The organism is Achromobacter mucicolens, from assembly GCF_902859725.1.
Lineage (GTDB): Bacteria > Pseudomonadota > Gammaproteobacteria > Burkholderiales > Burkholderiaceae_B > Achromobacter > Achromobacter mucicolens.
The window spans coordinates 224,537-271,379 of sequence record NZ_CADIJP010000008.1 but is presented as its reverse complement, the minus strand read 5'-3'; the positions used below and the strand labels follow the sequence as shown (position 1 = coordinate 271,379).

44 protein-coding genes (1 of these 44 only partly in view) are annotated in these 46,843 nt (G+C 63.4%); 26 read left to right on the top strand and 18 right to left on the bottom strand.

Annotation, left to right across the window (positions count from 1 at the left end; all coding sequences use genetic code 11):
• A partial coding sequence (locus HV786_RS12775) for an SPOR domain-containing protein (RefSeq protein ID WP_175211015.1) occupies positions 1–455 on the top strand: 455 nt, incomplete at its 5' end.
• Positions 456–534: 79 nt separating this feature from the next.
• Complete coding sequence (locus tag HV786_RS12770) at positions 535–1,167, top strand: thiol:disulfide interchange protein DsbA/DsbL (protein WP_056327737.1); 633 nt, start codon at positions 535–537, stop codon at positions 1,165–1,167.
• An 82-nt stretch (positions 1,168–1,249) separates the two neighbouring features.
• Here HV786_RS12770 and metC read toward each other — a convergent pair whose 3' ends face one another.
• On the bottom strand, positions 1,250–2,443 hold the full coding sequence (metC, locus tag HV786_RS12765; RefSeq protein ID WP_128829721.1) for a cystathionine beta-lyase: 1,194 nt from the start codon (positions 2,441–2,443) through the stop codon (positions 1,250–1,252).
• A gap of 58 nt (positions 2,444–2,501) precedes the next feature.
• Entirely contained in the window at positions 2,502–3,209 is a 708-nt protein-coding gene (locus HV786_RS12760) for a nitroreductase (protein ID WP_128829720.1), read from the bottom strand.
• A 126-nt stretch (positions 3,210–3,335) separates the two neighbouring features.
• On the opposite strand from HV786_RS12760, the gene HV786_RS12755 reads away from it, so the two are divergent.
• The gene (locus HV786_RS12755; protein ID WP_128829719.1) at positions 3,336–3,962 is read left to right on the top strand and encodes a LysE family translocator; all 627 of its coding nucleotides are present in this window, start codon (positions 3,336–3,338) and stop codon (positions 3,960–3,962) included.
• A 78-nt stretch (positions 3,963–4,040) separates the two neighbouring features.
• On the opposite strand, the gene HV786_RS12750 is transcribed toward HV786_RS12755, so the two are convergent.
• Positions 4,041–5,108, bottom strand: coding sequence for an MBL fold metallo-hydrolase (locus HV786_RS12750; protein WP_128829718.1), 1,068 nt, complete (start codon positions 5,106–5,108; stop codon positions 4,041–4,043).
• A 73-nt stretch (positions 5,109–5,181) separates the two neighbouring features.
• Between HV786_RS12750 and HV786_RS12745 the strand changes: the two genes are divergently transcribed.
• Positions 5,182–5,562: a MerR family transcriptional regulator gene (locus tag HV786_RS12745; RefSeq protein ID WP_056327734.1), complete on the top strand. Its 381-nt coding sequence runs from the start codon at positions 5,182–5,184 to the stop codon at positions 5,560–5,562.
• Positions 5,563–5,567: 5 nt separating this feature from the next.
• Positions 5,568–5,900, top strand: coding sequence for a YnfA family protein (locus HV786_RS12740; protein WP_062839377.1), 333 nt, complete (start codon positions 5,568–5,570; stop codon positions 5,898–5,900).
• A gap of 158 nt (positions 5,901–6,058) precedes the next feature.
• Here the strand turns inward: HV786_RS12740 and HV786_RS12735 are convergent, their stop codons facing one another.
• Together HV786_RS12735 and HV786_RS12730 are read right to left on the bottom strand one after the other, a co-directional pair.
• Positions 6,059–7,030, bottom strand: coding sequence for a Bug family tripartite tricarboxylate transporter substrate binding protein (locus tag HV786_RS12735; protein WP_128829717.1), 972 nt, complete (start codon positions 7,028–7,030; stop codon positions 6,059–6,061).
• A 58-nt stretch (positions 7,031–7,088) separates the two neighbouring features.
• A complete protein-coding gene (locus HV786_RS12730; protein WP_128829716.1) occupies positions 7,089–8,264 on the bottom strand; it encodes a M20 aminoacylase family protein in 1,176 nt (391 codons plus the stop codon).
• A gap of 247 nt (positions 8,265–8,511) precedes the next feature.
• On the opposite strand from HV786_RS12730, the gene HV786_RS12725 reads away from it, so the two are divergent.
• The 6 genes from HV786_RS12725 (at position 8,512) to HV786_RS12700 (ending at position 18,374) form a co-directional block, all read left to right on the top strand.
• On the top strand, positions 8,512–9,690 hold the full coding sequence (locus HV786_RS12725) for an isovaleryl-CoA dehydrogenase (protein WP_128829715.1): 1,179 nt from the start codon (positions 8,512–8,514) through the stop codon (positions 9,688–9,690).
• A 23-nt stretch (positions 9,691–9,713) separates the two neighbouring features.
• Positions 9,714–11,594, top strand: coding sequence for a bifunctional isocitrate dehydrogenase kinase/phosphatase (gene aceK, locus HV786_RS12720; RefSeq protein WP_128829714.1), 1,881 nt, complete (start codon positions 9,714–9,716; stop codon positions 11,592–11,594).
• A gap of 35 nt (positions 11,595–11,629) precedes the next feature.
• Positions 11,630–12,811 carry an acetyl-CoA C-acetyltransferase gene (locus tag HV786_RS12715; protein WP_062839373.1) on the top strand — a complete coding sequence of 394 codons (1,182 nt, stop codon included), beginning with the start codon at positions 11,630–11,632 and terminating at the stop codon, positions 12,809–12,811.
• 227 nt (positions 12,812–13,038) lie between these two features.
• Positions 13,039–14,646 (top strand): carboxyl transferase domain-containing protein, encoded by a 1,608-nt coding sequence (locus HV786_RS12710; protein WP_056327727.1) that lies wholly within the window; start codon positions 13,039–13,041, stop codon positions 14,644–14,646.
• A 178-nt stretch (positions 14,647–14,824) separates the two neighbouring features.
• Positions 14,825–16,849, top strand: coding sequence for an acetyl/propionyl/methylcrotonyl-CoA carboxylase subunit alpha (locus HV786_RS12705; protein ID WP_175211013.1), 2,025 nt, complete (start codon positions 14,825–14,827; stop codon positions 16,847–16,849).
• 289 nt (positions 16,850–17,138) lie between these two features.
• Entirely contained in the window at positions 17,139–18,374 is a 1,236-nt protein-coding gene (locus HV786_RS12700) for an MFS transporter (protein WP_128829712.1), read from the top strand.
• Positions 18,375–18,377: 3 nt separating this feature from the next.
• On the opposite strand, the gene HV786_RS12695 is transcribed toward HV786_RS12700, so the two are convergent.
• Complete coding sequence (locus HV786_RS12695) at positions 18,378–19,454, bottom strand: hypothetical protein (RefSeq protein WP_128829711.1); 1,077 nt, start codon at positions 19,452–19,454, stop codon at positions 18,378–18,380.
• Between the two features lie 233 nt (positions 19,455–19,687).
• Between HV786_RS12695 and HV786_RS12690 the strand changes: the two genes are divergently transcribed.
• Both HV786_RS12690 and HV786_RS12685 read left to right on the top strand, forming a co-directional pair.
• Positions 19,688–20,062 carry a glutaredoxin family protein gene (locus HV786_RS12690; RefSeq protein ID WP_128829710.1) on the top strand — a complete coding sequence of 125 codons (375 nt, stop codon included), beginning with the start codon at positions 19,688–19,690 and terminating at the stop codon, positions 20,060–20,062.
• A gap of 15 nt (positions 20,063–20,077) precedes the next feature.
• Positions 20,078–20,500: a hypothetical protein gene (locus HV786_RS12685; RefSeq protein ID WP_128829810.1), complete on the top strand. Its 423-nt coding sequence runs from the start codon at positions 20,078–20,080 to the stop codon at positions 20,498–20,500.
• 17 nt (positions 20,501–20,517) lie between these two features.
• Here the strand turns inward: HV786_RS12685 and HV786_RS12680 are convergent, their stop codons facing one another.
• From HV786_RS12680 to HV786_RS12650, 7 genes are all read right to left on the bottom strand, one after another.
• On the bottom strand, positions 20,518–20,874 hold the full coding sequence (locus tag HV786_RS12680) for a carboxymuconolactone decarboxylase family protein (protein WP_227741326.1): 357 nt from the start codon (positions 20,872–20,874) through the stop codon (positions 20,518–20,520).
• A 10-nt stretch (positions 20,875–20,884) separates the two neighbouring features.
• Entirely contained in the window at positions 20,885–22,513 is a 1,629-nt protein-coding gene (locus tag HV786_RS12675; protein ID WP_128829708.1) for a GMC family oxidoreductase, read from the bottom strand.
• A 2-nt stretch (positions 22,514–22,515) separates the two neighbouring features.
• Positions 22,516–24,207 carry a thiamine pyrophosphate-binding protein gene (locus HV786_RS12670; protein WP_175211011.1) on the bottom strand — a complete coding sequence of 564 codons (1,692 nt, stop codon included), beginning with the start codon at positions 24,205–24,207 and terminating at the stop codon, positions 22,516–22,518.
• A 19-nt stretch (positions 24,208–24,226) separates the two neighbouring features.
• Positions 24,227–25,198 carry a tripartite tricarboxylate transporter substrate-binding protein gene (locus HV786_RS12665; RefSeq protein WP_063954186.1) on the bottom strand — a complete coding sequence of 324 codons (972 nt, stop codon included), beginning with the start codon at positions 25,196–25,198 and terminating at the stop codon, positions 24,227–24,229.
• A 110-nt stretch (positions 25,199–25,308) separates the two neighbouring features.
• On the bottom strand, positions 25,309–25,962 hold the full coding sequence (locus HV786_RS12660) for a GntR family transcriptional regulator (RefSeq protein ID WP_175211009.1): 654 nt from the start codon (positions 25,960–25,962) through the stop codon (positions 25,309–25,311).
• 193 nt (positions 25,963–26,155) lie between these two features.
• Positions 26,156–26,740, bottom strand: coding sequence for a cytochrome b (locus tag HV786_RS12655; protein ID WP_128827811.1), 585 nt, complete (start codon positions 26,738–26,740; stop codon positions 26,156–26,158).
• Positions 26,737–27,960: a catalase family peroxidase gene (locus tag HV786_RS12650; protein WP_128827810.1), complete on the bottom strand. Its 1,224-nt coding sequence runs from the start codon at positions 27,958–27,960 to the stop codon at positions 26,737–26,739. Before HV786_RS12650 ends, HV786_RS12655 begins: the two co-directional genes overlap by 4 nt.
• Before the next feature lie 199 nt (positions 27,961–28,159).
• Here HV786_RS12650 and HV786_RS12645 point away from each other — a divergent pair, with 199 nt between their 5' ends.
• The gene (locus HV786_RS12645) at positions 28,160–28,675 is read left to right on the top strand and encodes a sigma-70 family RNA polymerase sigma factor (RefSeq protein ID WP_217284666.1); all 516 of its coding nucleotides are present in this window, start codon (positions 28,160–28,162) and stop codon (positions 28,673–28,675) included.
• Positions 28,672–29,409 carry an anti-sigma factor family protein gene (locus HV786_RS12640; protein WP_128827808.1) on the top strand — a complete coding sequence of 246 codons (738 nt, stop codon included), beginning with the start codon at positions 28,672–28,674 and terminating at the stop codon, positions 29,407–29,409. Before HV786_RS12645 ends, HV786_RS12640 begins: the two co-directional genes overlap by 4 nt.
• 100 nt (positions 29,410–29,509) lie before the next feature.
• Here the strand turns inward: HV786_RS12640 and HV786_RS12635 are convergent, their stop codons facing one another.
• A complete protein-coding gene (locus HV786_RS12635) occupies positions 29,510–29,842 on the bottom strand; it encodes a hypothetical protein (protein WP_128827807.1) in 333 nt (110 codons plus the stop codon).
• A 523-nt stretch (positions 29,843–30,365) separates the two neighbouring features.
• Between HV786_RS12635 and HV786_RS12630 the strand changes: the two genes are divergently transcribed.
• Together HV786_RS12630 and HV786_RS12625 are read left to right on the top strand one after the other, a co-directional pair.
• Positions 30,366–32,153 carry a hypothetical protein gene (locus HV786_RS12630; protein WP_128830210.1) on the top strand — a complete coding sequence of 596 codons (1,788 nt, stop codon included), beginning with the start codon at positions 30,366–30,368 and terminating at the stop codon, positions 32,151–32,153.
• Between the two features lie 127 nt (positions 32,154–32,280).
• Complete coding sequence (locus HV786_RS12625) at positions 32,281–35,754, top strand: AAA family ATPase (RefSeq protein WP_175211006.1); 3,474 nt, start codon at positions 32,281–32,283, stop codon at positions 35,752–35,754.
• A 135-nt stretch (positions 35,755–35,889) separates the two neighbouring features.
• On the opposite strand, the gene HV786_RS12620 is transcribed toward HV786_RS12625, so the two are convergent.
• From HV786_RS12620 to HV786_RS12610, 3 genes are all read right to left on the bottom strand, one after another.
• The gene (locus tag HV786_RS12620; RefSeq protein ID WP_128829705.1) at positions 35,890–36,636 is read right to left on the bottom strand and encodes a class I SAM-dependent DNA methyltransferase; all 747 of its coding nucleotides are present in this window, start codon (positions 36,634–36,636) and stop codon (positions 35,890–35,892) included.
• Between the two features lie 54 nt (positions 36,637–36,690).
• On the bottom strand, positions 36,691–37,017 hold the full coding sequence (locus HV786_RS12615; RefSeq protein ID WP_128829704.1) for a hypothetical protein: 327 nt from the start codon (positions 37,015–37,017) through the stop codon (positions 36,691–36,693).
• A 123-nt stretch (positions 37,018–37,140) separates the two neighbouring features.
• Complete coding sequence (locus tag HV786_RS12610; RefSeq protein ID WP_056327713.1) at positions 37,141–38,334, bottom strand: acetylornithine transaminase; 1,194 nt, start codon at positions 38,332–38,334, stop codon at positions 37,141–37,143.
• A gap of 228 nt (positions 38,335–38,562) precedes the next feature.
• On the opposite strand from HV786_RS12610, the gene HV786_RS12605 reads away from it, so the two are divergent.
• From HV786_RS12605 to HV786_RS12575, 7 genes are all read left to right on the top strand, one after another.
• Positions 38,563–39,528 carry a Bug family tripartite tricarboxylate transporter substrate binding protein gene (locus tag HV786_RS12605; protein WP_128829703.1) on the top strand — a complete coding sequence of 322 codons (966 nt, stop codon included), beginning with the start codon at positions 38,563–38,565 and terminating at the stop codon, positions 39,526–39,528.
• A gap of 283 nt (positions 39,529–39,811) precedes the next feature.
• Positions 39,812–40,594: a transporter substrate-binding domain-containing protein gene (locus HV786_RS12600; RefSeq protein WP_108696636.1), complete on the top strand. Its 783-nt coding sequence runs from the start codon at positions 39,812–39,814 to the stop codon at positions 40,592–40,594.
• A 16-nt stretch (positions 40,595–40,610) separates the two neighbouring features.
• Positions 40,611–41,279: an amino acid ABC transporter permease gene (locus tag HV786_RS12595; RefSeq protein ID WP_056327707.1), complete on the top strand. Its 669-nt coding sequence runs from the start codon at positions 40,611–40,613 to the stop codon at positions 41,277–41,279.
• Positions 41,276–41,932, top strand: coding sequence for an amino acid ABC transporter permease (locus tag HV786_RS12590; RefSeq protein ID WP_063954198.1), 657 nt, complete (start codon positions 41,276–41,278; stop codon positions 41,930–41,932). Before HV786_RS12595 ends, HV786_RS12590 begins: the two co-directional genes overlap by 4 nt.
• On the top strand, positions 41,913–42,650 hold the full coding sequence (locus tag HV786_RS12585) for an amino acid ABC transporter ATP-binding protein (RefSeq protein WP_128829702.1): 738 nt from the start codon (positions 41,913–41,915) through the stop codon (positions 42,648–42,650). The genes HV786_RS12590 and HV786_RS12585 overlap by 20 nt, the downstream gene beginning before the upstream one ends.
• A gap of 229 nt (positions 42,651–42,879) precedes the next feature.
• Complete coding sequence (locus tag HV786_RS12580; RefSeq protein ID WP_056327704.1) at positions 42,880–43,062, top strand: CsbD family protein; 183 nt, start codon at positions 42,880–42,882, stop codon at positions 43,060–43,062.
• Positions 43,063–43,120: 58 nt separating this feature from the next.
• Positions 43,121–43,249, top strand: coding sequence for an entericidin A/B family lipoprotein (locus tag HV786_RS12575; RefSeq protein WP_056327784.1), 129 nt, complete (start codon positions 43,121–43,123; stop codon positions 43,247–43,249).
• Positions 43,250–43,395: 146 nt separating this feature from the next.
• On the opposite strand, the gene HV786_RS12570 is transcribed toward HV786_RS12575, so the two are convergent.
• Entirely contained in the window at positions 43,396–44,535 is a 1,140-nt protein-coding gene (locus HV786_RS12570; RefSeq protein WP_128829701.1) for a DSD1 family PLP-dependent enzyme, read from the bottom strand.
• Positions 44,536–44,800: 265 nt separating this feature from the next.
• Here HV786_RS12570 and HV786_RS12565 point away from each other — a divergent pair, with 265 nt between their 5' ends.
• Both HV786_RS12565 and HV786_RS12560 read left to right on the top strand, forming a co-directional pair.
• A complete protein-coding gene (locus HV786_RS12565; protein WP_056327702.1) occupies positions 44,801–45,760 on the top strand; it encodes a TAXI family TRAP transporter solute-binding subunit in 960 nt (319 codons plus the stop codon).
• A 236-nt stretch (positions 45,761–45,996) separates the two neighbouring features.
• On the top strand, positions 45,997–46,843 hold the beginning of the coding sequence (locus HV786_RS12560) for a TRAP transporter permease (RefSeq protein WP_128829700.1). 1,178 nt of this gene lie beyond the right edge of the window; only the first 847 of its 2,025 coding nucleotides appear in the window; its start codon is at positions 45,997–45,999; its stop codon lies beyond the right edge, outside the window.

Sequence of the window (46,843 nt, the reverse complement as noted above, 5' to 3'; positions counted from 1 at the left end):
CCGCCACCGCGCCGGCCCCGCTGCCGGGCGCAGGCGCGCCGGGCAAGGGCGACGAGACGCCCGCCAAGCTGGACGACCTGGGTGCGCTGATTGCCACGCTGCCCACGTCCCGGCCCCCCGCGGCCGCCCCGGCGTCCCCCGCCGCCACCGCGTCCGCGCCCACGCCCATCTCCAAGGCCGCCCCCGCGGCCACGGCCTCGGCCAAGCCTGCCACCCCCGCCGCCACGGGCACGTACTACCTGCAAGCGGGCGCCTTCCGCGGCGAAAACGACGCCGAATCGCTCAAGGCGCGCATCATTCTGCTGGGCCTGCCGGTCGCGGTGCAGAAGGCGGAATTGAACGGCAAGCCCATCAATCGCGTCCGCGTCGGCCCGTTTGCCCGCCTGGACGACATGAACCGGGCGCGCGGACGCCTGGGCGAGAACAAGATCGAAACCGCCGTGGTGCGCCAATAGGGGCACGCGGCGGATCGTTTTGCATTGAACTAATCCGGCCCCGGGCCTGTCTGTAGCCTTTTATTCAGGAACCTCACCCATGCTGTCCCCCAAGCTCATCCGCATCCTGGCAGCCGCCGCGCTGACCGCCACCGCGTTCTTCAGCCCGGCCAGCCACGCGCAAGGCGCCCAGCAGTACGTGCCCATCAACCCGCCGCTGCCGTCGGACACCCCGGGCAAGGTCGAGGTCCTGGAATTCTTTGCCTATTCGTGCCCGCACTGCGCCGCCATGGAACCCATGGTGGAAGACTGGGTCAAGACCGCGCCGTCCGACGTCGTCCTCAAGCAAGTGCCGATCGCCTTCAACGCCGGCATGAAGCCGTTGCAACAGCTGTACTACACGCTGCAGGCCCTGGACCGTCCCGACCTGCACGCCAAGGTCTTCACGGCCATCCACGGCGAGCACAAGCGCCTGTTCGACAAGAAGGCCATGGGCGAGTGGATTGCGACCCAGGGCGTGGACCGCGCCAAGTTCGACTCGGTGTTCGATTCGTTCAGCGTCCAGACCCAGGTGCAGCGCGCCAACCAGCTCGCAGACGCCTACCGCATCGAAGGCACCCCGTCGTTCGCCGTGGGCGGCAAGTTCATGACCTCGCCCGTCATGGCGGGCAACAGCTACGAAGGCGCCTTGAAGCAGGTGAACGCGCTGATCCCGATGGCGCGCGCCAAGTAATCCGCGGCAAGCGCTGCAATGCAAACGCCCCGAGCCTTTCCAGGCCGGGGCGTTTTTCTTCAGGCGTCTCGCAGCCGCGCGGCTATTCCTTGACGGACGCGGCCTGCTCGAAGGCCTGCGTCAGGTCCGCAATGATGTCCTCGGGCGACTCCAGCCCGATGTGCAGACGCACGACCGGGTTCTCGCCTTCGCCCCAATAGCGGTGCTTGGACAGATCCTTGGGCGACACGAGCTGCACCAGGCTTTCGTAGCCGCCCCACGAGAAGCCGATGCCAAATAGCGTCAGCGCATCGACAAAGCGGCGCGCGGCGGCCGGTGACAGGGCCAGCTCCGCCGACAGCATGCCGTTGGAACCCGTGCAATCGCGCTTCCACAAATCGTGGCCAGGATCTTTCGGCCAGGCCGGATGGAAGAGGCGCACGGTCTCGGGACGCGCGTTCAGGAATTCGCACACCTGCATGGCGTGGCGGGCATGCTGGGCCATGCGGATGGGCATGGTGCGCACCCCGCGCAATGCCAGCCAGGCGTCATCCGCGCTGATGGAATAGCCCATCGCATACTGCGTGCGGTTCAGCTTGCGGGCGATGCCTTCGTCGTTGGTGACCACCGCGCCCAGCATCAGGTCGGAGTGCCCGCCCACATACTTGGTGCCCGCGATGACCGAGACCTGCGCGCCCAGCGTCAGTGGCCGGTAGATGTAGCCGGAACCCCAGGTGTTGTCGGTGGCCAGCACCAGCCCGTGCCGCTGCGCAACGGCGGCCATGGCGCCCATGTCCAGCATTTCGAAGAGCAGGGAACCCGGCGATTCCACGTACAGCAGCGTGGTGTTGGGCCGCACCAGCGCATCGATGTCCTCACCCGCCGCAAAGTACGAGATCTCGATGTTCATGCGCTTGAGCACGGCATCGTCCAGCTCGCGCATCGGGCCGTACACGCTGTCCGAGATCAATGCGTGGTCTCCCGCCGAGCACAGCGCCATCATGACCATGGTCATGGCCGACAGGCCGGACGACGCCAGATAGCAATGCGTGCCGCCTTCGAGCTTCGTGAAGACTTCTTCCAGCGCGGCGTGCGTGTCCATGCCCATGCGACCGTACGTCGACGCCCGGCCCCCGGCCGCCTTGCTGCGCTGCGCGTTTTCCAATGCGGCAATGTTGGCAAAGCGCACCGTGCTGGCCCGCATGGGCGGCAGCGGCACCGGCGCGGTGCCGGTCTCGGGATTGAACGGGGCGGTGCCCGCGTGCTGGAGAACCGTATCGATGTGTTTGGTAGGCATCTTGTAGAGGTGCGTCAAAGCCGGGAAAACCAAACCATATCAGGACGCGGCGGGAATTTCAGCCGATCCATTGAACCGTCTCGGACAAATCCGCGCGGCGGGTGCGGTAGCTGTTGGCCGGGTGCGCCGTGTCCTCAAACCCAAAAGAGATGCCGCAGACCACGCGCCGGCCGGGTCCGATGCCCAGCACCTCGCGCAGGACCTCGGGATACATCGCCAGCGACGCCTGGGCCACGGTTGCCACGCCGTTGGCTTGCGCGGCCAGCAGGAAATTGGCGACATAGCCGCCACAATCCATGGCGCCGTATTCGCCCAGCGCCTCGCCGGTCGTGATGATCGCGACATGTGGCGCGTCAAAGAGGGCGAAGTTGCGCATCTCTTGCCGCCGGTAGGCCTCGCGATCGCCGCGCGGCACGCCCACGGCGCCGTACAGCTGGAAACCGGATTCGCGGCGGCGGGCCAGGTATTCGTCGCGGTACTCGCGCGGAAACGGGAAATCAGGCTTGAAGCCTTCGACCTGCGCGCGGCGCTCGAGCGCCGCGCGCAGCCGCCGGGTGCCTTCGCCTTCGGTGATCGCCACCTGCCACGGCTGGCAGTTGCACCAGGACGCCGTGCGCTGCGCCAAGGTCAGGATGCGTTCGATGGTGGCGCGGGGCACGGGTTCTGGCTGAAAGGCGCGGCAGCTGTGGCGGGCCAGCAGCCAGTCCTCGAGTGCGGCATCGGCGGGCGGGTTGTTGGCGTTCTGGGGTTGGGCGGCAACGGTCATGGTCGGTCTGTCTCCTGTCCTGGTCGGCTTTGACCTTATGATGCCACTAGCCGCGCGCCACTAGCCGCGCGCCACTTGCCGTACGCCACTGGCCGCGCGTTGCTGTTCCGTCACCAAAGAGACTCCATGCTGCCCCTAGACACCCTGATCGCATTCTTTGGCATTGCCGTGCTGCTGGCGCTGACGCCGGGGCCGGACAACCTTTTCGTGCTGATGCAGTCCGCCATCTGGGGACGCAAGGCGGGCATGTTCGTGGTGCTGGGGTTGTGCACAGGACTGCTGGGTCACACGGCCGCTGTCGCAGTCGGGCTGGCTGCCGTGTTCGCCGCCTCGCCCATCGCGTTCACCGTGCTCAAGCTGGCGGGCGCGGCCTATCTGGCGTATCTGGCCTGGCAGATCCTGCGCGCCCCCGTGGAGTCCGAAGCCGGCAAGCGACCCGAACCCATGCGGCCCAGCGCGCTGTACCGCCGCGGCATCGTCATGAACCTGACCAACCCCAAGGTGCTGCTGTTCTTCTTTGCCTTCCTGCCGCAGTTCACGTCGCCGCGGCTGGGACCGGTGGGGCTGCAGACCATGCAACTGGGCGCGGTGTTCATCGTGTCGACGCTGCTGGTGTTTGGCGCGATCGCGTTCTTCTCGGGCGCATTCGGTGAATTGCTGCAGCGCTCGGTCACGGCCAAGCGCTGGCTGAACCGCATCGCTGCGCTGGTGTTCGTGGGACTGGCCGTGCGGCTGGCGACGGCGTCACGCTAGACGCTGCGCGCTGCCGCGGACCACGCGCCGCGGCACACGCGCATCCGGCCACCGTTGGCCGGATGCCCGCTTCCCGAATCAAGCCGCCTTGAACCGCACGATGCCGTCCGCATCCTGCGCACGAGTGAGCTTGCCTTCGAAGTACAGCGCATGCAGATGCGCCAGCGCCTCGCCCATCGCGAAGGTCAGCTGATGCAGGTCCAGCTTGCGCTTGAACAGCACCGGCACGATGTCAGAGGTCGATTGCGGCTGCACCGCACAGGCTTCCAGCACCTCGGCCAGCCGGTCGCGATGATGTTCGTGCTGCTGCGTGATGCGTTCATGCAGGCCCTTGAACGGGCGGCCGTGCGACGGCAGCACCAGCGTGTCGCGAGGCAGGCCGTCATAGCCGTGCAGCGAGCGCAGATACAAAGGCAGCGGATTGGCGTCGGGTTCGTAGTCGAACACGCTGACGTTGGTGGAAATGCGCGGCAGCACCATGTCGCCGGAGATCAGCACGCCAAGATCGGGCGAAAACAGCGACGCGTGTTCCGGCGCGTGCCCGTAGCCCACGATCACGCGCCAATCGCGCCCGCCGATGCGCACCTGATCGCCGTCCATGATGCGGGTGTACCGCGACGGCACGGCGGGCACCAGGTTGGGGTAGTAGTTGGCGCGCTGGCGGATCTGTTCCTGCGAGTCCGGGTCGGTCAGGCCGTGGCGCGCGAAATGCTCGACCGCCGACTGCCCGCCAGGGCCCGCCCCCGCATCGGTGCGGCGCGATGACCACAGCGACGCCACCATGTAGTCCGTCATCGTCATCCACAGCCGCGCGTTCCAGCGTTCGCACAGCCAGTGGGCAAGCCCGATGTGGTCCGGGTGCATGTGGGTGACCAGCACGCGCAGCACGGGAAGGCCGTCCAGCTCGTTCTTGAACACGTCTTCCCACAGCGTCTTCACCTCGTCGCGCGAAATGCCGCAATCGACGATGGTCCAGCCGTCCTGGCCGTCGATGTTGTCGCGCAGCAGCCAGAGGTTGATATGATCCAGCGCGAACGGCAGCGGCATCCGGATCCATTTGACGCCCTCCGCCACCGCATGCGCGCGGCCGGCCTCGGGCTGGAAATCGGCCCAGGGATACTGAAGCTTCTGCTCGTTGGGGTTCATTGCCTCTCGCTCCACGCTTGACGATCACGTCAAGTCATCATAATTTACGTTTACGTAAACTGCCACACGTCGCATGCCCTCGTCAACCTGGACCATCTCTGAGCTCGCCCGCGAGTTCGACGTCACGCCCCGCACGATCCGCTTCTACGAAGACCAGGGAATCGTCAGCCCGGCGCGCGAGGGCCGCAACCGCATCTTCGGACCGCGCGACCGCACGCGCCTGAAACTGGCCCTGCGCGGCAAGCGGCTGGGCCTGCAGCTGTCCGAGATCCTGACGCTGATCGACATGTACGACGGACCCGGCGACACCGAAGTCCAGCTACGCCAATACCTGTCCGTGCTGGAGCAGCACCGCGCCACGCTGGAGCAGCAGCGACGCGACATCGACGACACGCTGCAAGAAATCAGCGAACAGGAGCGCCAGTGCCGCGCCCTGCTGGCACAGAAGCCGTAGTCCGCATGGCAGCACTTCAAACGCTGGGCCTGTTCGTCCTGACCGCCCTGGCCGAAATCATTGGCTGCTACCTGCCTTACCTTTGGCTGCGCAAGGGGCACTCCATCTGGCTGCTGGCGCCCGCCGCGCTGAGTCTGGCGCTCTTTGCCTGGCTGCTGACGCTGCACCCGACGGCGTCGGGCCGCGTCTATGCCGCGTACGGCGGCGTCTACATCGGCATGGCGCTGCTGTGGCTGTGGGCGGTGGACGGCGTGCGGCCCAGCGCCAGCGACTGGATCGGCGTGGGCCTGTGCATCGCCGGGATGCTCGTAATCATGTTCGGGCCGCGCGGGAGCTGATCCGGGCCGCCTGACCCGCACAAGCGAAAAGCGCGCGTACCCGTAAAGGGCCGCGCGCTTTGCATTGGTGCTGGTCTTTTGACGCAGGCTGCGTCTCGGCCCATCTCCGCGCGGCGGATCGACCGCCGCCGCGCCGAAGTGCCACCACAAACCGCCGGTCACTCCGCCTTGATATTGCTTTCCTTGATGAGGCGGGCGTTGTTCGTGAACTCGGCCTGCACCTGCTTGGCAAACGCCTCGCCCGACGCCGTGCCCGGCTGCAGGAACGACTTGGCCAGCAGCTCCTGGAACTCGGCGCTGGCCACGGCCTTGGTCAAGGCGGCCTGCAAGGGCTGCGACACCGTGGGCGGCAGGTTGGCCGGCGCGAAAATGCCGAAGTTCGAGTAGTACTGCGCCTGCGGCAGCTTCAGCTCGGCCATCGTCGGCACGTCCGGCCACGCGGCCAGACGCTGAGGCGCCATCACCGCCAGCGGCTTGAGCGCGCCATTGGCCACGTGCGGCAGCACCACGTCGCTGTTGACCACCAGCAGTTCCACCACGCCGCCCAGGCCGTCGGTCAGCGCCTGGCTGTTGCCGCGGTAGGGCACGTGCAGCATCTTGGTCCCCGTCTGCGCGGTGACGGCGGCCATGCCGATGTGCGCGACCGTGCCCTGCCCGGGCGTGCCATAACGCACGCCTTCGGGATGCGCCTTGGCGTACTCGACGAGACCCGCAAAGTCCTTCACGGGCAATGCCTTGGTCGCCACGATGGCCACCGGCGCGACAGCCACGCTGGCCACCGGCGTCAGGTCCTTCATGGGGTCGTAATTGGTCTTGGCCAGATGCGGAAAGATGGTCAACGGGCTGGTCGATGCCAAGAGCAGCGTGGTGCCGTCCGGCTGCGCGCGCGCCACGTAGTCCGTGCCCACGGAAGCGCCCGCGCCGGGCTTGTTCTCCACGATGACCGTGATGTTCGCTTCCTTGCGCAGCGCGTCGCCCAGACGCCGCGCGATCGCATCGGCGCTGCCGCCGGCCGTGTAGGGCACGACCACGGTGACCGGCTTGGCCGGCCAGCTCTGCGCCATCGCGCCGCTTGCCATGATTGCCAGGGCCGCCCCCGCGGCCTTGATGAACAACGTCTTCTTTTTCATATCGTCCTGGTGATGTTGCGTAGCACTGCGTGGGTGAAACGGATTGCGGTAAAGCCCATCAGGCAAGGTAGCGTTGCGCCAGGCGAACCCAGTACGACGCCCCCGCCGGAATCAAGGAATCATTGAAGTCATAGCTGGCGTTGTGCAGCATGCAGGGGCCCAGCCCGTGGCCCGCCATGCGATGCTCGCCGTCGCCGTTGCCCAGGAACACGTAGCAGCCCGGCTTTTCCTGCAGCAGGAAGGCAAAGTCTTCCGACGCCATGGCCGGTTCTATGGTCAGCGCGCGGTCCTCGCCCACGACCTCGCGCATCACGCCCATGCAGAATTCCGTTTCGGCCACGGTGTTGACCAGCGCCGGGTAGCGGCGCTCGAAGTACACCTCGGCCTCGCAGCCGTGCGCCGCGGCGATGCTGGGCGCGATCTCCTGCATGCGCCGTTCGATCAAATCCACCACATCCGTGCTGTAGGCGCGCACCGAGCCGCCAAGCCACGCGGTGTTGGGAATCACGTTGATGACGCTTCCGCCCGCCTGAACCTGCGTGATCGACAGCACTGCCGCATCCAGCGGACGCTTGCTGCGCGTCAGGATCGTCTGCAGCGACTGGCCGATGGCAAAAAGCGCCGGCACCGGGTCGTTGCAGTCCTGCGGCGCGGCGGCGTGGCCGCCCTTGCCCTTGACCGTGATCTTGAAGCCGTTGGCCGCCGCCATCATGGGACCGGCACAGACGCCGAACGCGCCAGCCGGCAACCCCGGCCAGTTATGCATGCCAAACACGGCCTCGCACGGAAACCGCGTGAACAGGCCATCCTGAATCATGGCCCGGCCGCCCGCGCCGCCTTCTTCGGCCGGCTGAAAACACAGGTACACCGTGCCATCGAAGCCGCCCGCCGACTGCAAATGCTGCGCCGCAGCCAGCAGCATCGCGGTGTGGCCATCATGGCCGCAGCCATGCATCTTGCCCTCCTGACGCGAACGGTGCTCGAACTGGTTCTCTTCCTGCATGGGCAGCGCGTCCATGTCGGCGCGCAGCATGATCGCCCGATCCGACGTGCCCCGCTTGATCACGCCGACCACGCCCGTCTTGGCAATGCCCGTGTGCGTTTCGATGCCCCAGCCGCGCAGCGTGTCGGCCACCACCTTGGCCGTGCGGTGCTCTTCATAGCAAAGCTCCGGGTGCATGTGGATGTCACGGCGCAGCGCCACAATGTCGTCCAGGTTGGATAGTTCAAGCACAGCTGACTCCGTCGGATATTTCAGGATTAAAGGGTCGCATCAAGTATTGCCCATCGTCCCTTCTGATAAGGCCGCAACACGCTAGGGATAACCCTCATCCAATTTACGTTTACGTAAACGTAATATTTGCACTGCATCATTGCGCGGCGCCGGACGAACGGCGCATCATGGATCACTCCCGCGACGGCGGCCAAGACACGCACGCGCAGGTCCATGAATGTAAGCACCTACTATCACGGAGACACTGATGAATCTTCCCGGCCTGAACTTCGACCTGGGCGAAGACCTGGACATGCTGCGCGACGCCGTACGCAATTTCGCGCAGGCCGAGATCGCGCCGCGCGCCGCGGAAGTCGATCGCAGCGACCAATTTCCCATGGACCTGTGGCGCAAATTCGGTGACCTTGGCGTGCTGGGCATGACCGCCGACGAGGAATACGGCGGCGCCAACATGGGTTACCTGGCCCACATGGTCGTCATGGAAGAAATCTCCCGCGCCAGCGCCTCCATCGGCCTGTCGTACGGCGCGCACTCCAACCTGTGCGTGAACCAGATCGACCGCAACGGCACGGCGGCCCAGAAGGCCAAGTACCTGCCCAAGCTGATCTCCGGCGAGCACGTGGGCGCGTTGGCCATGAGCGAACCGGGCGCGGGCTCGGACGTTGTCAGCATGAAGCTGCGCGCCGACAAAAAGGGCGACCGCTACGTGCTGAACGGCACCAAGATGTGGATCACCAATGGCCCGGACGCCGACACCCTTGTCGTCTACGCCAAGACCGACCCCGAAGCCCATCAGCGCGGCATCACCGCCTTTCTGGTCGAAAAGAGCTTCAAAGGCTTTTCCGTGGCGCAGAAGCTGGACAAGCTGGGCATGCGCGGCAGCCACACCGGCGAGCTGGTGTTCCAGGACTGCGAAATCCCCGAAGAAAACGTGCTGGGCCAGGTCAACGGCGGCGTCAAGGTGCTGATGAGCGGCCTGGACTATGAACGCGCCGTGCTGTCCGGCGGCCCGCTGGGCATCATGCAGGCCGTGATGGACGTGGTGGTGCCTTACATCCACGACCGCAAACAGTTCGGCCAGGCCATCGGCGAATTCCAGCTCATCCAGGGCAAGGTCGCCGACCTGTACACCACGCTGCAAGCCAGCCGCGCCTTCTGCTACCAGGTCGGCAAGAACCTGGACAAACTGGGGTCCGACCACGTGCGCCAGGTGCGCAAGGACTGCGCCGCGCTCATCCTGTACACCGCCGAAAAGGCCACCTGGATGGCGGGCGAGGGCGTGCAGATCCTGGGCGGCAACGGCTACATCAACGAATACCCGGTCGGCCGCCTGTGGCGCGACGCCAAGCTGTACGAAATTGGCGCCGGCACCAGCGAAATCCGCCGCATGCTGATCGGCCGCGAACTCTTCAACGAAACCGCCTGATCGCCTTATCCACAGCCTTCGCCATGATCCGCACGTCCGACATCCAGCACATCGAGCAGGCGCCCGCCCCGGGCCCCTCGCCGCTGGACGTCGCGCGCCTGATCCTGGCCGGCTTTGACCGGCACTACGCGCTGTTTCGCTACAGCGCGCAGCGCGCCAAGGCGCTGTTCGAATCCGGCGACTGGCACGGCATCCAGCACCTGTCGCGTGAACGCATCGAGTACTACGACATGCGGGTGCGCGAATGCGCCACGCAACTGGAAGGCGTGCTGCGCGGGCGGCCGGAAGGCGCGGTGGGTGGAAACGGCGCGGGCAACGGTACCGGCAATGGCGCCGACACCCCGTCCCTGACCGACGCGCAGACCGCCTACTGGCAAGACATCAAGCAGGAATTCGTGGGCCTCTTGGGCGAACACCGCCAGCCCGAGTGCGCCGAGACCTTCTTCAACTCGGTGTCGTGCCGGCTGCTGCACCGCGACTACTTCCACAACGACTTCCTGTTCGTCCGGCCGGCCGTCGCCACCGACTATCTGGACAGCAGCATTCCGTCCTACCGCGTGTACTACCCGGTGACCGACGGCCTGGAAAAAAGCCTGATCCGCATGGTGGCCGACTTCGGCCTGGCGCTGCCCTTCGAAGACCTGCCGCGCGACACCCGCCTGCTGGCGCGCGCCGCCGTCTCCAAGCTGCGCGCCGTGCTGCCGCGCCACGTCGGCCGGCGCATCGCCACCGACTGCCAGATCCATGCGCTGGGCTCGCTTTTCTTTCGCAACAAGGGCGCCTACATCGTCGGCCGCCTGATCAACCAGACCACCGTCTATCCCTTTGCCATCGCGCTGACGCGCAATCCGGCGGGACAGGTGACGCTGGACGCGCTGCTGCTGGGCGCAGACGACCTGAGCACGCTGTTCAGCTTTACCCGCGCGTATTTCCTGGTGGACATGGAAACGCCCGCGGCCGTGGTCAACTTCCTGTCGAGCCTCTTGCCGCGCAAGCCCAAGGCCGAGCTCTACACCATGATCGGCCTGCAAAAACAGGGCAAGACGCTGTTCTACCGCGACTTCCTGCATCACCTGGCGCATTCGCGCGACGCCTTCGACATCGCGCCCGGCATCAAGGGCATGGTGATGTGCGTGTTCACGCTGCCGTCCTATCCGTACGTGTTCAAGCTCATCAAGGACCGCATCGACAAGGACGGCATGGATCACGCCACCGTGCGGCGCAAGTACCAGATGGTGAAGCTGCATGATCGCGTCGGCCGCATGGCCGACACCTGGGAATATTCACAGGTCGCCCTGCCGCGCGCCCGCTTTGCCCCCGCGCTGCTCGATGAACTGCGCCGGCTGGTGCCCAGCCTTATCGAGGAAACCGGCGACACCGTCGTCATCCGCCACGTCTACATCGAACGCCGGATGACGCCGCTGAACCTGTACCTGCAACAGGCGCCGGACGCGCTGCTGGATCACGCGGTGCGCGAATACGGGGACGCCATCCGCCAGCTGGCCGCGGCCAATATCTTTCCCGGCGACATGCTTTACAAGAATTTCGGCGTCACGCGCCTGGGCCGGGTCGTCTTTTATGACTACGACGAAATCCAGCGCATGACCGAAATGAACTTCCGGCGCATCCCGCCGGCCCCGAATGAAGAAGCGGAGATGGCCGCCGAACCCTGGTACGCCATCGGTCCGAACGACGTCTTCCCCGAGGAATTCGGCCGCTTCCTGCTGGGCGATGCGCGGGTGCGCGGCGCCTTCATGCGTCACCATGCCGACCTGCTGGAACCGGACTGGTGGCAGGCCTGCCGCGCCCACGTGGCGCAAGGCCGGATCGAAGAATTTTTCCCTTACGATAAGGACAGACGCTTGCGTTCAGACCGCCCGTCACACGGCAACGCGGTGTTGTAACCCAATCGCTGTCCCGACCCTCACAGGAGCAAGTCATGTCAGATCCCATCGTCATCGTTTCCGTCGCCCGCACGCCCATGGGCGGCATGCTGGGCAGCCTGTCCGGCCTGGCCGCGCACGAGCTGGGCTCGGTCGCCATCAAGGCCGCCGTCGAACGCGCCGGCATCAAGCCCGAGCAGGTCGACGAAGTCATCATGGGCAACGTGCTGCAAGCCGGCCAGGGCCAGGCGCCCGCCCGTCAGGCCGCGCTGGGCGCCGGCCTGCCGCTGGGCGTCGCGTGCACCACCATCCACAAAGTGTGCGGCTCGGGCCTGAAGGCCGCGATGTTCGGCCATGACCTGCTGGCTTCGGGTAGCGCCGAGATCGTCGTGGCCGGCGGCCAGGAAAGCATGAGCAACGCGCCGTACCTGCTGCTCAAGGGCCGCCAGGGCTACCGCTACGGCCACAACACCGTGTACGACCACATGGCGCTGGACGGCCTGGAAGACGCCTACGACAAGGGCAAGGCCATGGGCGTGTTTGCCGAAGACTGCGCCTCCAAGTATTCGTTCACGCGCGAACAGCAGGACGAATTCTCGCTGGAATCGCTGCGCCGCGCGCGCGCCGCTTCTGAAGACGGCAGCTTCAAGTGGGAAATCGCCCCCGTCACCGTCGCCGGCCGCAAGGGCGACACCGTGATCGACACCGACGAAGCGCCCACCAAGGCCATGCCGGAAAAGATCCCGACGCTCAAGCCCGCGTTCAAGAAAGACGGCACCGTCACCGCCGCAAACTCGTCGTCGATTTCCGACGGCGCCGCCGCCATGGTGCTGATGCGCGCGTCCACCGCCGAAAAGCTCGGCGTCAAACCGCTGGCCCGCATCGTCGCGCACTCGCAGCACTCGCAGGAACCCAACTGGTTCACCACCGCCCCCGTCGGCGCGCTGAAGAACCTGTTCAAGAAGACCGGCTGGACGGCCGAGGACGTGGACCTGTACGAGATCAACGAAGCCTTCGCGGTGGTCACCATGGCCGCCATGACCGACTTCAAGCTCCCGCATGACAAGGTCAACATCCACGGCGGCGCCACCGCGCTGGGTCACCCGATCGGCGCCTCCGGCGCGCGCCTGATGGCCACCCTGATCGGTGCGCTGCGCAAGACTGGCGGCAAGCGCGGCGTGGCCACGCTGTGCATCGGCGGCGGCGAAGCCGTCGCGATGGCCATCGAAATGGTCTAAGCGTCTGCCTGCTCCGGGAAGGGTTTCGTCCCTCCCCCGAGCAGGATTCCGCTGCGCCTTTCTGGCAGGGCAATCACCGCGACGGGTCGGTCGCGGGCCAGGCAGGAAAGGCGCAACGAAATCCTGATTTTCCAAATCGACAAGAATGCCCGGCCCACCGGGCAGCGAGACAACCCGCTCTTATCGAGCGCCTTCAAATTCCAATCAAGCAGGACGGGTGGTACCCCATGCCCATCATCGAATCCCGCATCAATCCGCGGTCGCAGGACTACATCGACAACGCCAGCGCCATGCAGGCGCAACTGGACGATCTGAACCAGCAACTGGCGCAGACCGCCTTGGGCGGCAGCGAATCCGCCCGCGCCAAGCACACCGCGCGCGGCAAGCTCTTGCCGCGCGACCGCGTGGAGAACCTGATCGATCCGGGCACCCCGTTCCTGGAACTGTCGCCGATGGCGGCGCATGGCATGTACGACGGCGACGCGCCCGGCGCGGGCGTCATCACCGGCATCGGCCGCGTGTCCGGCACCGAATGCGTGATCGTCTGCAACGACGCCACGGTCAAGGGCGGCACCTACTATCCGATGACCGTCAAAAAGCACCTGCGCGCGCAAGAGATCGCCGCGCAGAACCATCTGCCCTGCGTGTATCTGGTGGATTCGGGCGGCGCCAACCTGCCGCAGCAGGACGAGGTCTTTCCCGACCGCGAACACTTCGGCCGCATCTTCTACAACCAGGCGCAGATGTCGGCGCAGGGCATCGCGCAGATCGCCGTGGTGATGGGTTCGTGCACCGCCGGCGGCGCGTACGTGCCCGCCATGAGCGACGAGTCCATCATCGTGCGCAACCAGGGCACCATCTTTCTGGGCGGCCCGCCGCTGGTCAAAGCCGCCACCGGCGAAGAAGTCAGCGCCGAAGACCTGGGCGGCGGCGACGTGCACACGCGCCTGTCGGGCGTGGTGGACCACCTGGCCGCCAACGACATGCACGCGCTGCAACTGGCGCGCAACGCCGTCGCGCGCCTGAACCGCAAGAAACCGCAGCCGCTGGCCACGATCCCCGTGCGCGAACCGCGCTTCGATCCCAGCGAACTGAACGGCATCATTCCCGCCGACACCCGCAAGCCCTACGACGTGCGCGAAGTCATCGCGCGCATCGTCGACGGCTCCGAGTTCGACGAGTTCAAGGCGCGCTTCGGCCCCACGCTGGTCACCGGCTTTGCGCACATCCACGGCATGCCCGTCGGCATCGTCGCCAACAACGGCATCCTGTTCTCCGAGTCCGCACAGAAGGGCGCGCACTTCATCGAACTGTGCGCGCAGCGCAAGATCCCGCTGGTGTTCCTGCAGAACATCACCGGCTTCATGGTCGGCCGCAAGTACGAAAACGAAGGCATCGCGCGCCACGGCGCCAAGATGGTGACGGCCGTGGCCACCGCCAACGTGCCCAAGTTCACCGTCCTGATCGGCGGCTCGTTCGGCGCCGGCAACTACGGCATGTGCGGCCGCGCCTATTCGCCGCGCATGCTCTTCATGTGGCCCAACGCCCGCATCTCGGTCATGGGCGGCGAGCAGGCCGCCAGCGTGCTGGCCACCGTCAAACGCGACGGCATCGAAGCGCGCGGCGGGCAATGGTCGGCGGACGAAGAAAATGCCTTCAAGGCCCCGATCCGCGAGCAGTACGAACGCGAAGGCCATCCGTATTACGCCACCGCGCGGTTGTGGGATGACGGCATCATCGCGCCCGCCGACACGCGCCGCGTGCTGGGACTGGCGTTGTCTGCGGCGCTGAACGCGCCTATTGAAGACACCAAGTTCGGTGTCTTCAGAATGTAGAGCCCACCCCCTACGCGCTTCGCGCGCCCCCTCAAGGGGGCGGCACTGGCAGACCGGCGGAGCCGGATCCGCGGTGCCCCCGATAGGGCCGGCGCAGTCGGGGAACGATGGTTAGAAATTTAGCGGCAGTGCCCTCGCCGCACCGCTGTCAACAAACAACTTCAGCTTGGATAACGCAATGTTCGATACTGTGCTGATTGCCAACCGCGGCGAAATCGCCTGCCGCGTCGCCGCCACCGCGCGCCGCATGGGACTGCGCACCGTCGCCGTCTATTCCGACGCGGACGCCAACGCCCGCCACGTCGCCGCGTGCGACCAGGCCGTCTACATCGGCGGCTCCGAGCCGCGCGCCAGCTACCTGCGCGCCGACGCCATTCTGCAAGCCGCCCGCGACACCGGCGCCGGCGCCATCCACCCCGGCTACGGCTTCCTGTCCGAGAACGAGGCCTTCGCCCAGGCCGCCCAGGACGCCGGCATCGCCTTCGTCGGCCCGCCGGCATCGGCCATCGCCGCGATGGGCAGCAAGTCCGCCGCCAAGACCCTCATGGAAAAAGCCGGCGTGCCGCTCGTGCCCGGCTACCACGGCGACAACCAGGATCCGCAGTTCCTCAAATCGCAGGCCGACGGCATCGGCTATCCCGTGCTCATCAAGGCCAGCGCGGGCGGCGGCGGCAAAGGAATGCGCATCGTCGAATCGTCCGGCGCATTCCTGGACGCACTGGCCTCGTGCCAGCGCGAAGCCGCCTCCAGCTTCGGCGATGACCGCGTACTGATCGAACGCTACCTGCAAAAGCCGCGCCACATCGAAATCCAGGTGTTCGCCGACACGCACGGCAACTGCGTCTACCTCTTCGAGCGCGACTGCTCCGTGCAGCGCCGCCACCAAAAAGTCATCGAAGAAGCGCCCGCCCCCGGCATGACCGAAGAACGCCGCCGCGCCATGGGCGAAGCCGCCGTCGCCGCCGCGCGCGCCGTCGGCTACGTGGGCGCGGGCACGGTGGAATTCATCGCCGAGCCCGACGGCCGCTTCTACTTCATGGAAATGAACACGCGCCTGCAGGTCGAGCACCCGGTCACCGAAATGATCACCGGCCACGACCTCGTCGAATGGCAACTGCGCGTCGCCGCCGGCCAGCCGCTGCCCGCGCGCCAGGAAGACCTGCGCATCAACGGCCACGCCATCGAGGCCCGCATCTACGCCGAGAACCCCGAGAAGGGCTTTCTGCCATCCATCGGCACGCTCGCCTACCTGGGCCTGCCGCCGCACACCGCCTTTGCCAACGGCGACATCCGCGTCGACGGCGGCGTGTGCATGGGCGACACCATCACGCCGTTCTACGACCCGATGATCGCCAAGCTCATCGTGCACGGCGCCGACCGCGATCAGGCCCGCGCCCGCATGCTGCAAGCGCTGGCGCAGACGCAGGCCGTGGGCGTGCAGACCAACGTCGCGTTCCTGGCGCGGCTGATGAAAGACAGCGCCTTTGCGGCTGCTGATCTGGACACCGGCCTCATCGAGCGCCAACGCGCCACGCTGCTGCCCGACCCGCAACCTGCCGACGCCGACGCGCTGGCGCTGGCCACCGCCGCCGTGCTGGTTCGCCAAGGCCTTGCCCAACCGGGCGTGCAAGGTGCAGGCAAAGGCCCCGCCGACCCGTGGGACGCACGCGACGGCTGGCGCCTGGGCGGCCAGTATCGGCGCCAACTGCAATGGACCGACAACGGCGAAGCCCGTCACGTCACCGTCGCCCGCCAAGGCGGCGCGTGGACGCTGGACACCGGCGACGGCGCGCGCCCCTTCCTGTGGCGCTCGCACGCCAGCGCCAATCCCAACCTGGCCTACGGCCTGCGCATCACGCTGCAAGGCCATGAAAGCGCCGGCACCGTCGTCCTGCACGGCGACCGCGCCTACGTCTTCCGCGAAGACGGCTCGCACGTCCTGGAGCTGTATGACGCGCTGACGCACTCGCAGGACACGCAGGGCGAGCACGGCGCGGGTCTGGCCGCGCCCATGCCAGGCAAGATCATCTCGATTTCGGTCAAGGCGGGCGACAAGGTCGAGAAGGGCCAGCCGCTGCTCGTGATGGAAGCGATGAAGATGGAACACACCATTTCTGCCACCGCAGACGGTACGGTGGGCGAAGTGTTCTACGGCGTGGGGGATCAGGTGACCGAAGGCGCCGAGCTGGTGTCGATCGAGTAACGCCCGGTTGAGAACGTACCCGACGGCTTCCGGCGGTATCGCCGGGAGCCGTTTTGTTTTGAAAGCTCGGCCCAACGAATCGAGCCTGTCACAGACATTCGAAGCTACGGTTTGGCTGCACGCCAGACGCCCAGCGGCTACTTGGCGCACGTCGTGAAGGGCGTCAGTGCGGTTGCATTCGGTTCGCCCCGCGGGGACCGAATTGCGCGGTGCGCCAACGACCTCGGTTTAGCTATCCGTCAGCGCCCCGCGCCTAGAATCGGCGCTTCCCCCCCGCGCCACGCCCACCATGTCCGCCGCCGACACGCCCAGTCCGCTTTCCAGCTCGCCGTTCCTGCATTTCCTCTGCGGCCGCGTCGCCGCATCGCTGGCATTCCAGATCGTCTCCGTCGCCGTGGGCTGGCAGATCTACGCACTGTCCGGCAGCGCGCTCGACCTCGGCCTCATCGGCCTTGCCCAGTTCCTCCCGATGGCCGCACTCACGCTCGTCGTCGGCCACGTCGCCGACCGCTACGACCGCCGCAAGATCGTCGCCCTCTGCATGGCGCTCGAAGCGCTGGCCACGCTGGTCCTCGCCATCGCCGCGCTGCACGGCGTCGGCGGCAAGACGCTCATCTACGCCACCATCATCATCATGAGCTCGGCCCGCGCATTCGAAGCGCCGACGCTCTCCACGCTCATCCCCGCCGTCGTCCCGCGCGAATGGCTCCCTCGCGCCACCGCGATGTCCTCATCCGGCGGCCAGATCGCCCAGATCGCCGGCCCCGCGCTCGGCGGCGTCGGCTACAGCCTCGGGGCAGGGTGGATCTACTGCGTCGCCGCTGCGTTGTATCTGACGGCCTTCATCGCCATCGCCACCCTCGTCATCGAACGCGCGCCGCCGCGCAAGGAGCCTACTACCTGGCGCACGCTGTTCGGCGGCATCACCTTTATCTTCCAGCGACGGTTGCTGCTGGGCACGCTGTCGTTGGATCTGTTTGCGGTGCTGCTGGGCGGGGCGACGGCGCTGCTGCCGATCTTTGCGAAGGACATTCTCAATGCCGGGCCTTGGGCGCTTGGCGCATTGCGCGCGGCTCCGGCTTGCGGTGCGGCCTTGATGTCGCTGACGCTGGCGCGTTTGAGCCTGGGTGAGAACGTTGGCCGGCTGCTGTTCGGGTCGCTCATCGTATTCGGCCTGGCGACCACGGTGTTCGGGCTGTCGACCTCGATTCCGGTGTCGATTGCCGCCCTCGTCGTGCTGGGCGCAGCAGACGCGGTCAGCGTTGTCGTGCGGTCATCGCTGGTGCAGTTGAATACGCCCGATCACATGCTGGGGCGGGTCAGCGCGGTGAACACCTTGTTTGTCGGTGCGTCGAACCAGCTTGGGGAATTTGAGTCTGGGCTCACCGCGCAGTTGTTCGGTGCGGTCCCCGCCGTGGTGATTGGCGGGGTGGGGACGATTGCGGTCGCCGCACTTTGGATGCGGTGGTTTCCGGAGTTGAGGCGGCTTCGGACGTTGAATGGGAATGAGGTGGCGCAGACCTAGGCGCTATTTCCAGCTTTCCTTACTCATCTCAAACCGATTCGGCGCCCCAGCCGCCGGATCGAAGTAATACTTGGGCTCCCGATAAACCAGCTCTTTCAACGCGGCATCCAGCTTCGGCAACTGGAAACTGGCAGCGCTACGCGCCTTCTGAAAATCCTCAATGCTGGCGGGCAGACGCTCCAGCGTCATCGACTCCAGCAAACACACCCATTCCCTGGCCAACACCCCGCACGAATCCTTGACCATGACCGGTTGGTCGTCCGGCAGCTTGAATCCATCCATCAGCACCACGTCGCCCGCCTTCAGCGTGATCGTGGCCAACGGCGTGAAGAGCAGCTCGGTGTCAACGCCAGCAACAGGCACCATCTCCGCCGTGCGTTCGTGGAATGCGCGTTTGGCGTCCTCGACCCAGCGATACTCCCGCGCGGCCTCATTGCAGCCTTCCCCGAAGCGCAGCATGACCTGGCAACCTTCGCCCAGCCCATCCTCGCCGGGTGCAAGCGGCGTCCATGGTCCTGTCTTCTTGAAGTCGACATCCGCCGTCTCCGTCAGCGTTGCCATGCCCAGATCTTTCTGAAAGTCCATCGACTTGGCGCGCGCGTCCGTGTCCGGCAAGGCCGTCCGCGGCTGGTGATAGGTAATGCGGTTGAGCCGGTATTCGCCGGGCCAGACCGGAATCACCTGATACGTCAACCCGCCGCGCGTCGTCTGAAACATCGGCCCGAGGTCGGCGGCATCGAACTTGTGCTTGCCTTGCCCCACCGTCATCGCGTATCCCTTCTCGGTCACATGCTGCCAATGCAAAAGCGTGCTGCTCTGGCGCGTGAATTGGTCCCGCGTGGCGGCATCATCAAAATCGCGCTGCGGCTGCGCATCGAAATTGACGGTCGGCATCACCACCAGCGCCATGTCCTCGCGGGCTTGATCCAGCAGCTTGTCGGTATTCGCGCGATGTCGCTCCCTCAGGGCTGCGGCCTCGGCGTCCAGCGCGCGATCCGTTGGCGACTGTGCCAACGCAGCAAGCGGGGCGAACAGGACAGACATGCATACAAGGGCAACCACGCGGCGAAACAGGGTCATCGGTCTTCGTTCCTCTGTGAGTTCGACTGTTGAGCAAACAGGCGCCTGCCACCATCGGGCTGAATCCTGCCAGCGCGAAATCGGGCGAGACGGCCAGGGCATCATATCGCGGCAAGTGTCGGCGGAATGCGCCAAGCCGCATCGCGCTATTGGCCGCGCCGCACACACGCCCGTGCGCGTGCCGCCGCACAGAGTAGACTGGCAGCCTCTCTCAACATTCCGAGTCCCCCTTCATGCTCGTTAAAGCTCTACGTGTCGGCCTGGGTCAAATCATTGTCTTGGGCGACGCGCTGACCCGTCCGCGTCCGCAGAAGCGCGCGCCGCAAGGCCAGGCCGTCGTCAACGCTGACGCGGCCGCGCTCTCGCTGTATCAATTCCAGGCCTGCCCCTTCTGCGTGAAGACGCGCCGCGCCATGCACCGGCTCAACGTGCCGATCGCGCTGAAGGATGCCAAGCACGACCCCGAAGCGCGCGCCGCGTTGCAGGCGGGCGGCGGCAAGGTTAAGGTGCCTTGCTTGCGCATCGAAGACGCCGAGGGCACGCGCTGGATGTACGAGTCCAACGACATCATCGCCTACCTGGAAAAGCGGTTTGCCAACGTCGCCTGATTGAGCCGCACGATCATGATGCCTGCCGTGATTCGGATGACCATTGCGCTATGCGCCACCAGCCTGCTCGCCGCATGCGAACCGTCGCTGCCGCCACCGCCGGCCGGGTCGAAGCTCACCGCTGAAACTATCGCTACGCGCGAGGCGCCGCCCGAACATCAGTTCAAGGGCGTGCTTGCGGGAAAGCCCATTCATCTGCTTGCGCACAACTGCAAGGTGTATCGGGTTGACCCAGCCGAAGGGGAGAACGTGAGCTGGACGCTCGTGCTGGAAGGCGATTTCTACCCCCTACCGACGTCCTGCTTGAGTCAATCGATCACGCAGGAGAAGGGCGGTGTGAAGGTCTTCATCGGGCGGCAGGCGCTGGGCGCCGGCGGCTGCTGCACGGGCACGCCCGAGTATCGGTCCAAGGATGGCGTGACTTGGAAGCCGAACTGAAACCGGATCGGTTTCGTTCAGTCAGGAAATTCCTCCATCAAGATGGGCACCGCAAGGTTGCAGGAATGGATGCCCATGACGGTCGTCAACTGAATCGCTTCCAGGATCTCGGCGCGGGTTGCGCCATGCGCAATCGCATTGCGCATATGCCGCCGCACACCTGGTCCATACAAGTGGGTTGTCGCGGCGTTGATCGCAATCAGGATCAGTTCTTTATATTTCTGCGGCAAGGGTCCGTTACGCTGCGGGACGCTTCTGAACGCAAGATAGGCCTCCATGAACTGGGGATCCAACGCCCGTAACTGGTCCCACAACGGATTCCAGTCTCCCTTGGCGATGTGCTCTTCACAGAGCGGTGTGCTGTCAGGTTTCAATCTTGTCTCCTCAATGGCGTGAAGCATCCGAAAGCATGAAGTCGGCCGCGCGCTCTCCGATCATCATCGCCGCCGCATTCGTATTGGATGATGCAATCGTCGGCATTACTGAAATATCGGCCACGCGCAGTCCAGCGATGCCGTGCACCTGCAAACGCGAATTCACCACGGATTCATCGGGTTTTCCCATGCGGCAAGTGCCGACGGTATGCCAGGCCGTTTGCCCCGATTCCTTGATGTAATCGAGCAAGCCTTCATCCGTCTCGATCGACGGGCTTGGTCGCTCTTCTGACACGATGACTTCCCGCATGGCGGGCTGGTCCGCGACTTTTCGAATCAGCCGCAGCAGATCGATAGCGCATTGCCTGTCTTGTTCATGCTGAAGGTAGTTTGGCTGGATCGCGGGCGCGACCTTTGGGTCAGCCGACACGCAATGCACATACCCGCGAGAGCGCGGATACAGCATGAACCCGCCAATCGAGAACCCGGAGAACTTGTCGATACCGCCGACGCCTGAACGCGAGTAGCGATCCTTGCCGCTGATGTGATAAATGCGGACCATCACATTTGGGTGTGGCAATTCAGGCTTGGTTCGGGTGATCGCATGCGCCGTCGACGACGTGCCTGCCATCAACCCCTTGCGCGTCAGGACATACTGCAGACCCGCCTTCATGCGATAGAACGGACTACGCATGATGTCGTTGATGGTTTCAGGAATGGAGGTGCGATACGTGCAACGCACCTGCAAGTGGTCGCTCATGTTCTCGCCCACGGCCGGTAGGTGCCGCACCACAGGAATACCCAGGTCTTTCAGACGCTGCTGGTCTCCAATGCCGGATAGCTCCAGCAGTTGGGGCGACTGGACCGCACCGGCGCTCAGTACCACTTCCACGGCTGCATTTGCGATCAGTCGGCGTCCTTCGTGCTCGTACTCGACGCCGGTGCAGCGTCCACCCTCCACGATGACCCGGCGCACGAATGCGTTGGTGCGGACCGACAGGTTCTTACGATTTCGCGCCGGCTTCAGATAGGCCACGGCCGATGTTTGGCGTCGCCCGTTCCGTGCGTTTTGCTCCAGGTATCGCACGCCTTCATACGGACCGCCGTTGTAGTCAGGCGTCCGCTTTATCCCAGCTTGCAAGCATCCGTCCACAAAGGCGTCCGAAATCGTGTCGGGGTCGCGAACGCCACGGTCGGTGATCCACACCGGGCCATCTTTACCCCGCAGGGCGTTCTGGCCGTACGGATAGGTTTCCATCTTGGCGAAATAGGGCTGGATATCCGCAAAGCGCCAGTGATCGACGCCCATCTGGCTCCAACTGTCGTACTCGGCCGGATCGCCCCAGACGTAGGCCATGCCATTGAGCGCACTGGAGCCCCCCAGCACGCGGCCTCGCGGCCAGTACACCTGCTGCCCCGCCATGCCAGGCTGCGGTTCTGTGCGAAAAGGCCAGGCGTATTTCTCGTTGGTCAGCAGCTTGCCGACGCCCAATGGGATATGAATCCACATATTGGCGTCTTCACCGCCGCCCTCCAGCAGCAATACGCGGTGGCGCCCGGATGCGGAGAGCCGATTGGCCAGGACGCACCCTGCAGAACCTGCACCGACAACGACAAAATCGAAGGTTTCTGCAGCCATCGCTACTTTCCAGCCCGATTCTTGAAGGAGTCCCGGCGAAAGCTGTAGAGCGCGTTCGGATCGACCTTCACATCGACCACGGCGGGCTGGCCGCAACGGATTGCTTCCTCGATGGTCTGGGCAAGACTGTTGGCCGAATCGACACGGAACCCTTTGGCGCCCCACAGTTCAGCAAGCTTGTCGAACGGGGGATTACGGACATCGGCGCCGATATAGCGTTCTCCGAAGAAGTCTCGCTGATAGGCTTTTTCGGCGCCCCAGCAGCCGTTGTTCATCACGATGCAGACGGTGTTGATGCCGTGTTCCACCGCAGTGCCGAGTTCGCTGCAGGCCATCCCAAAGCCGCCATCGCCCATCAGGCTCACAACGGTACGAGAGGGATCGCCCAGCTTGGCGCCCAACCCGCACGCGTACGAGAAACCCACCAACCCAAAGTCCAGCGGGGTCAGCAGCGACGGGGTCTGCACGTAACGCAGCTGGTCCGTGGCCTGCAGACACAGGGTGCCGGCGTCCATTGTGTACAGCGCATCGTCGGGCATGACCTCCCGCAAGGCGCGATACAGGAAGCCTGGTTGAATGGGATCGCTGGCGCTGCCGGCCGCCGCATCACGGGATGCAAGCAGCGCGGTTCGCTGCTCGACGAAGGCGCGCATCCACTCCCGCGCGGCCGCAGCAGGCTGATGGCCGCTAAGCGCTGCCACCAGGTCATTGGTGACGCAACCGGCATCGCCCAGGATGCCGACCGCGACCGGAAAGAAGCGTCCGATTGCCGTGGGCTCCACTTCAATCTGGATGATTTGCGCGTCCGGGTTCAGCGCATCGGCCTGATAAAAGGTGGAGTTAAAGCCTAGCCGTGTCCCGATCGCCAGGATGACATCGGCGCGCTTGACGAGATCCGTTGCGACAGGATTGCCGCGCGGTCCCATCTGGCCTGCATAGACGGTTTCATTGCACGACACCGCATCGCCGTGTCCCGGCGACATCGTCACCGGCGCATTCAGCAACTCTGCAAGCCGCACTACGTCCTTGCCGTGACGGCCGGCCTTGACGCCGCCCCCTGCAATGATGACCGGGCGCTTCGCCTGCCGCAGCAGATGCGCGGCCTGTTCAATCAAAGCCTGCGGGCCTGTAAATGCCTGCGGGACAAACACTTTGCCGCGCGCGGGGAAATCGGGCGCCTCGAACGCGTCGGCAAGCAGATCCCGAGGCAGATTCAACAGCACCGGTCCCTGTCGGGGAGACAACGCCGTGCGGTGCGCTTCCCCGATCATTTCCGGGATTCTGGACGTTTGGGTCAACGTGTAGGTTCGCTTGGTCACCGGCTTGAACAGCGAATGCTGGTCCAGCTCTTGGAAGGCATCCCTTTGCGCATGCGCCGACGACAGCAGGCCCGCCAACGCGATAACCGGAGAATAAGCCGCCTGCGCCTGTGCCAGTCCCGTCACCAGATTGGTCGCGCCTGGCCCGTTCTGGCCCGCCAGGAAAACGCCCGCTTTGCCCGTCATGCGGGCATAGCCATCGGCCATGTGCACACCTGTGCGTTCATCACGCACGCCCACAAAGCGCACGTCTTTTGCACCATGCAAGCCGTCAAATACTTCCATCCCCGCCGAGCCTATCAAGCCCAAAACACATTCCGTGCCTTGTTCGCGCAGAGCTTCGACCACCGCCTGGCCGCCCGTCAAAGTCGTCATTCCGGTTCCCTTTCAAAAATCAGTTTGAGGTGTTCAAGATCTTTCCGTACTTGGAAATCTCTGATGCGATGTATGCGTCGAACTCTTGCAATGTCTTGGACCGGGACGTCAGGCCCTGACCTTCGAGCCACTGACGGATCTCGGGGTCTTTGTTGATCTCTGCAAGATGCGTGGCCAGCGTCTGCTTGACGGAGGGATCAGTCTTCGCGCTCATGATCACGCCGTACCAGATGCCGTAATCAAAGCCAGGCGAGACGCTTTCATCCAGCGTGGGAACGTCAGGCGCCAATGGAGATCGCTCTTTGCCGGTGATGGCCAAGGCTTGCAACTTGCCATCGCGCACGTACGGCAGCGCTTGCGCAATACCGGGGAAAGACGTGTCGACCCGGCCCGCGACGACTTCCATCATTCCTTCGTGCACGGCCTTGTACGGAATGTGTTCCAGCGGTGCGCCGGATTCGCTGCTGAAGTAGCGTCCGGCCATGTCGGTGGCCGAATTGATCCCTGCCGACCCGTAGCTGAAGGGTGCCGATCGCTTCTTTGCTTTGTCCACGAAATCCTGGATCGATTTGAACTTCGCGTCGGGATTCACCACCATCAGGATTGGCGTGTCTGCCAACAGCGCCACCCCTGACAGATCCTTCAAGGTGTCGAAGGGCATGTCCTTGAACACGGATGGGTTCACCGCATAAGACGACGAGACGAACAGCATCGTGTTCTGCTTGGGGTCTTCTGCCAGCAGCCGCTGCGTACCCACCATGCCGCCCGCACCCGGCCGGTTCTCGACGACGATAGGCCGCCCCAACTTCGGGGACAGCTTTTCGGCGTACTTGCGCGCAATGTTGTCGATCATCGCGCCGGCACTGAAGGGCACGATGATCTTCAGTGGGCCGTTGCCGGGCACATCTGCCCGGGCGTTGCCGAACGGCGTCATGGCCAAAGCCGCGAGCGTGAGCACGATAGCTCTGGCGTTTTTGCCTGTTTTTTTCATGTCTCCTCCCCTTGTGGACCGATAAGGAAAGGTCATTCTATAAGCCTAATGTTCAAATGTCGACATTTGAGCATTTGTTTTTTCTACTGAGATGGACCCTCCTATAGGGTCTATTGCTCTTCGAAAGTCTTCAGCGCCGCATCGCGATTCTGGATGGCCAACCGGTAGTGAAGCTGGCTGGCAGCTTCGGCGTCATGACGCGTGATGGCGTCGACGAGCTCGGTCCACGTCGCCAAGGAACGCCTGCGCCGTTCTTCTGCCACAAGCCCCATCCGAACATAGCGACCAATACGCAATGCCAGATCGTCGACATACCCCACCAGCGTCGGGTTATCGGACATTTCAGCGATCAACGCGATCAGGCGCGCGCTCTGTTCCACATACTTATCGGTATCCAGAACCGTCGAAGCCAGCTTTTCCAATAGCGCGTTCAGCTGCTTCGCCTTGACGTCATCGCACTGCTCCGCGGCCAGCCGGGAACATGTCGCCAGCAGCGAGGCACGAATCGCGAACAGATCGTGCAGCTCTTTGGAGGACAACTGCGTCACGCGCGCCCCTTTCTGCGGAAGGATGTTCACCATCCCCCGCATTTCAAGCAATCGCAAGGCCTCGCGGATACTGGCCCGGCTGACGCCAAAGCCTTCCGCGAGCTCGTTTTCGCGAAAACGATGACCCGGCCCGAAGTCGCCTTTGGCAATGGCCGCGGCCAATTGGCTTGCAATCTGGAGGGGCAACGTCTTGAGCAGGCTTTGAGCGTCGAGCATCGCGTAGGGAAGTTGTGAAACGACCCGATATTGTATCGTTCGATACCTGCGAGGTGCCGCCGGCGAGAGCGGTCGTGCCGCCAAACGTACAGGCACTTCCACGACCGTCTCATCAAACACAAGCGCGTGTCCGCGCATCGCGCCGCCTTCCTCAAACTGCGCGCCGCTACAGGTCAACCATCGGCCGTGGGGCTCAGTCCGGCGGAAGCTGCTTGGCCGGCGTCATACGACCCCGCGTCATCGATTCCAACACGCCATCCCGCCGCACCCAGCCATGAAACAACGCCGCGGCCAGATGCAGCAGCACCGTCGCGAACAGCAGAAAGGCCAGATAGCGATGCGCACCGCGCAGCCAACTGAATAAGGCTGCATCCGCAGGCGCAATGGGCGGCAACTGCCAACCGCCCGCCACAACCGGATAACCCCCCGCCGACAGCATCGCCCAGCCGATCAGCGGCATCGCGACCATCAGCGCATACAGCAGGACGTGAGAAGCCAGCGCCGCATGACGTTGCCAAGCCGGCAGATCAGCCGGCAACGCAGGCGCGCCCTTGAATACACGCCTGGCCAGCCGTATGCACACCAGCGCCAACAGCGCCAAGCCCAACGGCTTATGGATCTGTACCAGCCACTGATGCCGCTCGGACACCGATGCCACCATGCCCACGCCGATGAACAACATCGCAAGAATGCCGGCCGCCATCGACCAATGCAGCACGCGTGCGAATAGGCTGAACGTGGCGGGCGGCCGGCGGGTTTGAGTAGGCGACGAGATCATTGGGCGCGCTCCGGTTGGGTCGAATGGGATGACGCAGCGGCGGCCTGAGGCGGCCCTTCGCCCGTGCGGCGTTCATAAGAGGCCGCATACGCCGCGGATCGCGCCGCCAGCAGCGGATCGTCGGACACGGCGATACCTTGCGGCAACACGGTGGGGTCGTAGTTCACGTCGCGGCACGGGCCGTCGCTTTGCGGTGCGCTGCTGGTGATCACCACGGTGCCGGCATCAATGGTCGGCCGGTCCGCCGGCCACTGTCGCGTTGCGTCGCTGGTGGAATCGCCGGGCTGGCCCAGCGTGAGCAGCAGACGCCACCGCAACGGCCCTTGCGTTAGGCGCTGTTGCAGGTCGCCTTGCAAATAGTCGGCATCGTGTCCCGGCTGCGCCACAGGCGCCGCTGCAGCGTCCAACGGCGCCAACTGCCAACGCACCGGCTGACGCTTTCCGTTCCCATCGATCAGGTAGAACGCGTTCAGGCCGTAATAGTCTTCGGTCGCGTAGCTGGCCGAAGGCTTGGCGGTCTTGGCCCACGCGCGGAATGCGCCCGCTTCCGGATGCGCCGCGAAGAACGCCTGCATGCGCTGCGGATCGGGCTTGCCTGTCTTGGGGTCGGGCCGACCGGCTAGCTGCTGATCGTAGAACGCCTGCGGGGTCGACAGCGGAAACACCGGCATGCTGTTCATGCCGGTTCGCCATTGCTCGCCGTTGGCGGACGTGAACATCAAGGCAAAGCTACGGATCGGAACGCTGGAGTCCGACGCATAAGGGTTGCCGCCAGGTAGGGCCAATCGTCCGATCACCGGCGTGCTGCCCGAGGCGAACACCGCAGCGGTGGATATCTCGTGTGCCGCGCCGCTGCTTTCAAAGCGGCCGATCACACAGACGCCTTTGGCGTGGTTGCGCCGAAAGCCCTCGTGGACGCCGCTGTTGGCTTCCAGGGCGTTCACGATGCGGTCGGGCGTCAGGCGCTGCGGATCGAGCCAGCCGCCCACGTAGGCGAACGCGGCGCCGGAGGCGAGGACGATGGCACCGATTGCGGTGAGGCGAAGGAGGGTTTGCGGGGTGGTGAGCGGCCGGGGCTTCTGGGGCCGGTCTTTCGGCGACTGGCCGTCTTGGTGCGCTGCACCCGCCGATTGGCGATTCGGCGGCAGGCGGCCCGGCGGCTGGCGCCCTGGTGGCGTTTGACCCGGCGACGGGCCGTTGCGGTCAGATCCTTGTTGCATAAGGCTCCTTGCCCATGGGGCGATGAATACCCCTGTAGGACGCCGTGCGAAAAAAGTTATTCCCCCATGGAATAAACCCGCCGGAGCGGCGTCTTACTGCATTGACCTGTAAGCTGGTTGCGCAGGCCTGTCCCAGGAACCCGCCATGATTCAACCGGTCCGCGTGCCGCCCGACGCGCCGGCATCCACCGACGACGAGATGCCAGCGGAAGAACTCTCCGACGCCGTGCTGCGCCAACTACTGCCGCGCCTGCGGCGTTTTGCGCTGCGCCTCACGCGCGATGCGGTCGCGGCCGACGACCTGGTGCAATCCACCTTGGAAAGAGCGCTGACCCGCTGGCGCGGTCGCCGTCCGCAAGGCGACGTGCGCGCGTGGCTCTTCACCATCCTGTACCGCCAATTCCTGGACGCCCAACGCCGCTCGCGCCGCTATGCGCGACTGCTGTCATGGTTTGCCGGGTCCGACGCCGCCGCGCCGTCGGCCGAACGCGAGGTCATCGCGCGATCTTCCCTGGATGTCTTCGAACGCCTGCCCGAGGCGCAGCGCACGCTGCTGTGGCTCGTCAGCGTGGAAGGCATGAGCTACAAGGCCGTCGCCGATGTTTTAGACGTACCGCTGGGCACCGTCATGTCGCGCCTGTCCCGCGCGCGGAGTGCCTTGCGTGAATTGCATGAGGGCCAGGCCGGCGAGGCTCGTCTGAGGATATTGAAATGAAAGAACGCGCTATCGATGATCTGACGCGTAATGCGTATGTGGATGGACAGTTGGATCCGTCGCAATTGCAGGAGCTGCAGGCGTATTTGCGGGCGCATCCGGATGAGGCGCAGGAGTTGGAGGCGTGGCGGCGGGATGCGCAGCGGCTGAGGGAAGGGGCTGGCGGGGAGGGTTTGCCGGGTAATCCTGCGTTGGATCCTGCTGCGGTGCGCGCGGGGCTAAGGGTTCGTATGCGGCGGCGTATGGCGATGGCGGCTAGTCTGGTTGTGGCGGTGGCGATTGGCGGCGTCACGGGATGGAGTGCTCGGGATACGACCTTGGCGAATCGGGTGTTGCCGATGCAGGACGCGATGCAGGCTTATCGGCTGTTCGCGTCAGCGGATGCGCCGCAGCCGGATGTGCGGGCGGATGCTGGGGATTTGCAGGGGTGGCTGGATGCGTATTTTGCGCATGCCGAGCGGTTGCCTAATTTGAGCGATAGCGGGTTTAGGCCTGTTGGTGCGCGTCTGTTGGCTACCGATCAGGGGCCGGCGGCGCTTGTTATCTATGAGAATGCGGGGCAGCGCGCTACGTTCTATATTCGGCCGCCTGGGCCGGGGGGGCAGTTTCTGGCGCAAGGGAGCCGGAAGGAGGGCGAGCTGGTGGCGCGGTATTGGTCGGGGCGGGGGTACAACTATGCGCTGGTGACGGCGGGGGATGGGCGCGGTCAGCCAGTGCAGATGGGTGAGTCGTGACGCCTAAGAGAAATTGACGCCTCAGATCACGCAATTGTTCGTCAATATCTAACGGTTCGGGCCTGTCGAACATCGCGGCAGGCTCGAGCCGTTCCTGCGATTACTGCATCGATGCAGGTGCGTCGTGCGTAGGATCGGCGCGACCGACGTCTTGTGCGCACGCTCGTGCCGATTCCAGCATGGCATCGGTAATGGCGCCCATGTGGTCACACAGGCCTTCCACGCCGCCCATCAATGCCGCCACGGTCCACGCGTCCAGCGGCTGCGAGCCAGTTGCATCCGGTTCAGAGGCGCTGTTACCGACAAGGCGAGCGATCGAAGCGATGGCGTATCGGGCGCGATCGATGTTGTAGAGGTGCGAAAGGGGAACCAGGCCGTGTTCGGGGTTGGTGTCAACGGACCAGGGATTTTCGGTGAGGGGGTGGGATTGCATGACTTACTCCGACGATATAGAAGTCCCGCTGCCCCACTTCCAAATGGGGCGGGCGGGCACAGGACAAGGTTGGAAGACCGGATCGTCGGAACCGGCGTGCGACTAGCGCACCCCTGCCGAGGCCCGCCCATTGGGCGCGCGGAGGCGTGTCGACTGGGAGGTCAACACCGACGAATTCTCCGGCTTCCACACCGGGCTACCGTTGGTGGCGGTAGTCGCGGGAGTATAAGGCGTAGAAGGGCTTAACAATTGAGGAGGGATAAATTGACCACTAAGGCAGCACATATCTCGCAATTCTTTTCGCCATACGAACGCCTACCTCGAGCAGGCATCATTTCATTACACATGTCTCGTCGCAAACGTCGCTAAACGCCGCGGTCTTGCGAGTGGGCTCGCGATTCGGCAACGCAGTGTTCATTGCCCGCAGCACGGACGCCTATCCGGCTAATGCTATTCATCTCATCTCAACGATATAGTTTGTTACATCGCGTGCTAGTATGGGGAAAATATTGAGGGCTTACGAATGATTCGGGTTCTTGAAATTAACCTGGGTGAACACGGTGTGCGCCTCCCCCGCTCCCACGTCGGAATGGTCATCGCGCAACCCTATGTAGCATTTTCGAACGTTGAACCGTTTCCACTCAAACATGAGCTGAGGAGCACAGCTCTGGAAGGCATCGACGCGACCTTTGACGTTGCCCGGCGATGCCATCATGGAGCCGAAAAGACGCACTTCACTATCTTTCCTGAGTGCACCCTAGCCGGCCTGGCCAGTTTTGATCGCATTGTTGCGCTGATGACGGTTAAGGACTGGCCTTCCGGCACGGTCGTAATCGGGGGCTTTGAAGGATTGACGCGGGCTCAATTTATCGAACTCGTGGCGCGTCCAAACACGACTTACGACCACGAAAACAATTCCCTCGACCGTTTGCACGACGACCAGTGGGTTAACTGTTGTGTCACTTGGATCAAGTCAGATTCAGGCGATGTAGTGTCATGGATTCAACCGAAGCTAGAACCGGCGGGAGTTGAGTTGTACGTTCCGCACGAGCGCATGTTTAAAGGACGTTCGATCTTCCGTTTTAGAGGCACTTATGCCAATGGAAACGCACCATATCAGTTCGCGACGCTGATCTGCTTCGACTGGATTGGCTCCCGCGATGATCGCCGGATTTGGGAATGGCTCCTGCACGATATTGAGCAAGTAGCGGGAGCTCTTCATGCTCAATTACCGTTAACGTGGATGTTCGTGACGCAGTGCAATCCGAGCCCTTCGCATGCATCGTTCATGCAACAGGTCCAACCCTTCTTCAGTTCGGCACTTTTCCCTAGCGTGCTCCGTGACGACACGTGCTTGATCATGGCAAACGTAGCTGGGAATCCAGTGCCAGGCGCCGCAGCATCCTATGGCCGCTCCGCTGTTATCTTCGCGAGTCAAAAGTTCCAAAAGCCCGAATGCTCTCCCACAGTCTGCGGGGGAGGTTCGGCTCAGCGTCCAGGCAACCCACTCGAGAACTATAGAGACACGGTGTTCCGCGAACGAGGGGCCTGCATTCATTCATTCCTTCTGTCGAATCCAGTAGCACTGCCACCTGGTGCCGCAGGTAACCGACCAGCGCTTACAGACGCCACCGTGCATCCATTCCCTGGCACAAAGGACCCGCGGGCACCGGCGAAAATCGTCCCTGCAGTGGTCAAGTGGATGAACGATGAGTTGGATGACAAAGAGAAGTGTCTGGCTGAAAAATTTCCAACGTGGCACCTATCGCCCGAAATCGGTAGGGCGCATCAGAGAGCGGTTGAGCAACTAAGGTGGCTTTCTGCCGGGGCATTGAACCAGGCCGTATTGGTCGCAAGTCCTGGAACTAAGCCGATGCCAGACAGCTGGGAGACTAAGCAAGGAAATGCGGTCAAGCATGTGTTGAACACCTTTTCCATTTTGGACGCAGCGCAATTTCAACCGCAGCTGCACTCGTCCACTTCGCACGCGACTATTCACAAAGATGAAATAGGCATCGATGTTGTCGCCGTATTAGCGAGAAGCCACGAAGAGTGCGATAAGCATGTAATGGACCTGGCGCTCAATCGCCGGGGGCCTTTACTCATCGTAAGCCGAGACGATGAGAACACAACATGGAACTCGGCGTTCGGGAGCTTTTTGACTCGAGGTGAAGAGAGAAATGCGGAGTTTGACATCACCGACCCGCGAAGCGCTGTCATCCACCTGGGATTTCAGGACCTGTTGAATGCGGTGCGAGGTGCTGCAGATCAAGCAACGCTGAGAGAATTAATCAATGACTCCATCTCTTGAGACGTCAAATCTTCCCACTACCCTCCGAAGAGTGCTTCAGATTCAGCTTAGGACGGCTGAGTTCCGGGAGGAAACGCTACATGTTGACCATGTCCCGGCTCTGATCATGCTTAACGGGCATAGCGTCGTGGCCTTCGCAACTGGAGGCCAACAAGACTATGAAGTGCTCTACGCAGCTTTCAAAAAGCTCTTTCTCAAAAACAGTGAAGAGTGGTCTGCAAAGGATGTCTCTTTCGTTTTCTGCTTGCCTCCGGGCGCCTCAGTCGATGAATCATTTTGCTCTCGTGTTGAAGTAGACGTCTACTTTTGCCGCAAATACGTCATTCAACTAGTGAAAGACGTCCACATCAGCCTGGCGCGTCTGCCGTTCCTTCCTTTGACTCCGGTCTCCGGCACTGCTAGTCGCCCGCCGACAGCTCAAACTCTCCTCGCTCAACGCGACATGAGGCCGGCTCTGGCAGCTGCATTGGTAGTGCCTGCCCGCATGAGTGCAGAATCCATTCTCAACGCCAGTTTAGAGGGAAAGTACGGCAGTCCCCACAGGGTCGAAGGCACTGCTGCGGTATTGGAAGCAGAGCTAGTCGAAGAGCGAGTACAGGCCACGTTGCAGTCAATATCTATCCAGAATTTTCGCGCGTACCGCGAAAAAAAGGAGTTTGCGCTGGGAGCGGCGATTACCGTCCTGTACGGTCCAAATGGCTTCGGTAAGACGTCTTTTTTCGACGCCGTGGACTTCGTCGCAACTGGAGGAGTGCTACGACTGAACAAGTCCAATTCGAGCTTAGACGCAGCTGCTCGGCACCTCGACAGCACGGTTCATGAAGATGCCGTCGTTTCCTTAACAGTGGAGCGCGCTGGCACGCAATATGTAATTTCGAGAAACCTCGCCGATCCCGCCAACGCAACGGTCAATGGTAAACCAGCAAATAGGAAAGACGTCCTCAGCCTGTTGACGGGTGGAGTTACTAACCCTTCGGACAGACTCGAAAATATGGTGGCGCTCTTTCGCGCAACGCACCTGTTTAGCCAAGATAGCCAAGAGCTCACCCAAGATGTGGCAGAGAAGTGTGAGCTGCCATCAGATATCGTGTCCCGCATGTTGGCATTTGAGGACTACGTTGGCGGCCTAAAAAAAACCAATGACGTCCTAAAACTGGCCCGCCAACGGATTTCGCAAGCAAAAGCACGCGCAGAGCAGGCAGCTGCGACGGCAACAGCCGATCGCATAGAGATCGATCGATTGGAGAAGCTCGCTTCGACATCATCCTCCGCGACGCAATTGGATGCCCGATTCCGGGACTTAGAACTGGCTCTCGAGTCGTCGGGGTTCGATACGACGAGCTTGAGGATGCGCGACACGCGTGGGACGCGCGCGATGCTGAATTCAGCTGCAGCAGAGGCAGGTTCGGAGCAGATGGCCGCAGGCAAGGCGCTCGAACGATTTATCAGGCTTCAAGATCTCAATCAAAAGCGTGAGTCTCTCCAAGCGCGCATAAAAGATCTAAAAGTTGAACTTTTGACGGCCGACACCGAAGCGTCCGAGTCGGCTGCACAAGTCGTCGCCCTATCGAGCGAACTCGCGGAGAAAAGACAAGCCGCAAAAAGCGCTCAGAACGCGAGAGACCGGCTGCAATGGTCAGTCTTGATGCTGCCGGAATATTCTCGCCTATCAACGGCCGTATCCGCTTCCGGGCGCGCACTTGCCAAGCTTACCGCCGAGAGGGATGAGCAGGCAGATGTGAAGCGAAGAACTGATCGCGTTAAACAGGCCGCGACAGCCGACGTTGAGGCGAAGCAGAAAGCGCAAAAATTGGCCTCGCTCGCCAGGTCCGAGATTGAAAATCTTGTTAACCGTCATGCCGAATGGAAGACATTCGCCCCGCGGTACCAAACCTTGGCACCGATCATCAGTAAGCTAGCAGATGCGATCGAAACTTACCGATCGCAAATCGAGAAAATGAAGCTGGCTGAAAAGGAGCAGCAGCTGGTCATTTCTCGGATTGAACACAAGCTTCGAACCGCACAAGAAAAAGACTCCTCGCTAAAGTCGCTCATCTCGAATCTTCGCACGCATATCGATGGCTCCGTGTGCATCCTTTGCGGACACGACCATGGTAGCGAAGCTGCGCTTTTGGATGCAATCGACGGGCGGCTTCAACTAAGCGAAACCCTGATCGAAATAAGTAATGTACGTAGTGCAGAAATGGCCAAGCTGGAGGCCCTGCGATTGCGGCGTCAAAATGCATCTGATGCCATAGCACGTGAAACTCTCAAGCTGCAAGATGCGCAGAATGAGCGGGATGGACTTGAACACCGATGGACGGTAGTCGAGGCTTCATTGCGGGATCGAGGTCTTGATCCAGCAGGCGATACGACGGAACCACTAGCCTCCCATTCACATGAATTGCTCGCCGAAGAGTCGGCGGCAACAAACGCGACCTCCGCAGCCAAGAAGGCACTCGCCGATGCCGAACAGGCTGCGAAGGATGCATCACAAATACTTGATGCCATAGAGCAGAAGCGCAGGACAGTGGCCGAGGCGCTTGATGCTTCCCGGAACCAACTGGACAAGTTGCTAGCGGAAGCGCATCGCCGGGCGGTGAACTTCGACCTTGGAGTGGCGGCATTGTATGACGCCCAGTTGAAGGCCGACGCGCAACTCACAAAGGCTCTCGAAGAATTGGAGGTTAGTAATAACGCACTGGAGATGGCGAAGATTTCGGACGCGGCGGTGAAGGCGCGGCTCGCACAGACTCAACGTCAAGAGCAGTTGGACTTCAAGGCTTGGAATTCATGGCAACTGGAGAGACAACATCTAACTGTGGAACAGCAAAACGCGGGATACAACGGTGTCTCGTCGGAAGACGAAATTCGTTCTCTCATTCGAGCTGCGAGTGCGCGCGTCGCGATTGCTTCTGACCTTAGCCGTCGCGTTGCGGAGATTGAAGTGGCCTTGGATACTGCAGCAACCTCAGCCGCGTTCGATAACCTCCGACAACGAATTGCCGCCAACCGGAAGATAATTCACGAAGCACAAGCTGAGATCGCGCAGATCGAACCGTGGACGAAATACTTCGCAGAGATTGCAAAACTTTTGGACGAACAGCAAGCCCTCGCTACAAATCTTTTTATCAATGAGTACGGACCACGGACCGCGGTGATCCAACAACGGCTCCGTCCAGTCTACGGATTTGGTGATATCGACGTTTCGAGTAACGGATCCCGAATCGGGATCAGCGTTAATCGGAAAGGTGCAGATCTTCGGCCAACAGACTATTTCAGTCAGTCCCAAGTTCAGACACTTGTGCTAGGTCTTTTTTTGACGGCGTGTAGTTCACAGACATGGTCTGGGTTTTCGTCCATCATGATGGACGACCCCGTCACGCATTTCGATGACCTCAACACCTACGCTCTGCTAGACCTAATCGCTGGTTTGCAGACATCTCCGGAGGGGGCTCGTCAATTTGTTATTTCCACTTGCGATGAAAAGCTGCTCCAGCTAGCGCGCCAGAAGTTTCGACACTTAGGCGGTAAAGCTAAGTTCTATCGGTTCCAAGCTATAGGCGCCGGAGGTCCAGTTGTTTCAGAAATTCCTGCTTGAGCGGCACAAAATCCGGGCAGTCCCAGACAGCCCCCTCTGCAACAGTTCGCCGTCCTTCACGAGGAGCGCTTTACTCGGCCCGAAATCGACTCACAGCCGGCTGGCTAGCTAAAGATGCACCGTCAGAGTAAATGCCTAGAACACAAAAAATCTGACGCTCCCGGGCAGTCCCGTCAGCGTGGCTGCCATGGCTGCCATGCATTTATGGGTACCCGACGCGCTCCCCAGATCGGCTGGGATCGCTTCGCCTAGCTGAAGGACCGATCCCATTCCGCCGATGCGCCTCGCCACCCACACCGTCGCCCCCCCACACCCGGCATCCTCCACCACATGCCGCACCACCTCAAACCCACTCCCCCCCAACAACTCCCGATACTCCACACCCTCCAAACTCCCGTGATACAACGCCCTCCCTTCAAACTCCCCCATCGCCTCACCCAACCCCGGCCCGCTCGTAAACATCAACACCGCCCCCGGCGCAGCCAGCCGCCCGAACTCCTCAAACATCCCCCGCTGATCCCCTGGCGATAAATGAAAAAAGCTATGCCAAGCGATCAAGCCATCAAACGGCCCCGCAACCGGCATCTTGCGCATATCCCCAGCAACCCATTGATGCTCAGGAAACGCCGCCTTCGCCCGCTTCAATAACGGCACCGACGTATCCACACCCGTGATCCGGCACCCACGCTCAATCAGATACTGAGCAATCGGCACCCCAAACCCACACCCAATATCCAACACCCGCGGACTCGTCCCCGGCAGCAGCGCCAGAAACGCATCCAGCCAAACGCGCTCGATCAGCCCCGTTCCACGCAGCCGCACAAACGCATCGGCATGCTCCCGATAGATCGACACCACGTCATCAGCAGGCGACTTGCACATCTTCAAACTCCCGTAACCGCGACCAAAAGCCCAGCTCCTTCCTTGGCGAACGAATCACCCGCACACGCCCGCATCCCCATGGAAGCACTCCCAAGCCTCCGCTTCAATATCCTCAATCACCACCCCATCCTCACCCGCGATGGTGAACTGCTCCTGGCTATCGCCAATACTCGCCGCACCATCCAACCCCAGCAGCAGCGAATACATCGTGTCCCGCAGCGCCAGATCCAAAACGCCACGCACACCCTCAAGCTGTTCCGGCGACAACCCCAACCCCCGCACCTTGGCCGCAACCGCACTCCCGCCATCCGCCGCCATGAACGTCTCCAACAGCTCACCCCGCAGCGCATTCCAGTTGCCGACAAATTCCTTCGCGTCCATTCGATTCCCTTAACGTGTCCCAACCCGCGGCCGCATACCCAACCCCAACCGCGATCCCATCAATCCAAAAAAAACAAGGGCCGCATAATCGCGGCCCCTGCATTCACATCCTTCTAACCCTCATCAAGCCTTACGGACCTGCGCAATCAGCGCATCCAGTTGCTTCAGCATCGAATCCACTTCCTCAGCCGTCACGTTCAGCGCGGGCATGAAGCGCAGCAGGTTCGGACGCGGGGCGTTCAGCAGCAGACCTTCCGGCGCCTGATTACGCGCAGCCTCGACAATCGCCGGACCATCATCACGATCCATCACCAACGCGCGCAGCAGGCCCATGCCGCGTTCGCCCTTCATGCCGTACTTGGCCGAGATGGCCAGCAGGCCTTCGGACAGTTGCTTGGCGCGGGCGTTGACCGCGTCCATGAAGCCCGGCGCGACCAGCGCGTCGAAGACGGCGACGCCGACGGCGGTGGTCAGGGGGTTGCCGTTGTAGGTGCCGCCTTGGTCGCCGTGTTGGAACACGCTGACTTCCTGACGGGCCAGCAGGGCGGCCAGCGGCACGCCGCCGCCGATGCCCTTGGCCAGCGTCATGATGTCGGGGACGACGTCAAAGTGCTGGTAGGCGAACATCTTGCCGGTGCGGCCCATGCCGGTCTGGACTTCGTCGACGATGAGCAGCAGTTGGTTTTCATCGGCCAGCTTGCGCAGGCCTTGCATGAATTCCTTGGTGGCGGGCAGCACGCCGCCTTCGCCTTGGACGGGTTCCAGCATGATGGCGACGGTTTTGTCGTCGATCAGCTTGCGCACGGATTCCAGGTCGTTCAGTTCGGCCTTGGGGAAGCCTTCGACCTGCGGGGCGAACATCTTGTCCCAACCCGGCTTGCCCGATGCGGACATGGTGGCCAGGGTGCGGCCGTGAAAGCCGTGGTTCATGGTGATGATCTTGTAGGCGCCGTTCTTCTTGACCTGGCCCCACTTGCGCGCGAGCTTGATGGCGCCTTCGTTGGCTTCGCCGCCGCTGTTGGCGAAGAAGACGCGGTCAAAGTCGGATGCGCCGGTCAGGCGCTGGGCCAGCTCGATCGAGGGGATGTTGTAGAACGCCGGCGACGGGTTCATCAGCTTTTGCGACTGTTCGACCAGCGCGCGCTGCATTTCGGGCGCGGAGTGGCCCAGGGTGTTCACCGCCCAGCCCTGCACGAAGTCCAGATATCGCTTGCCCGCGTGATCCTCCAGCCAGGATCCCTTGCCGCTGACGAACACGAGGTCCGGGCGGGAGGTGATCTCCATGAGGGTGTTGACGTTGAACTGGCTGAATTCCATGGCGGTTCCTGCGGGATGTAAGGACAGGGGATGAAGGGAATTTCGGGGAACTTCCCCGGGGGAAGCGCGAAAAGGCAAATGTAGCACCGACGGGGGGATGCTATCGTGACGCTACCCCTCCGATCTGCCCCGGGCCGGCCTCACAAGGGCTGCCAGCGCGGGCGCTCTATTTTATGCAGGCGATGCGCCCCTCGCGCGCCGTCCGCCGTCGCTTTTTACTGACCAATCATGAAACGTATTCTTTCCAGTCTTGCCGCCGGCCTGGCGTTGGCCGCCGCCATGACCCCCGCTCACGCGGAATTTCCCGACCGTCCCATCCGTCTGATCGTGCCGTTCCCGCCGGGGCAGGCGACCGACATCTTTGCGCGCGCGCTGGCCGAGAAGCTGGGCGCGGCGGTCAAGCAGCCGATCGTGGTGGAAAACCGCGCGGGCGCGGGCAGCAATATCGGCATGGAGCAGGCCACGCGCGCGGCGCCGGACGGTTACACGCTGGTGATCGCGGGCAGCGCCGCGGCAGTGAACCAGACGCTCTATAAGAACATCAACTACAGCCTGACGAAGGATTTCGCGCCGGTGTCGGGCGTGTTCTCGGTGCCGCTGATGTTCCTGGCGACGCCGGCGTCGGGGATTACGTCGCTGCAGCAGCTGGTGACCCAGGCTCGTGCGAATCCGGGTGAACTGGCGTATGCCAGCGCGGGGATTGGCGGCACGCAGCATTTGTCGGCCGAGATGTTCAAGGCGGCGGCGGATATTGATATTCGCCATATTCCGTACAAGGGCAGCGGTCCGGCGCAGGCGGATTTTCTGGGGCATCAGGTGCCGCTGATGGTGGACTCGGTGACGGCGGGCCTGCCGCACGTGCAAAGCAAGAAGGCCGTGGCGCTGGCGGTCACGACGGCCAAGCGGTTGCCGCAGCTGCCGAATGTGCCGACCGTGGCGGAATCGGGTTATCCGGGGTTTGAGGCGATTGGCTGGGCGGCGGTGCTGGCGCCCAAGGACACGCCTGCGGAGATTACGAATGCGCTTAGCAAGCAGATCGGGCAGGTGTTGAATACGCCGGAGATGCAGAAGTTCTTCCGGGATCGTGGGGCCGAACCGATGCCGCTGACGCCTGAGGCGACGGGGACGTTCATTGCCTCGGAAGTGGATAAGTGGGGCAAGGCGGTGAAGCAGTCGGGCGCGCAGGTGGATTAAGCGCGACGCTGGGTTGATACGGAAGGCCGTTCCTGGAAAGGAACGGCTTTTTTGTTTGGGCGAGAAACTTGGCTTGGCAGGTGTCTGCCCGCGATCCAAACCAGTGCCGCCGCGCCCGCCAACGGCGCATCGGGCGCACCAGAACGGGGCAGAACACGCACTGCCCCCGGCGCCTCCCCGCGCAGCCTACATGGCACAGAACTTGCATCTCCTCGCTTTGTATACCGACTTGGTGTGCAACGCATTGACCCGACCGGGCAGTGCGGGCCCTGGAGAGTTCCTTATGAAACGCAGAACCCTGTTGCTGTCCCTTTGTGCCGCCGCCAGCATCCTGGCCGCGCCCCTGTCGCACGCCGACGCGCTGGACGATATCGTCAAGGCGGGCGTCATCAAGATTGCGGTGCCGCAGGACTTTCCGCCGTTTGGGTCGGTGGGCGCCGACATGAAGCCCCTGGGCTATGACATCGATACCGCGCAGCTGATCGCCAAGCAGTTGGGTGTGAAGCTGGAACTGGTGCCGGTGACCAGCGCCAACCGCGTGCCCTACCTGCAGACCAAGAAAGTGGACCTGGTGATCTCCAGCCTGGGCAAGAACGCCGAGCGCGAGAAGGCCATCGACTTCTCGGACGCCTATGCGCCGTTCTTCAATGGCGTGTTTGGCCCGGCGGACCTGAAGGTGTCGTCGGCCGCGGATCTGGCGGGCAAGACCATTGGCGTGACGCGCGGCGCGGTGGAAGACATCGAGCTGACCAAGATTGCGCCGGAGTCGGCCACGCTCAAGCGGTATGAGGACAACAACGGCACGATCACGGCGTTCCTGTCGGGTCAGGTGCCGATGATCGCAACCGGCAACGTGGTTGCGGCTGCGATCCTGGCGCGCAATCCGCCCAAGAAGCCGGAAACGAAGTTCCTGATCAAGAATTCGCCGTGCTACATCGGCCTGAACAAGGACGAACCGAAGCTGCGCGCCCGCGTGAACGACATCCTGGCCGCGGCCAAGCGTGACGGTTCGCTGTCGGCGATTTCGCAGAAATGGCTGGGCGCCGAACTGCCCAAGGATCTGTAGGCTGCGCGAGGCCGTCATGGCTTACCAGTACGACTTTTCCTCGGTGTTCGAATACACGCCGGTGCTGATCAAGGGCATCGGCGTCACGATCGAACTGATCGCGTTCGGCGCGGTGGCGGGCGTGGCCCTGGGCATCGTCTGCGCGTGGGTGCGCACGCAGGGCCCGGCGTGGCTGCGCGCGCCGGTCACCGCCTATATCGAGCTGATCCGGAACACGCCGTTCCTGATCCAGCTCTTTTTCGTGTTTTTTGGCCTGCCGTCGCTGGGCATCCAGCTGGGCGAGATGCAGGCGGCGTGCCTGGCGATGGCGCTGAACCTGGGCGCCTATAGCGCCGAGATCATCCGCGCCGGCATCGACGCCACGCCGCGCGGGCAGTACGAGGCGGGCGCCAGCCTGGCGCTGTCGCGCCTGCAGGTGTTCCGGCACGTGGTGCTCAAGCCGGCGCTGATGCGCATCTGGCCGGCGCTGTCTTCGCAGATCGTGATTGTGATGCTGGGGTCGGCGGTGTGCTCGCAGATCGCGGCCGAGGACCTGACCTTTGCCGCGAACTTCATCCAGTCGCGCAACTTTCGCGCGTTCGAGGTGTATTTCGTGACGACCGGGATCTATCTGGTGCTGGCGGTCCTGCTGCGCCAGATTCTGCGCCTGACCGGACGGCGGCTTTTTCGCAAGGCGGCAAGATGATCGAGTTCTCGACCTGGGACATCGTGCGCAACCTGCTGCTGGCGGCGCGCTGGACCATCGTGCTGTCGCTGGCGGCCTTTGCGGGCGGGGCGCTGATGGGGTTGCTGGCGCTGATGATGCGCACGTCGCGCGTGGCGGCGATGCGCCGCATCAGCTGGGCGTACATCGAACTCTTTCAGGGCACGCCGCTCCTGATGCAGCTCTTCCTGGCGTTTTTCGGGCTGTCGCTGATCGGCGTGGAGGTGCCGCCGTGGCTGGCTGCCGGCGCGGCGCTGACGCTATGGTCGGGCGCGTTTCTGGCGGAAATCTGGCGCGGGTGCGTGGAAGCCGTGCCGAAAGGACAGTGGGAAGCGTCGGCCAGCCTGGCGCTGGGCTACGTGCAGCAGATGCGCTACGTGGTGCTGCCGCAGGCGCTGCGCATTGCGGTCGCGCCGACCGTGGGCTTTGCGGTGCAGATCGTCAAAAGCACGGCGCTGACCTCCATCATCGGCTTCACGGAACTGTCGAAGGCGGCCACCGTGATCACCAACGCCACCTTCAGTCCCTTCACTGTCTATGCCTGCGCCGCGCTGATCTACTTTGCGCTGTGCTGGCCCCTGTCGCGCCTAAGCCTCCGGCTGGAAAGGAAGTTGCATGCCCCTCATCGCCCTTGAAGACGTCCGCAAACGGTTCGGCGACAACGAAGTCCTGAAAGGCGTGACTTTGCGCGTCGATCCCGGCGAGGTCATTGCCATCATCGGCAAGAGCGGCTCGGGCAAGAGCACGCTGCTGCGTTGCATTAACGGGCTGGAGCAGATCGACGGCGGCGCGATCATGGTGGCCGACGCGCAGTTGGGCGACGACGAGCTGCGCCTGCGCGCGCTGCGGCTGAAGGTCGGGATGATTTTTCAGCAGTTCAACCTGTTTCCGCACCTGACCGTGGGGCGCAACGTGATGCTGTCGCCCATGGTGGCCAAGCGCGTGCCCGAACGCGAGGCCGAGGACATGGCCCGGGCCATGCTGACCCGCGTGGGGCTGGCCCACAAGTTTGACGCCTGGCCGGACGAATTGTCCGGCGGCCAGCAGCAGCGCGTGGCGATTGCCCGTGCGCTAGCGATGCAGCCGCTGGCGCTGTTGTGCGACGAAATCACGTCGGCGCTGGACCCGGAGCTGGTCAATGAGGTGCTGTCGGTGGTGCGCGAGCTGGCTGCCGACGGCATGACGCTGCTGATGGTGACGCACGAAATGCGCTTTGCGCGCGAGGTCTGTGATCGCGTGGTGTTCATGCACCAGGGGCGCGTGCACGAGATCGGTCCGCCGGAACAACTTTTCACGGCGCCGGCCACGCCGGAATTGCGGCAGTTCCTGGGGATGACGAATCTGGCGGCGTGAGCTTGGCCTATCAATCAGGACCGGGATGTTCCGCCCCCGTTTGAAGGCGGTGTCGGGCCGTTCCCGCACTCCCTTTTGCGCCCACCCGAAAGTAAAAATGCACCACTTGTCCTGGTGCGCATGCCTCTATCGCGGGTGCGGCGCGGTTCCTATATTGGACCTGTCCGCCGCCGGACTCCGGGTTTCCCCGGCGCGGTTTCACCCCACCTGAAACCTGAGGATCGATGACATGGACAAGGACCGCATCAAGGGCGCCGCCAAGGAAGTGAAGGGCGCGATCAAGGAAACAGCTGGCAAGGTGACGGGCAACACCCGCACCGAAGCCGAAGGAAAAGTGGAAAAGACCGAGGGTAAAGTGCAGCGCAATGTAGGCGAAGCGAAGGATCAGGCACGGGACTTGCTGGACAAGTAATTGCGGCTGCCGATCGGCATGACCCGCACTGTCCAATGAATGCCCGAAGGAGAAGAAAATGACCCACCGTATTTGGCTTGCACTGATGCTCGCGATTACCGCCGTGACCGCCGGTTGCAACACGATGGAAGGTGCCGGCAAAGACATTGAAAGGGGCGGGGAAAAGATCCAGCAGCAGGCCAAGTAAGCGCTTGCGGGCTGCATCCAAAGGTCGGCGCGTTGACGGCGCGCCGGCCTTTTTTCGTTCCTGCGAAACGCGGGATACGAGGGCGTGAGGGCTGAAAGGTCTATCGTGACCGTGCAGCACGCCGACTGCACGGCCCGCGGAAGACGTCAGCGCGAGAAGCCGCGCGCCGAGATTTCCCAGATATCTTCCACCACGCCGTCGCGCACCACCACCAGCCCGTCATGCAGGTTGAAGGTGGGGTCCACGTGCGACGGCACCAGGCGCAGCACCGCGCCCAGGTCGGGCGCCTGCCCCCCCGGTTCCACGCGCACGACGCCGTGCTCGTCGTTGATGGCGGTGTACGTCAGGCCCGGTTCGCCGAAGATGGCGGGCGGGCCGCATTCCGCGGTGGTGGACTTGAGCCCCGCGTCCAGGATCACCCGGTCCGGCGCCGGCTTGCTCATGACCGTGGCCAGCACGAACAGGCTGTTCTCGAACGCCAGGGGGCCGTCCCATTCATTGGCGCCATAGTCGCCGTCCATGAAGGCGTAGGAACCGGCCTGCAATTCGGTATAGACGCCGCTGGCCGCATCGAACTCGGCGCTGCCCGTGCCGCCGCCGGTGATGGTGTCGCAGGCGATGCCGCTCTCGCGCAGCAGTTGCGCGTAGGACGCCGCGATGCGCGCCGCCTGGCGGCAGACCTCGGCGCGCTCTTCGCGCGTGCGGTAATGCTGCACCGACCCGTGATAGGCCTGCAGGCCGGCAAAATTCACGCCGGGCAGGTCGCGCGCCTGCTGCGCCAGCGCCAGCACGAGGGCGTCGTCCGACACCCCGCAGCGGCCCTGGCCGACGTCCACTTCCACCAGCACGTCGATCTGGGCGCCCGCCTGCGCCATGGCCTCAGAGACCTGCAACAGGTTGTGCGCGTTGTCCACGCAGACGCTGATCTTTGCCACGCGCGCCAGCTGGCCCAGCAGCGCCAGCTTGGCCGGGCCGACGACTTCGTTGCTGATATGGATGTCCCGGACGCCGGCGGCCACGAAGGGCAGGGCTTCGCTGACCTTCTGGCAGCAGATGCCGCGCGCGCCCAGCGCCAGCTGCCGCAAGGCGATTTCTGGGCATTTGTGCGCCTTGGCGTGCGGGCGCAGCGCGACGTCGTGGCGGTCGGCCCAGGCCTGCATCGCGCGCAGGTTGGCTTCGAAAGGCGCCAGGTCCAGCACCAGGCTGGGCGTGTCGACGCGGGCCAGCGGATCGCCCGGCTGTGCGGGCGGGGGCAGCGCAATGCCGCGTATGACTTCCTGGGACATCGTGATGACTCCGTAGTCTGACTGCTTGAACGGTAACGCACGCATAACCAAAGCGTGACTACCCATAACCAAAGGGGCGACTGACCCCCAGGTAAACGATAGCCCCGTAACCATTGGCTACCAGAGGGCGGCATGACAGAATTTCATCATGAAAACGGCCCCCAAGGGGAGGCCCATTTCCGGCAGGCGGCCACGCCGCGCCGGCGATGACAAGACGAACCTCGTCACTCGACAGACCTGTCAAATCCGTATCGGAGAAGCTCGCATGAAACTCAAGCATTGGATCACCGCCCTGACCGTCGCGGTCGCCGCCGTGGGCGCCACCGGCACCGCGCAGGCCCAGCAGTTCTTCCGCATCGGCACGGGCGGCACGGCGGGCACGTACTACCCGATCGGCGGCATCATCGCCAACGCCGTGTCGCAGCCGGGCAAGCTGATCGCCACGGCGGTCGCCTCCAACGGGTCGGTCGCCAACATCAATGGCATCATCGGCGGGTCGTTCGAAGCCGGTTTCACGCAGTCCGACGTGGCGTTCTGGGCCTACAGCGGCACCGGCACGTTCGAAGGCAAGCCCAAGGCGCAGGACCTGCGTCTGATCTCCACGCTGTATCCGGAAAGCATCCACCTTGTCACGCGCAAGGGCTCCGGCATCAAGGGAGTGGCCGATCTGAAGGGCAAGCGCGTGTCGATGGATGAGCCGGGCTCCGGCACGCTGGTCGACGTGCGGCTGATCCTGGGCGCGTACGGCATGACCGACAAGGACGTGAAGGCCGAATACCTCAAGCCCAACCAGGCGGGCGACAAGCTCAAGGACGGCGGCCTGGACGCGTTCTTCTTCGTGGGCGGCGCGCCGGCCGGCGCCATCGCCGAACTGGCCTCCACGGGCAACATCGAACTGGTGTCGCTGGTGGGTCCTGAAATCGACGCGCTGCGCGCCAAGCAAGAGTTCTTCACGCCCGACGTGATTGCCGCCAACACGTACCAAAACATCCCCGAGGTCAAGACCATCTCGGTGAACGCGCAGATGGTGACGTCGGCCAAGATCCCCGAGCAGACGGTGTACGACGTGACCAAGGCGCTGTACAGCGACGCCACGCGCAAAACGCTGGACGCCGGCCACGCCAAGGGCAAGCTGATCACCCGTGAAAACGCGACCAAGGGCGCAGGCATCCCGTTCCACCCGGGCGCCGAAAAGTTCTACAAAGAGATTGGTCTGCTGAAGTAGTAGGCCCCCCCGAGCGCCTGCGGCGCTTCCCCCAGGGGCGCCGGCGGCGGACCGGCAGAGCCGGATCCGCGCAGCCCCGCTCGGACAGATCGGTTCTTTATGCCGATTGCTTGCCTTTGAAGGGGTGGGCGAACTGTCGTAGTTCTTTATGTCGGCGGCGATTGCTTTCGCGCCGCATCTGAGCAGGGCCGCCGTTGCGCGGCCCTGCTTGCTGGATCACCTTGAGAATTACCGCGATGGAAATCGATCACGAAAAAACCCAGAAGCTGGCGGAAAAGTACGATTCGGAAATCCGCTTCCGGCCGCTGGACAAGACTGCTACGTGGATCGTCTCGGGCCTGCTGGTCACGCTCTCGATCTTTCACTACTACACCGCGGGCTTCGGCCTGCTGCGCGAGGCGACGCACCGCGGCGTGCACCTGGCCTTCGTGCTGAGCCTGATTTTCCTGGTCTTCGGCTTTTCGAAGTCGCACTACCAGCGCCAGCCCAAGTCCACCTGGTATTCGCCGGGCGGCATTCCGCTGTACGACTGGATCATCGCCATCGCACTGGCGCTTTCGGTGCTGTACATCCCGTACATCTTCGAGGACCTGGCGTTCCGCGTGGGCAATCCGCTGCCGCAGGACGTGCTGATGGGCTCGATCCTGCTGATCGGCCTGTTGGAAGCCACGCGGCGCGCCATGGGGTGGCCGCTGCCGATCATCGCGATCGTGTTTATGGCCTACGCGATGTTTGGGCCGTACTTCCCCGGGCTGCTCAAGCACGCGGGCAATACATGGTCCCAGGTCGTGAACCACATGTACCTGACCAGCCAGGGCGTCTACGGCGTGGCGGTCGGGGTGGTGGCGACCTACGTGTTCCACTTCGTGCTGTTCGGCGTGCTGGCCACGCGCATCGGGCTGGGCCAGCTGTTCCTGGACGTGGCCTCGACCGTGGCGGGCCGCTACGCGGGCGGGCCGGCCAAGGTGTCGGTGTTTGGCTCGGCGATGTTCGGCATGCTGTCCGGATCGTCGGTGGCCAACGCCGTGACGGTGGGGTCCCTGACCATTCCGGCGATGATCCGCGTGGGCTATCCGCGGCACT

Bases quoted from the DNA above. Each gene is read 5' to 3' on its own strand.
- HV786_RS12770 (WP_056327737.1), top strand. From the start codon at position 535: ATGCTGTCCCCCAAGCTCATCCGCATCCTGGCAGCCGCCGCGCTGACC.
- metC (WP_128829721.1), bottom strand. From the start codon at position 2,443: ATGCCTACCAAACACATCGATACGGTTCTCCAGCACGCGGGCACCGCC.
- HV786_RS12760 (WP_128829720.1), bottom strand. From the start codon at position 3,209: ATGACCGTTGCCGCCCAACCCCAGAACGCCAACAACCCGCCCGCCGAT.
- HV786_RS12755 (WP_128829719.1), top strand. From the start codon at position 3,336: ATGCTGCCCCTAGACACCCTGATCGCATTCTTTGGCATTGCCGTGCTG.
- HV786_RS12750 (WP_128829718.1), bottom strand. From the start codon at position 5,108: ATGAACCCCAACGAGCAGAAGCTTCAGTATCCCTGGGCCGATTTCCAG.
- HV786_RS12745 (WP_056327734.1), top strand. From the start codon at position 5,182: ATGCCCTCGTCAACCTGGACCATCTCTGAGCTCGCCCGCGAGTTCGAC.
- HV786_RS12740 (WP_062839377.1), top strand. From the start codon at position 5,568: ATGGCAGCACTTCAAACGCTGGGCCTGTTCGTCCTGACCGCCCTGGCC.
- HV786_RS12735 (WP_128829717.1), bottom strand. From the start codon at position 7,030: ATGAAAAAGAAGACGTTGTTCATCAAGGCCGCGGGGGCGGCCCTGGCA.
- HV786_RS12725 (WP_128829715.1), top strand. From the start codon at position 8,512: ATGAATCTTCCCGGCCTGAACTTCGACCTGGGCGAAGACCTGGACATG.
- aceK (WP_128829714.1), top strand. From the start codon at position 9,714: ATGATCCGCACGTCCGACATCCAGCACATCGAGCAGGCGCCCGCCCCG.
- HV786_RS12715 (WP_062839373.1), top strand. From the start codon at position 11,630: ATGTCAGATCCCATCGTCATCGTTTCCGTCGCCCGCACGCCCATGGGC.
- HV786_RS12710 (WP_056327727.1), top strand. From the start codon at position 13,039: ATGCCCATCATCGAATCCCGCATCAATCCGCGGTCGCAGGACTACATC.
- HV786_RS12705 (WP_175211013.1), top strand. From the start codon at position 14,825: ATGTTCGATACTGTGCTGATTGCCAACCGCGGCGAAATCGCCTGCCGC.
- HV786_RS12700 (WP_128829712.1), top strand. From the start codon at position 17,139: ATGTCCGCCGCCGACACGCCCAGTCCGCTTTCCAGCTCGCCGTTCCTG.
- HV786_RS12695 (WP_128829711.1), bottom strand. From the start codon at position 19,454: ATGACCCTGTTTCGCCGCGTGGTTGCCCTTGTATGCATGTCTGTCCTG.
- HV786_RS12690 (WP_128829710.1), top strand. From the start codon at position 19,688: ATGCTCGTTAAAGCTCTACGTGTCGGCCTGGGTCAAATCATTGTCTTG.
- HV786_RS12685 (WP_128829810.1), top strand. From the start codon at position 20,078: ATGATGCCTGCCGTGATTCGGATGACCATTGCGCTATGCGCCACCAGC.
- HV786_RS12675 (WP_128829708.1), bottom strand. From the start codon at position 22,513: ATGGCTGCAGAAACCTTCGATTTTGTCGTTGTCGGTGCAGGTTCTGCA.
- HV786_RS12670 (WP_175211011.1), bottom strand. From the start codon at position 24,207: ATGACGACTTTGACGGGCGGCCAGGCGGTGGTCGAAGCTCTGCGCGAA.
- HV786_RS12665 (WP_063954186.1), bottom strand. From the start codon at position 25,198: ATGAAAAAAACAGGCAAAAACGCCAGAGCTATCGTGCTCACGCTCGCG.
- HV786_RS12660 (WP_175211009.1), bottom strand. From the start codon at position 25,962: ATGCTCGACGCTCAAAGCCTGCTCAAGACGTTGCCCCTCCAGATTGCA.
- HV786_RS12655 (WP_128827811.1), bottom strand. From the start codon at position 26,740: ATGATCTCGTCGCCTACTCAAACCCGCCGGCCGCCCGCCACGTTCAGC.
- HV786_RS12650 (WP_128827810.1), bottom strand. From the start codon at position 27,960: ATGCAACAAGGATCTGACCGCAACGGCCCGTCGCCGGGTCAAACGCCA.
- HV786_RS12645 (WP_217284666.1), top strand. From the start codon at position 28,160: ATGCCAGCGGAAGAACTCTCCGACGCCGTGCTGCGCCAACTACTGCCG.
- HV786_RS12640 (WP_128827808.1), top strand. From the start codon at position 28,672: ATGAAAGAACGCGCTATCGATGATCTGACGCGTAATGCGTATGTGGAT.
- HV786_RS12635 (WP_128827807.1), bottom strand. From the start codon at position 29,842: ATGCAATCCCACCCCCTCACCGAAAATCCCTGGTCCGTTGACACCAAC.
- HV786_RS12630 (WP_128830210.1), top strand. From the start codon at position 30,366: ATGATTCGGGTTCTTGAAATTAACCTGGGTGAACACGGTGTGCGCCTC.
- HV786_RS12620 (WP_128829705.1), bottom strand. From the start codon at position 36,636: ATGTGCAAGTCGCCTGCTGATGACGTGGTGTCGATCTATCGGGAGCAT.
- HV786_RS12615 (WP_128829704.1), bottom strand. From the start codon at position 37,017: ATGGACGCGAAGGAATTTGTCGGCAACTGGAATGCGCTGCGGGGTGAG.
- HV786_RS12610 (WP_056327713.1), bottom strand. From the start codon at position 38,334: ATGGAATTCAGCCAGTTCAACGTCAACACCCTCATGGAGATCACCTCC.
- HV786_RS12605 (WP_128829703.1), top strand. From the start codon at position 38,563: ATGAAACGTATTCTTTCCAGTCTTGCCGCCGGCCTGGCGTTGGCCGCC.
- HV786_RS12600 (WP_108696636.1), top strand. From the start codon at position 39,812: ATGAAACGCAGAACCCTGTTGCTGTCCCTTTGTGCCGCCGCCAGCATC.
- HV786_RS12595 (WP_056327707.1), top strand. From the start codon at position 40,611: ATGGCTTACCAGTACGACTTTTCCTCGGTGTTCGAATACACGCCGGTG.
- HV786_RS12590 (WP_063954198.1), top strand. From the start codon at position 41,276: ATGATCGAGTTCTCGACCTGGGACATCGTGCGCAACCTGCTGCTGGCG.
- HV786_RS12585 (WP_128829702.1), top strand. From the start codon at position 41,913: ATGCCCCTCATCGCCCTTGAAGACGTCCGCAAACGGTTCGGCGACAAC.
- HV786_RS12580 (WP_056327704.1), top strand. From the start codon at position 42,880: ATGGACAAGGACCGCATCAAGGGCGCCGCCAAGGAAGTGAAGGGCGCG.
- HV786_RS12575 (WP_056327784.1), top strand. From the start codon at position 43,121: ATGACCCACCGTATTTGGCTTGCACTGATGCTCGCGATTACCGCCGTG.
- HV786_RS12570 (WP_128829701.1), bottom strand. From the start codon at position 44,535: ATGTCCCAGGAAGTCATACGCGGCATTGCGCTGCCCCCGCCCGCACAG.
- HV786_RS12565 (WP_056327702.1), top strand. From the start codon at position 44,801: ATGAAACTCAAGCATTGGATCACCGCCCTGACCGTCGCGGTCGCCGCC.